This is a genomic window from Azospirillum brasilense (assembly GCF_005222205.1).
GTDB lineage: Bacteria > Pseudomonadota > Alphaproteobacteria > Azospirillales > Azospirillaceae > Azospirillum > Azospirillum brasilense_G.
In genome coordinates this window covers 1-57,671 of the sequence record NZ_CP032350.1, presented here as the reverse complement: position 1 = coordinate 57,671, position 57,671 = coordinate 1, and the positions used below count along the sequence as shown (strand labels likewise).

At 65.8% G+C, this 57,671-nt stretch carries 46 protein-coding genes and 1 pseudogene (1 of these 47 running past the window's edge); 12 read left to right on the top strand and 35 right to left on the bottom strand.

Translation table 11 applies throughout. From position 1 onward, the window contains the following. A protein-coding gene (locus tag D3869_RS32430) for a GDP-L-fucose synthase family protein (protein WP_137143712.1) crosses the window boundary here: on the bottom strand, window positions 1-775 show its 5' portion. It extends 239 nt beyond the left edge of the window; 775 of the gene's 1,014 nt are visible here — the first part of the coding sequence; its start codon is at window positions 773-775; its stop codon lies beyond the left edge, outside the window. Window positions 776-1,178: 403 nt separating this feature from the next. Here D3869_RS32430 and D3869_RS32425 point away from each other — a divergent pair, with 403 nt between their 5' ends. Then, window positions 1,179-3,353: a glycosyltransferase family 4 protein gene (locus D3869_RS32425; protein WP_137143711.1), complete on the top strand. Its 2,175-nt coding sequence runs from the start codon at window positions 1,179-1,181 to the stop codon at window positions 3,351-3,353. 30 nt (window positions 3,354-3,383) lie between these two features. Here the strand turns inward: D3869_RS32425 and D3869_RS32420 are convergent, their stop codons facing one another. Both D3869_RS32420 and gmd read right to left on the bottom strand, forming a co-directional pair. Next, window positions 3,384-4,637, bottom strand: a complete 1,254-nt coding sequence (locus D3869_RS32420) for a glycosyltransferase family 4 protein (RefSeq protein WP_247896143.1) — start codon at window positions 4,635-4,637, stop codon at window positions 3,384-3,386. A gap of 23 nt (window positions 4,638-4,660) precedes the next feature. Further along, window positions 4,661-5,641: a GDP-mannose 4,6-dehydratase gene (gene gmd / locus D3869_RS32415; protein ID WP_137143710.1), complete on the bottom strand. Its 981-nt coding sequence runs from the start codon at window positions 5,639-5,641 to the stop codon at window positions 4,661-4,663. A gap of 528 nt (window positions 5,642-6,169) precedes the next feature. Here gmd and D3869_RS32410 point away from each other — a divergent pair. Beyond that, window positions 6,170-6,985: an ABC transporter permease gene (locus D3869_RS32410; RefSeq protein WP_137143709.1), complete on the top strand. Its 816-nt coding sequence runs from the start codon at window positions 6,170-6,172 to the stop codon at window positions 6,983-6,985. Between the two features lie 5 nt (window positions 6,986-6,990). Continuing rightward, the gene (locus tag D3869_RS32405; protein WP_137143708.1) at window positions 6,991-7,767 is read left to right on the top strand and encodes an ABC transporter ATP-binding protein; all 777 of its coding nucleotides are present in this window, start codon (window positions 6,991-6,993) and stop codon (window positions 7,765-7,767) included. 51 nt (window positions 7,768-7,818) lie between these two features. Here D3869_RS32405 and D3869_RS32400 read toward each other — a convergent pair whose 3' ends face one another. The 9 genes from D3869_RS32400 to D3869_RS32360 form a co-directional block, all read right to left on the bottom strand. Then, a complete protein-coding gene (locus D3869_RS32400) occupies window positions 7,819-8,670 on the bottom strand; it encodes an HAD family hydrolase (RefSeq protein WP_137143707.1) in 852 nt (283 codons plus the stop codon). After that, window positions 8,667-10,784 (bottom strand): phosphoribulokinase/uridine kinase, encoded by a 2,118-nt coding sequence (locus tag D3869_RS32395; RefSeq protein ID WP_137143706.1) that lies wholly within the window; start codon window positions 10,782-10,784, stop codon window positions 8,667-8,669. The genes D3869_RS32400 and D3869_RS32395 overlap by 4 nt, the downstream gene beginning before the upstream one ends. Next, window positions 10,775-11,359: a phosphatidylinositol-specific phospholipase C/glycerophosphodiester phosphodiesterase family protein gene (locus D3869_RS32390; RefSeq protein WP_137143705.1), complete on the bottom strand. Its 585-nt coding sequence runs from the start codon at window positions 11,357-11,359 to the stop codon at window positions 10,775-10,777. Before D3869_RS32390 ends, D3869_RS32395 begins: the two co-directional genes overlap by 10 nt. Then, the gene (locus tag D3869_RS32385) at window positions 11,356-12,090 is read right to left on the bottom strand and encodes a glycosyltransferase family 2 protein (protein WP_137143704.1); all 735 of its coding nucleotides are present in this window, start codon (window positions 12,088-12,090) and stop codon (window positions 11,356-11,358) included. The genes D3869_RS32390 and D3869_RS32385 overlap by 4 nt, the downstream gene beginning before the upstream one ends. Beyond that, complete coding sequence (locus tag D3869_RS32380) at window positions 12,087-12,479, bottom strand: GtrA family protein (protein ID WP_137143703.1); 393 nt, start codon at window positions 12,477-12,479, stop codon at window positions 12,087-12,089. Before D3869_RS32380 ends, D3869_RS32385 begins: the two co-directional genes overlap by 4 nt. 21 nt (window positions 12,480-12,500) lie before the next feature. Further along, window positions 12,501-14,123, bottom strand: coding sequence for an NTP transferase domain-containing protein (locus D3869_RS32375; RefSeq protein WP_137143702.1), 1,623 nt, complete (start codon window positions 14,121-14,123; stop codon window positions 12,501-12,503). Window positions 14,124-14,129: 6 nt separating this feature from the next. Beyond that, window positions 14,130-15,203 carry a class II aldolase/adducin family protein gene (locus D3869_RS32370; protein ID WP_137143701.1) on the bottom strand — a complete coding sequence of 358 codons (1,074 nt, stop codon included), beginning with the start codon at window positions 15,201-15,203 and terminating at the stop codon, window positions 14,130-14,132. 148 nt (window positions 15,204-15,351) lie between these two features. Further along, window positions 15,352-17,070, bottom strand: a complete 1,719-nt coding sequence (locus D3869_RS32365; protein ID WP_432613455.1) for an AZOBR_p60025 family cell surface glycopolymer formation protein — start codon at window positions 17,068-17,070, stop codon at window positions 15,352-15,354. A 230-nt stretch (window positions 17,071-17,300) separates the two neighbouring features. Beyond that, window positions 17,301-18,992 (bottom strand): M10 family metallopeptidase, encoded by a 1,692-nt coding sequence (locus tag D3869_RS32360; protein WP_137143700.1) that lies wholly within the window; start codon window positions 18,990-18,992, stop codon window positions 17,301-17,303. Window positions 18,993-19,457: 465 nt separating this feature from the next. Between D3869_RS32360 and D3869_RS32355 the strand changes: the two genes are divergently transcribed. Then, window positions 19,458-20,579 carry an NAD(P)/FAD-dependent oxidoreductase gene (locus D3869_RS32355; RefSeq protein ID WP_137143699.1) on the top strand — a complete coding sequence of 374 codons (1,122 nt, stop codon included), beginning with the start codon at window positions 19,458-19,460 and terminating at the stop codon, window positions 20,577-20,579. 32 nt (window positions 20,580-20,611) lie between these two features. Here the strand turns inward: D3869_RS32355 and D3869_RS32350 are convergent, their stop codons facing one another. The 5 genes from D3869_RS32350 to D3869_RS32330 form a co-directional block, all read right to left on the bottom strand. Then, the gene (locus D3869_RS32350) at window positions 20,612-22,165 is read right to left on the bottom strand and encodes a class I SAM-dependent methyltransferase (RefSeq protein WP_137143698.1); all 1,554 of its coding nucleotides are present in this window, start codon (window positions 22,163-22,165) and stop codon (window positions 20,612-20,614) included. Then, on the bottom strand, window positions 22,162-23,409 hold the full coding sequence (locus tag D3869_RS32345; RefSeq protein ID WP_137143697.1) for a glycosyltransferase family 4 protein: 1,248 nt from the start codon (window positions 23,407-23,409) through the stop codon (window positions 22,162-22,164). Before D3869_RS32345 ends, D3869_RS32350 begins: the two co-directional genes overlap by 4 nt. A 70-nt stretch (window positions 23,410-23,479) precedes the next feature. Continuing rightward, the gene (locus D3869_RS32340; protein WP_137143696.1) at window positions 23,480-24,103 is read right to left on the bottom strand and encodes a class I SAM-dependent methyltransferase; all 624 of its coding nucleotides are present in this window, start codon (window positions 24,101-24,103) and stop codon (window positions 23,480-23,482) included. A 20-nt stretch (window positions 24,104-24,123) separates the two neighbouring features. Next, window positions 24,124-28,320: a glycosyltransferase gene (locus tag D3869_RS32335; protein WP_137143695.1), complete on the bottom strand. Its 4,197-nt coding sequence runs from the start codon at window positions 28,318-28,320 to the stop codon at window positions 24,124-24,126. Between the two features lie 135 nt (window positions 28,321-28,455). Beyond that, window positions 28,456-29,490: a calcium-binding protein gene (locus D3869_RS32330; RefSeq protein ID WP_137143694.1), complete on the bottom strand. Its 1,035-nt coding sequence runs from the start codon at window positions 29,488-29,490 to the stop codon at window positions 28,456-28,458. Window positions 29,491-30,170: 680 nt separating this feature from the next. Here D3869_RS32330 and galE point away from each other — a divergent pair. Both galE and D3869_RS32320 read left to right on the top strand, forming a co-directional pair. Further along, entirely contained in the window at window positions 30,171-31,169 is a 999-nt protein-coding gene (gene galE, locus D3869_RS32325) for a UDP-glucose 4-epimerase GalE (protein ID WP_137143693.1), read from the top strand. A gap of 357 nt (window positions 31,170-31,526) precedes the next feature. Further along, window positions 31,527-33,017, top strand: coding sequence for a bifunctional class I SAM-dependent methyltransferase/glycosyltransferase family 2 protein (locus D3869_RS32320; RefSeq protein WP_137143692.1), 1,491 nt, complete (start codon window positions 31,527-31,529; stop codon window positions 33,015-33,017). Between the two features lie 39 nt (window positions 33,018-33,056). Here D3869_RS32320 and D3869_RS32315 read toward each other — a convergent pair whose 3' ends face one another. From D3869_RS32315 to D3869_RS32235, 17 genes and pseudogenes are all read right to left on the bottom strand, one after another. Then, window positions 33,057-34,349 carry a nucleotide sugar dehydrogenase gene (locus D3869_RS32315; RefSeq protein ID WP_137143691.1) on the bottom strand — a complete coding sequence of 431 codons (1,293 nt, stop codon included), beginning with the start codon at window positions 34,347-34,349 and terminating at the stop codon, window positions 33,057-33,059. Between the two features lie 152 nt (window positions 34,350-34,501). Next, entirely contained in the window at window positions 34,502-36,319 is a 1,818-nt protein-coding gene (locus tag D3869_RS32310; protein WP_137143690.1) for an asparagine synthetase B family protein, read from the bottom strand. 52 nt (window positions 36,320-36,371) lie between these two features. Further along, window positions 36,372-37,049 (bottom strand): class I SAM-dependent methyltransferase, encoded by a 678-nt coding sequence (locus tag D3869_RS32305; protein ID WP_137143689.1) that lies wholly within the window; start codon window positions 37,047-37,049, stop codon window positions 36,372-36,374. 14 nt (window positions 37,050-37,063) lie between these two features. Then, window positions 37,064-37,963 carry a class I SAM-dependent methyltransferase gene (locus tag D3869_RS32300; RefSeq protein ID WP_175426713.1) on the bottom strand — a complete coding sequence of 300 codons (900 nt, stop codon included), beginning with the start codon at window positions 37,961-37,963 and terminating at the stop codon, window positions 37,064-37,066. A gap of 127 nt (window positions 37,964-38,090) precedes the next feature. Next, the gene (locus tag D3869_RS32295; protein WP_137143687.1) at window positions 38,091-39,119 is read right to left on the bottom strand and encodes a hypothetical protein; all 1,029 of its coding nucleotides are present in this window, start codon (window positions 39,117-39,119) and stop codon (window positions 38,091-38,093) included. 55 nt (window positions 39,120-39,174) lie between these two features. Beyond that, a complete protein-coding gene (locus tag D3869_RS32290; protein ID WP_137143686.1) occupies window positions 39,175-40,389 on the bottom strand; it encodes a tetratricopeptide repeat protein in 1,215 nt (404 codons plus the stop codon). A 204-nt stretch (window positions 40,390-40,593) separates the two neighbouring features. Continuing rightward, the gene (locus tag D3869_RS32285; RefSeq protein ID WP_247896142.1) at window positions 40,594-41,397 is read right to left on the bottom strand and encodes a class I SAM-dependent methyltransferase; all 804 of its coding nucleotides are present in this window, start codon (window positions 41,395-41,397) and stop codon (window positions 40,594-40,596) included. A gap of 288 nt (window positions 41,398-41,685) precedes the next feature. Next, a complete protein-coding gene (locus D3869_RS32280; RefSeq protein WP_137143685.1) occupies window positions 41,686-42,531 on the bottom strand; it encodes a class I SAM-dependent methyltransferase in 846 nt (281 codons plus the stop codon). Further along, window positions 42,528-42,914, bottom strand: a complete 387-nt coding sequence (locus D3869_RS32275) for a hypothetical protein (RefSeq protein ID WP_137143684.1) — start codon at window positions 42,912-42,914, stop codon at window positions 42,528-42,530. The genes D3869_RS32280 and D3869_RS32275 overlap by 4 nt, the downstream gene beginning before the upstream one ends. Before the next feature lie 3 nt (window positions 42,915-42,917). Continuing rightward, window positions 42,918-44,015 (bottom strand): N-acetyl sugar amidotransferase, encoded by a 1,098-nt coding sequence (locus D3869_RS32270; RefSeq protein WP_247896141.1) that lies wholly within the window; start codon window positions 44,013-44,015, stop codon window positions 42,918-42,920. A 20-nt stretch (window positions 44,016-44,035) separates the two neighbouring features. Beyond that, window positions 44,036-45,877 (bottom strand): asparagine synthase (glutamine-hydrolyzing), encoded by a 1,842-nt coding sequence (gene asnB, locus D3869_RS32265; RefSeq protein WP_137143682.1) that lies wholly within the window; start codon window positions 45,875-45,877, stop codon window positions 44,036-44,038. 3 nt (window positions 45,878-45,880) lie between these two features. Beyond that, on the bottom strand, window positions 45,881-46,936 hold the full coding sequence (locus tag D3869_RS32260) for an N-acetylneuraminate synthase family protein (RefSeq protein WP_247896136.1): 1,056 nt from the start codon (window positions 46,934-46,936) through the stop codon (window positions 45,881-45,883). After that, a complete protein-coding gene (locus tag D3869_RS32255) occupies window positions 46,911-47,651 on the bottom strand; it encodes a GNAT family N-acetyltransferase (protein ID WP_137143681.1) in 741 nt (246 codons plus the stop codon). Before D3869_RS32255 ends, D3869_RS32260 begins: the two co-directional genes overlap by 26 nt. Further along, the gene (locus tag D3869_RS32250; protein WP_137143680.1) at window positions 47,648-48,691 is read right to left on the bottom strand and encodes an NAD-dependent epimerase/dehydratase family protein; all 1,044 of its coding nucleotides are present in this window, start codon (window positions 48,689-48,691) and stop codon (window positions 47,648-47,650) included. The genes D3869_RS32255 and D3869_RS32250 overlap by 4 nt, the downstream gene beginning before the upstream one ends. Then, window positions 48,627-49,777, bottom strand: a pseudogene (locus D3869_RS32245) (DegT/DnrJ/EryC1/StrS family aminotransferase). The gene D3869_RS32250 and the pseudogene D3869_RS32245 overlap by 65 nt, the downstream one beginning before the upstream one ends. Window positions 49,778-49,990: 213 nt before the next feature. Further along, complete coding sequence (locus D3869_RS32240) at window positions 49,991-50,389, bottom strand: Gfo/Idh/MocA family protein (protein ID WP_247896145.1); 399 nt, start codon at window positions 50,387-50,389, stop codon at window positions 49,991-49,993. After that, complete coding sequence (locus tag D3869_RS32235; RefSeq protein ID WP_137143678.1) at window positions 50,344-50,997, bottom strand: Gfo/Idh/MocA family protein; 654 nt, start codon at window positions 50,995-50,997, stop codon at window positions 50,344-50,346. Before D3869_RS32235 ends, D3869_RS32240 begins: the two co-directional genes overlap by 46 nt. A gap of 782 nt (window positions 50,998-51,779) precedes the next feature. Here D3869_RS32235 and D3869_RS34830 point away from each other — a divergent pair. From D3869_RS34830 to D3869_RS32215, 3 genes are all read left to right on the top strand, one after another. Continuing rightward, complete coding sequence (locus tag D3869_RS34830) at window positions 51,780-52,118, top strand: NAD-dependent epimerase/dehydratase family protein (RefSeq protein WP_137143676.1); 339 nt, start codon at window positions 51,780-51,782, stop codon at window positions 52,116-52,118. Beyond that, window positions 52,051-52,875, top strand: a complete 825-nt coding sequence (locus D3869_RS32220) for an NAD-dependent epimerase/dehydratase family protein (protein WP_137143675.1) — start codon at window positions 52,051-52,053, stop codon at window positions 52,873-52,875. Before D3869_RS34830 ends, D3869_RS32220 begins: the two co-directional genes overlap by 68 nt. A 371-nt stretch (window positions 52,876-53,246) precedes the next feature. Then, window positions 53,247-53,741, top strand: coding sequence for a glycosyltransferase family 4 protein (locus D3869_RS32215; RefSeq protein WP_137143674.1), 495 nt, complete (start codon window positions 53,247-53,249; stop codon window positions 53,739-53,741). Window positions 53,742-54,127: 386 nt separating this feature from the next. Here D3869_RS32215 and D3869_RS32210 read toward each other — a convergent pair whose 3' ends face one another. Next, window positions 54,128-54,487 (bottom strand): hypothetical protein, encoded by a 360-nt coding sequence (locus D3869_RS32210; protein ID WP_137143673.1) that lies wholly within the window; start codon window positions 54,485-54,487, stop codon window positions 54,128-54,130. A 483-nt stretch (window positions 54,488-54,970) separates the two neighbouring features. Here D3869_RS32210 and D3869_RS32205 point away from each other — a divergent pair, with 483 nt between their 5' ends. The 3 genes from D3869_RS32205 to D3869_RS32195 all read left to right on the top strand — a co-directional run bounded on the left by D3869_RS32205 (window position 54,971) and on the right by D3869_RS32195 (window position 57,540). Next, a complete protein-coding gene (locus D3869_RS32205) occupies window positions 54,971-55,183 on the top strand; it encodes a hypothetical protein (RefSeq protein ID WP_137143672.1) in 213 nt (70 codons plus the stop codon). Further along, window positions 55,180-55,359, top strand: coding sequence for a hypothetical protein (locus D3869_RS32200; protein WP_137143671.1), 180 nt, complete (start codon window positions 55,180-55,182; stop codon window positions 55,357-55,359). Before D3869_RS32205 ends, D3869_RS32200 begins: the two co-directional genes overlap by 4 nt. A 1,629-nt stretch (window positions 55,360-56,988) precedes the next feature. Beyond that, window positions 56,989-57,540 (top strand): hypothetical protein, encoded by a 552-nt coding sequence (locus tag D3869_RS32195; RefSeq protein ID WP_137143670.1) that lies wholly within the window; start codon window positions 56,989-56,991, stop codon window positions 57,538-57,540. Window positions 57,541-57,671 lie beyond the last annotated feature (131 nt).

The following is a 57,671-nucleotide window of genomic DNA, read 5'->3' as shown; positions in this document are numbered from 1 at the left end:
CCAGCAATTCGGCGAGGCCGCGGATCGAGATCTCCTGGCCGGAGCCGAGATTGATGTGCGCCTCCTCCGAATAATGCTTGGCGAGGAAGACCAGCCCGTCGGCCACATCCTCGACGAAGAGGAATTCGCGCAGGGGTTCGCCGGTCCCCCACAGCTCCACGCTGGGGGCGCCTTCCGTTTTGGCGCGGTGGATCTTGACCATCAGGGCGGCGGCGACGTGGCCGTGTTCGATGTCGAAGTTGTCGCCGTATCCGTAGAGGTTGGTCGGCATCACCGAGATGAAGTCGCAACCGTGCTGCCGCCGGTAGGCCTGGCACAGCTTGATGCCGGCGATCTTGGCGACCGCGTACCATTCGTTGGTCGGTTCCAGCGGGCCGGTGAGAAGGGCGTCCTCCTGGATCGGCTGCGGGGCCATGCGCGGGTAGATGCAGGACGAGCCGAGGGACACGAGCTTCTTCACCCCGACCTTCCAGGCGGTGTGGATGACGTTCGTCTCGATCACCAGGTTCTGGTAGATGAAGTCGGCGGGCAGGCTGTTGTTGGCATGGATGCCCCCGACCAGGGCGGCCGCCAGGAAGACCACGTCCGGCCGCACCTCGGCCATCCAGTCCTCCACATCGGCCTGACGGCCAAGATCGAGCGTCTCCCGGCCGGCCGTCACGATCTCGCACTGCTCACGCTCAAGCCGACGAACGATGGCGGAACCGACGGTCCCGCGATGCCCGGCAATCCAGACGCGCTTGCCGTCCAGGGGAAAAAGGGTGTCCGTCGTCATCGCTTGTTGTCCTCCGTTTCCTTACACCCTCGACGATCCCGGCCGCGGGGCCGTCCGATCGCGACGGCGAGGCTGGGCCGCCCAGCATCCCGTGACCGTGCCCCTGCCACGATGTTCGGGATTGGGCAAGCCAAACCTCATGAGCGTCCGACTTTTGCCGGGTGTCCGCAGCCGGCGGGATACCGACCGGCATCATCGCCGAGTGGCGTTCCGGTTTCTAGGGCGATCGTGCCTGGGCAATCGTGCCGGGGCGATCCTGTCCGGGCGATCCTCTCCAGGCGGGCGGGGTCGTGCCGGTTGACGGGGTCGCCGGAGGGGCGGTAGCCTCCGCCGTGTTTCGTGGATCGGCGCGGTCATGCCCGGCCCCTCCTTCCAAAGGCCCCCCATCCAAGGCCTCCCGACCATGAACGACCTGCCTTCCCCAAGCGACGCCGAAGGTCCCGCGCTCTTCGAAGGATTCGCCGACCGCATCCGGGACGGCGCTTTGATCGGCTGGGCGCGCCGCGTCGGATCGCTGGAGCCGGTCACGGTCCATCTCCACCTCCACGGGGAACGGGTCGCCTCGGTCCTGGCCGACCGCTATCGCGATGATCTGGAAGCCGCCGGCAAGGGGCAGGGGCGGCACGGCTTCGAGATCCGGCTGCCCGATGGCCGGCTGCCCGATGGCCGGTTGCCAAATGGCCGGTTGGACGGCCTGCGGGTCGCGATCGCGGGCGCCGGGGATGTGCCGATGAGCGCTCCCCTGCGCTGCGCCATCGACGATCTGTCCGCCGGCCAACCGGCGGACCCGGCGGCCGGGACGGCGGCGGTCTGGCTCGATCTCTCGGAATTCCTCTTCTATCTGCGCACTCACAAGACGCTGTCCGGGATACAGCGCGTCCAATGCGAGATCGTACGGATCGTGGCGGGGGCGACGTCATCCCGCGTGCGCTTCTGCATGACGCCCCCGGAGGGCGGCGAATATGTCGAGGTTCCGACCACCGTCGTGGGGCGCCTGGTCGACCGGCTGACGGGCAACGCGCCGGTGCCGCTGGCCGACTGGGGCGCCTATGTCGGGATGATCGCCGACCCGGCCCGCCGGGCAAAGGCGGCGATCGCGCCCGGCCAGATGCTGTTCGTGCTCGGCGCCTTCTGGGTCTTTCCGCACACGCCCGCCCTGCTGGCCGTCCTGCGCGGGCGGGGAGTGCACATCGGCGTCTGCATCTACGACCTGATTCCCCTCTACCACCCGGAATACTGCGATCCCGGCATGGTGGGCGGTTTCCTGTCGGCCTTCTCCACCGTCTCGCAGGTTGCCGACCTGATCCTGACCATTTCCCACCACACGGCGGCCGACGTCGAGCGCTTCTACCGGCGGATCGGGCAGCCGCCGAAGACGATCCGCCCGGTCCCGCTGGCGCACGAGCTGGCCAATGGGGCAACCTCCGCTCCGGGGCCCGCCGCTGGACCGTCGTCTCTTCTGCGGCTGATCGGTGGCCCCTTCGTGCTGTGCGTCGGCACCATCGAGATCCGCAAGAACCACGGCTATCTTCTGGCGATCTGGCAGGAGCTGCTGCGGAGGCATGGGCCGGAGGCGGTGCCGAAGCTGGTCCTGGCCGGCCGGCGGGGATGGCGCGTCGAGGGCTTCTACGACGCCCTGGAGACGACGCGCGGCCTCGACCGGCATGTCCTGCAGATCGGCGACGCCGACGACGCCGATCTGGAGGCTCTCTACCGCGGCTGCCTGTTCACCGTCTTTCCCAGCCTCTACGAGGGGTGGGGGTTGCCGGTGGGCGAAAGCCTGATGCATGGCAAGCTGTGCATCACCTCGCGCAGCTCCGCCATGCCCGAGGCCGGAGGGGAGTTCGCGGCCTACCTTGACCCCCGGGACCAAGCCGATGGGCTGCGGACCATCGAGGCCTTCCTGTTCGACGACGCCCGACGCGCCCGGATGGAGGAGGCGATCCGGACCCGCTTCGTGCCGCGCCGATGGAGCGAGGTGGTCAACAACGTTTTCTCGGAAATCCAGGCTTATCTGGCCGGTTGCCGGGATGGCGGCGAACGCCCGCCGCCGGTGAGCCTGAAGCCGGGGGCGGTGGTGCGCCTGCGCCGCCTCGACCGCCTGAACGGCTTCGACGACATGCTGCGGCGACCGCCCTTCCTCCGGCTGATCTGCGCGCAAGGCTGGCACCCGTCCGACGGGGCGGGCGCCTGGATGGACGGGCCGAACGCCCTTCTGTCCTTCGGGCTGGACACCGCCGGGCGCCCGGCACCGGCCCGGCTGCGCGTTCACCTGCATGTCGTCCGTCCGTCCTGGGCTCGCGACGCCGCGGTGACGATGACAAGCGCCTGCGGAGCGTCCGCCATTACCGTTCTGGAGGACGACGAGACGATGCTCAGCCTGGACTGTGCGCCGGTGTCCATGGGAGGCGCCCCGGCGGTGCGCATCGCGATCGCCCTGGACCGTCTTGCCGCGCCGCCGCCACCGGAAACCCGCCGCCTGGGCCTGCTCGCCAAAACGGTGGCCGTGGCCGATGCCGAGGATGCCCTGCAACGCCTCGACGTGGTGGAAAAGCTGCTTTTCCTGATGCGGGCGTGACCGAAGGGCGGGCCGCCGGGGCCAAGCCGCTCAGGCGTTCCCGTCCGTCAAGCCGAGGGCCTTCCGGTAGGTGACGAGGGTGTCGCGGGCGCAGCGTTCCCAGGTGAAGCCGGCGGCACGGGCCATCCCGAGCGCGCGCAGACGCTCCGCCGTGCCGTCATCCTCCAGAAGCACCCGCAAGGCTTCGGCGATGGCGCCCTCGTCCAGAGGGTCGACCTGGAGACCGCAGTCCTCGACCACTTCCGCCATGGCGGTGCCGGCGGAGCACAGCACCGGCGTTCCGCTCGCCATGGCCTCCAGGGGAGGCAGGCCAAACCCCTCGTACAGGCTTGGGTAGGCGAAGGCGCGGGCGCCGGCGTAAAGGACCGGCAGTTCCTCCTCGTCCACATAGCCGAGATAGCGCAGGCGTCCGGCCCGCTCCAGCGACTCCATGCTGGCGAGTTCCGGACTGTTCAGCCATCCCGACGCGCCGACGACGACCAGCGGGAAGCGCTCGGCGAGGGCCGCCGGCAGGCTGGCGTAGGCGCGCAGCAGGCGGCCCAGATTCTTGCGTGGCTCGACGGTGCCGACCGACAGCAGGTAGCCGCCCGGCGACAGGGACCGGCGGGCGAGGACCGGCGCGGTCTCGTCCGGACCGCGCGGATGGAAGCGGCCGTCGACCCCTAGGGGGACCACGTCGATGCGCCCCGGGTCGACCCCCAGCACCGAAACGATCTCACGCCGGGTGAAGACCGAAGTGGTGATGATCCGCCGCGTCTGCTCCAGCGCGCGTGGAAGATGGCGCTCGATCCAGCGCAGCCGCTCCACCGGATGAACCTCCGGATGGCGGTGCCAGGCCAGATCCTGGAAAGTGGACACGGTCACCCCGCCGAAAGGGCGGGGGATCATGTTCGGTTCATGATAGCAGGCGCGGTCGCGCGGCACGCCGGCCCTCTCGAAGGCCAGCCGGAAACGGGCGCGGTACGCCGCCCTGTAGGCGGCGTCGGCCAACCGCGATTGCCGCGCCAGGACGCGCCAGAACGGCGCGCCCGCACCGTCGTCGGGCGTGGCGGCCTTGGGCGCGCCACACGCCGGCGCGTTCCCCCGGACCGGCGCGCCGGAGTCCGGCGGGGGCAGGCGGTGCAGGCCGGCGAAAAGCTGGATTGAACCGATGCCTGGCAAACGCGACAGATTGCGCCAGAGGTGCAGCGTGTAATTGCCGACACCGGTTCTCCGCCCGCACAGGGACTCGGCACTCAGCAGAAGGCCGAGCGATGGGATGCGATCCATGGCGGATGTGGTCACCGGGGGAAATCCCCCGGCAACGCTTACTTCATCTGGGCGCGGACGCGGACCAGATCGGCCTCCACCATTTCCTTGATCATCTCTTCAAGGGTGGTGGTGGCTTCCCAACCCAGCTTGGCCTTGGCCTTGGCCGGATCGCCCAGCAGAACGTCCACCTCGGCCGGGCGGAACAGCTCTTCCTTGATGACGATGTGGTCATCGGCGTTCAGGCCGACATGCTCGAAGGCGATGCGGCACATGTCGCGGACGGTGGTGGTGCGGTTGGTCGCGACGACATAGTCGTCCGCCTCGTCCTGCTGCAGCATCAGCCACATGGCGCGGACGTAATCGCGGGCGTGGCCCCAGTCGCGCTTGGCGTCGATGTTGCCGAGCGGCAGCTCCTTCTGGAGGCCGAGCTTGATGCGGGCAACGCTGTCCGTCACCTTGCGGGTGACGAACTCGATGCCGCGCAGCGGCGATTCATGGTTGAACAGGATGCCGCTGCTGGCGTGCATGCCGAAGCTCTCGCGGTAGTTCACCGTCATCCAGTGAGCGTACAGCTTGGCGACCGCATAGGGGGAGCGCGGGTAGAAGGGGGTCGTCTCGCTCTGCACGGGCTCCTGGATCAGGCCGTACATCTCGGACGAGGACGCCTGGTAGAAGCGCGCCTTCGGATGGACGATGCGCACGGCCTCCAGAACGTTGGCGGCGCCCATGCCGGTGATCGTGCCGGTCAGCAGCGGCTGCTGCCAGGAGGACTTCACGAAGGACTGCGCACCGAGGTTGTAGACCTCGTCCGGCTTGATCTCATCCACCAGCCGGATCAGGCTCGACAGGTCGGTGAGGTTGCCATCCATCAGGCGGACGTCCTTCTCGATGCCGAGCCACTTCAGGCGGGCATCGATCACGTCGGCCGAGGCGCTGCGGCGCAGGAGGCCGTAAACCTCATAACCCTTCTGCAGCAGGAGCTGAGACAGATAAGCCCCGTCCTGGCCGGTAACACCCGTAACGAATGCGCGCTTCATTGCAAACTACCTACGTTTTTGTCGCCTTGCATCGTTGGCCGGGGGCTGAAGGCCGTGTTTCCCGCCGGCTGCGTTCCTTCATGCCATTCAGGCGCCGCGGACCAAGGTCGTGCGTCACGAAGGAACGCGCGTCAAACCATCCGCTGCGGTCCCCGCAGCCTTGCCTGTGAAACGCGGCTACCCTCATACCCTCGTTCATAGACCTTGTAAAGCAAGGGACTTCAGGAAACGCGAAATTCACACAGAGCCGCCGAACGCTTGATCAATACCTTGAAGTCAACATTGATAATCATGCGCTGTTGTACAGGCCACAGGATGTCACGATGAGCCACCCCAGCCTGTTGGCGGAGCGGGGATGGCGGCGTGAAGGTTTCCATTGAAGACCGGGAGTACGGCTGGCAATGTCGCGCTGGACGGCGGGTGGGGATATGGCGATCGTCATGGCCCCGCCCGCCGTCTGTCCTCCCGGCGTCCGCCCCGAGGAGCGCCCCGGTGAACGCTGCCGATAAACGCCAATAGGCCTGTGGAATGAGTGTTGTCTTTGATTCCGGCGACCGCAGCGAGATCGCGCGCGCGCGCGACGATCTCGCCGAGGGATTGAAGCGCTGGACGCTGTGGAGCACGCTGGGCTGGCACGACATCCGCAAGCGTTATCGCCGTTCGGTCCTCGGTCCCTTCTGGCTGACGCTCAGCATGGCGGTGCTGGTGGGAAGCCTGGGGCTGGTGTACGGCACGCTGTTCCAACTGGACCTGCAGAACTACCTGCCGTTCCTGTCCATCAGCCTGGCCACCTGGACGCTGATCGCGGCGATCCTCAACGAAGGCTGCATGAGCTTCGTCGAGCTGGAAGCGCTCATCAAGAACGTCCGCATTCCGATGTCAGTGCATGTGCTGCGCATCCTGTGGCGCAACCTGATCATCTACGCGCACAACATCGTCATCTTCGCCGTGGTCGCGGTCATCTTCGGCATCTGGCCGGGCGCGGTGGGGCTTCTGGCCTTCCTGGGTGTCGGGCTTCTGGCGGTGAACGCGCTGTGGGTCATGCTGCTGTTCGGCATGATCTGCACCCGGTTCCGCGACGTGCCGCTGATCATCGCCAGCGTCATCCAGCTTCTGTTCTTCGTCACGCCGGTGATGTGGAAGCCGGAACTGATGGGCGCGCGCCGCGGCCTTGTCGTCCTGAACCCGCTCTATCACGTCATCGAGCTGATCCGCGCGCCGCTGCTCGGCTCCGCCCCCGACTGGAAGAGCTGGGTCGTGGTGATCCTGCTGGCGCTCGCCGGCTGGACCTTCACCTTCCTGTGCTACGCGCGCTTCCGCAAGCGCATCGCCTACTGGCTGTAAGACCCATGGCTAACATTCGCCTCGACAACGTCTCGGTCGATTTCGTGCTCTACCAGGGCGGCGCGCGGTCCTTGAAGAAGACCCTGCTGCGCTCCTCCACGAGCGGGGCGCTGCGCTATGACGCGCACGACCGGATCACCGTGAACGCCCTGAACAGCCTGTCCCTGACGCTGGAGCACGGCGACCGTCTGGGGCTGATCGGCGGCAACGGCGCCGGCAAGACGACCTTGCTGCGCGTGCTCGCCGGCGTCTACGAGCCGACCGGCGGGCGCATCCGGGTCGAAGGGCGGGTGACTCCGCTGTTCGACCTGGGGCTTGGCATGGACATGGACGCGTCGGGCTACGACAACATCCGCATGCGCGCCGCCTATTTCGGCATCTCTCCCGCCGAGATCGAGCGCAAGATGGACGACATCGCCGCCTTCACCGAGCTCGGCGACTATCTGAGCCTGCCGGTGCGCACCTACTCCTCCGGCATGACGCTGCGGCTGGCCTTCGCCGCGGCGACCGCGGTGGATCCGGAAATCCTGCTGATGGACGAGTGGATCGCCGTCAGCGACGTGAAGTTCCTGGAGAAGGCGCAGCGCCGGGCCGAGGGCTTCGTCAACCGGGCGAGCATCATGGTCGTCGCCTCGCACATGGAGAACGTGCTGCGGCGGCTGTGCAACAAGATCCTGTGGCTCGACCACGGGACCATCGTGCGCTTCGGCCCGGTCGACGAGGTCCTGGAGGCCTACAACGAGAAGACCGGCCTACCCAGCCTCACCACCATGGCGCTGTAACCCTCCCCCGGCGGGGAACGGCGCGGGACCGGCCGCCGTTCCCCGCCCGCTTCAGGAGTGCGGCAACCGTTCCGTATCGGCGACCCGGCTGCGTCCCCCCGTCTGCATGATGGGGGTCTCGGGAAGCCCGTGCGGCTTGCCGTCCGGCGCCGGCTTCATCCAGCCGCGCTGCACGAACAGATGGCGCAGTTCGCCGAACTCGTCGAACACCGCGTCCGCGGCCTGCTCCCCTTCGGCGATCTTCACGCCCGCGTGGCGCTTCTGCAGGGTGATCATGCCGAAGGCGCGGCCGCCCTGCACGTCGGCCACGGGGTTGTCCCCGATCATCCAGCACCGCTGCGGCGGCACGCCCAGCTTGTCCACGGCGAGCTGGAAGGGGGCCGCGTGCGGCTTGTCGTGGCCGGCCTCCTCCGAGGTGACGACGTAGTCGAAATAATCGTCGAGGCCGAAATAGATGATCTTGCGGAACTGGATCTGCGCGGTGAGATCGGTGGCGATCGCCGTCTTGATGCCGAGCGAGCGGAGATCGAGCAGGAACTCCTTGACGTCCGGGAACAAGGTGCTGGCGTGCAGGAAGGTGCGCCAGTAGGTCTGCTCGATGTCGAGCGTCGCCAGAAGCTGCGTCTTCATGCCCAGCAGCTCGATCGTGCGCTGGAAATAGAGAAGGCGGCTGTGGGACCCGGCGGTCTTGCCCAGCCGCTCCTTCACCTCCCGGCGGGCGATGGTGAAGGCGTCGTGGAACTCCTTGCGCGACAGGCCGAACAGCTTGCAGGCCTTGCGCTCGGCCGCCTCCGTCGCCTCCGCATGGGCCGGGTCGTAGGCGTAGAGGTTGTTGTCCGTGTCGAAGACGATGGCTTCGGGAGGGGTGGCGAACGCCTCTGGGCGGGTGAAGGTGAGTGTCATTTCGCGACCCGTCTGCGAAGGTTTTCGTCGATTTGCATGAGGACGATCAGCTGCATCACGCCCAGCATGTTGGAGTGCCAGTGCGGCTGGACGTCCAGAAGCTCGTCCAGGTGGGGGACGAGGTTGGCCGCGGCCAGGCCGATGTCCTCGGCCCAGACGTCGCCCTCGATGGTCATGTCCACCGTCTGGCCCTCGTCCGGGAAGTCCAGATCCAGATGCACGCCGCAGATGGCGATCAGGGCCTTGCTCAGGCGCTCCGTGTAGAGGCTGTCGCGGATGATCACGCGGAGCTTCAACGGGATCGGGTCGTCCTTTGGACGGGACAGATGCTCGGCATTGACCGCGGCCACCTGGAAGACGAGATCGGCGTTGGCCATCTGGGGCTTGATGTAGGCGTCGCTGTCGGGCTTCCGGCGGGCCATCTGCGCGCGCACCGCGGCCGGATCGTGGCCGCGCTTGGCGACGTCGCGCCGCATCTTCCAGAAGAAGCGAAGCTCCTCGTCCGTCTCCAGGAAGATGCGGACGTGCAGCCGCTCCACCAGGGCCGGCGGCAGCAGCGTGTGCAGGCCGGAGATCAGCAGCACGTCGTTGCTGGCCAGCGTGATCGGCGGGCTGAAACGGCCGGTGTGATGATCGTAGATCTGGCCGACCGCGTCGCGCCCGTCCAGGGTGGCGTGCACATGCTCGGACAGCCGGGGGAGGTCGTTGGCCCGCGGGTTCAGGTGCGTGACCGCCCGCCACATCGGCGCGCCGCGCGCCCATTTGTGATAGCCGTCGCCCAGGATGTGCTGGACCGAATGGCGCCCGAACAGCCCTTCCAGAGCCGCCGCCAGCGTGTCCTTCCCGGCTCCGGAATCGCCGGCGATGCCGATGGCCAGGGGGCCGCGGCTGAGACGGAAGTAATCGTTGCGCTGGATGCCGTTGCGGAACAGGCGGATGGCCAGCACGCAGCCGACCGCGACCACCGCCGTCAGCCACACCGAATGGGCGTGGGACGACAGCAGGTGCGGCGGGGTGAGATCGATCCCCAACAGCGGCAGGCGTGGGCCGGACGCGGTCAGCGCCAGCAGCGGCACGACCATGGTGGAGAAGAGGGCGACCAGCCACCAGCCCACCCGGTCCGCGCCGATCTGATAGACGATCAGGAAGGGCAGGGCCCACAGGTACCAGCCGGGCGACGCCGGCGTCATCAGGACCACGGTCAGGAACGACACCCCGGTCATCGCCAGGAGCAGCGAAAAGTTGGTCCGCCGCAGCCGCCACATCGCGTAGACCATCAGCGCGAAGGCCAGAGGCGCCAGATAGATGACCAGACCGTCGTCCTGCGGCAGCGACAGCCAGTACAGCTTGGCCGCCTCCGGCGTCTCCATCACCATGTCGCGGTAGCCGGAGGACAGCAGGGGAAGCAACCCCAGCACCGCCAGGACGCCGGCGAAGGTTCCGGCGAAGGGCACGAAGCCGCTGCGCAGCCGCTTGTTCTGCCACAGGTAGATGCCGAGGAAGGGAAGCGCCAGCAGCATGCTGAGCTTGGCGGCGCAGGCCAGGGCCAGCAGCAGCCCGGCCTCGCGGAACCGGTGCTCGCCGATCATCATGAAGGCGCCGACCATGATGACGACCGGAACGATGTCGAGCTGGCCGTGCCAGTAGGTGATGTACAGCACCAGGGGCGACAGCCAGTAACCCAGGGTCAGCAGCGCCCCGCGCTTGGGGAACATCCGCCGCAGCACCAGAAAGCCGGCGACGTCGAAGGCGAGAAGGGTCAGGCGGAGCCCCAGACCGGCCAGAACCACCTCCGCGCCGAACGGCAGCCCGATCAGCCAGCCCGCCAGGACCAGCGGCAGGAAGGCCGCCATCATGACCGGGCCGTAGGGGAAGCTCAGGGAATCGCCGCCGCCGGCCAGAAAGGCCGACCACGGGTCGAGAGCCGGCGACTGGATGGTTCCGGTGAGGAAGGGGACGAACCAGGTGTCCTGGATGTGCGGCGCGAGGAAGACCAGCAGAAGGCCGCGCGCCGCCAGCCCCGTCAGAAACCACGGATCACGCATCAAACCGAATGTGGTGAAACCGGATCTGGCCAGACCGGACGGGACCAGACCGGGCAAGTTCAGCGCCATGCCTCGGGTTCCTTCGTGCAGACGGCCTCGGCGACGATTCCCTCACGCTCCAGAAGCCGGCGCATGTCGGCGATCCCCGCGGTTCCGCGGCCTTGCAGCTCGGGCGAGACCAGGCACAGCTTCAGTCCGGCGTCCTGCAGGCGGGCCGCCTGGGCGGCGTCGAGCGGGAAGCGGGTGAAGCAGTCAACCCACACCCACTCGATGCGCCCGGCCAGAGTCAGCGCGGTGTCGACGGATTCGAACTCCGACACCCGCACCGCGCAGCGCCGCTCGCCCTGGTTCGCGGTCTTGACCAGGAAGGGGAAGGACTGGTCCAGGAAGAAGAAGTCGGTGATGCCGTGCCGCTCCATCAGCGCCAGCAGGCGCGTCTCCAGACCCTCCTCCTTGACGTTGAGGATGAGCGTGCCGTGACGGTAGGCGGCGATCCAGGCCTCGAACGGCTCGCCGGCCACGAAGGGATCGTGATGGATCACCAGCTCCGTGCCCTGGCTGCGGATGTCGACCTCGACTCCCAGCTCGGTGGGGGTGGCCTGAAGCTCGGCGAGCGTGTTGCGGCGGTGGCGGATGATCTTCATGAGGTGCTCTCGGGCTTGCTCCGGGACTCGCTCAGGGTGGCGCGCAGGCGGAGGCTGTAGTCGAGCGTACGGCGGATGAACTTCACCTTCGCCCGCCAGTTGATGTTCCAGTGCGAAGTGCCGTGGGCGCGCTTGCCGAACAGCACGGGGAACCGCTTCACCTCCAGCCCGGCGGCCCGCGCCATGTAGAAGGCGTAGAGATCGAGCGAGAAGTCGTGGGGCGGGTTGGCCCAGGTCTCGAAGAAGCCGCGGCCGAACAGGGTCGGCTGGGCGTTGATGTCCCACAGGGGCTGGCGCAGCAGCGCCGTCTCGAACAGCCCCATGCCGGCGGTGAAGACGGCGTCGCCCAGGGGGCGGTGCTGGCGCCGGCCCTTGACGAACAGCCGGTCGGGGTCACGGGCCGCGTCGAACAGGGCGAAGCCGGTCAGGGCGTCGGCGGGGTCGGTCTGCATGTCGGCGTGCGTCCAGCCGAGCACGCGCCCGCGCGCCGCGCGCAGCCCCGACAGGATGCCGAACCCGTAACCCTGGTTGACCTCCACCCGCACGCTGCGGGCGAAGGGATAACGGGGCAGAAGCTCCTGCAGCACCGCCGGGGAGTCATCGGTGGAGCCGTTGTCGACCAGCACCAGCTCGATGTCCGGACGGGTGAAGGCCTCGCCGGCGCGGGCCAGCAGCAGGGGAAGGTTCCGCGCCTCGTTGTAGCAGGGAATGACCAGGGAATAGGTGCTCACGGACGTGCCCCCGAGAATGCGAAGTGGCGCATGCCGACGAAGTTGAAGCAGGCCGAGGCGCCGGTGGCGATCAGGAAGGCCGCGGCCATGGACCAGGGGCCGGTTCCCGCCAGAAGGATCACGCCGTTGTTGAGCGCGACGTTGATGACGAGGGCCAGAAAATACACCCCGAGGAAGCGGAGCACCGTCTGGACCCCGCCCCTGGCGCCGCCGAAGGTCCACATGCGGTTGGCGAAATAGGCGAAGACCGTGCCGGCGATGAAGCCGGTCGCCTTGGCCGGCATCACCGCCGCCCCCAGCCACAGCAGCAGGGTGTAGACCACCATGTCGATCGCCACGGTGGTCGATCCGACCACCAGGAAGCGGCTGGCCTGACGCTGCAACGACATGATTTCGTGCCTCGTTCCCGGTTAGGCGGACGCCGGCCGGCCGGAAACGCCGGCATCGGCGACGTCCGGGTCCGCTTCCAGCCGGTAGGGATGGTTGGCCCACTTGTGGAAGGCGGCCTGCCAGTAGGCGTAGGTTTCCAGATCGTCCGGCGTGCCCCAGCACAGGTAGGAGTGAACCTCCAGCAGGCGCACGGACAGACCCATCTCCACCGCGTCGTTGATGCAGCTGTCGACGTAGAATTCGCCGTTGACCCGGCGGTCGGCGGCGATCATGCGCTCCGCCGCCCGCCTGAAATCGCCGGCCCGCTTGAAGGTGAAGGTGCCGACGATCACCGGATCGCGGGACGGGTCGTCCAGCGGCACCTTGACCGAGACGTTGCGGACCCGGCCATCCTCGGCGTCGATCCAGCCGTACATCTGCGGAGCCCGCAGGGCGCCCGGATACCCGCGGGCTCCCCACACGATCACGTCGGTCTCCGGGTCGTCCATCAGGGCGGAGAAGGCCGCCGCGTCGTAGAGGACGCCGTTGTCGCAGGCGCCGATGGTCAGCGGCCGATCGAGGTCAACGCCGTCCAGCCCCAGCAGGCAGGTGCGCGCCTGCCCGTCGGTCAGCGCGTCGATCATGGTGATCTCCGCGTTGCCGAAGGCCGACCGCAGGGCGTCGGCGCAGGCCTCGGCGCCGGGCATGTCGCGGCGCAGGACGAACAGCCGCCGGTCGGCGTCCGGCAGGTCGCGCACGGCCTGTTCGACCATCGGCCGTCCGGACACCGGCACCAGCGGCTTCGGCAGCGTGTAGCCGCGGGCCGCGAAGCGGGAACCGGCCCCGGCCATCGGCACCATGACCGTGCCGGCGTGGCGGGGGGCGATCGCGGCCTCCGGCGTGCCCTGGCGGCGGAAGGCGTCGGAGAACCACCGGTATTCCTGCAGATCCTGGGGCGTGCCCCACTGCATGAAATGCTCGACCGGGAACACGGTGACCGGGCGTCCGGCGTCCAGCAGCGGCTTGTAGGCCATGCTGACATAATATTCGCCGTTGACCATCAGCCCGCGGCGCATGGTCTCTTCGAAGCACTCGCGCATCACCGCGCCGGTGCGGAAGTAATAGGTGCCGCTGGACGCGAACTCGTCCATCGGCCGGTCGGTGAAAGGCTTCTTCTCCTGGATGTCGCGCGCCCAGATGCCCTCGCTGCGGACGTAGGCGTAGTTGGTCGACCCCAGCATATGCGGGTGGAAGCCGGTGTAACCGATGACGCTGCCGTCGCAGCCGGTCTCCCGCGCGTGCGCCTGGAAGGCGTCGAAGTCCCACAGGCAGGTGAAGTCGCAATAATTGACGATGGTCGGCGCGTCCATGTCGATGGCGTCGGCCACCTGGAGGACGGCGTTGATCGGCCCCAGCTTGTGCGGATCGATCGGCAGGATCCGGCCCGACGGGGCGATCCGCTCCAGCGTCTCGCGCAGGCGGTAGGCCGGCTCGTCCAGGTGATCCCGGTTGACGATGAAGAGGACGGACGTGGCGCCGGGGAACAGCCCGACGACATGCTCGATGATCGGCTTGCCGTCGACCTCGATCAGCGGCTTCGGAACCGTGTAGCCGGCGCGGCGGAAACGCTCGCCGAAGCCGGACATGGGAATGACGATCTGCATGGCGGTTCAGCGTGGCTGGAGGGTTTGTGAGGTCTGGAGCGACTGGCGGTACTTTTCCGCGTCCCAGTTCAGGAGGGCCTGCTCGTCGGCGGCGGAAAGGCAGGACACGCCGGCGCCGTCGGGAATCCGGGCGACGACCATGGCGAGGGCGGCGACCATTTCCTCGCCGGCCTCGCCAAGCCCTTCGGGCACCAGGACGCCGGCGCCGGGGATCAGCACCACGGGACGGAAGGGAAGGGCGCCGCTGGCCGACACCACGCGGTCCAGCGCGGCGCGGTCTTCGGCGACCGCCACCCCTGGGCCGAGAAAGACGACATGGTCGGGATAGAGCGAGCCGGACGCCGCGATCCGCACCGCGGCCGGCGACAGGGCCAGCCCGTGCGCCTCGTCCCGGCGGGTCGGGCGGTAACCGCTGCCTGCGGCGATTTCCTCCAGCCGTGCCCGGTCGGGGTTCCCGGCGGGACGGGGGTCGACCCGCAGCCGGCCGGCCACCTCGTCGAGAAGGGCTTCCACCGCCGCGCAGTCGGCGCCGCCGACGATCAGGCCATGGTTGGCCAGGATCACCACATCCGCCGGCGCATCGGCGGGCCGTTCCGCGACCGCGGCCGCGACCGCCCGCGTCAGGTCCAGGCCAGGCTTGCAGTAGGGGACCATCGCCCAGGCCAGCCCGTCCAGCCGCGCGGCGAGCGCGGGCGCGGCGGACGGCTGGACGGCCCAGGCGAGCGTGTTCACGCAGTGGACGTGGAAGACCACCGGGTGCGGCATCAGCGCGTGGAGCGTCGTCTCGATGGACGGGCGCAGCCCGCCGGCGCCGAGGGCGGCCCCGGCCACCGGATCGGCGGCGCAGTCGCGGACACCCTGGCGGACCCGCGACAGGCTGACGTCCACGAACACGTCCGAGACCAGCGCGTCGGCCAGCCGGGTCCCGGAGGCCTTCACCCGCAGCACGTCACCGATCTTCAGCGACGTGTTGCCGCCGGCCCCCTGGACGTACAGAGGATTGGAGCCCACCCGCGCGGACGCTTCCAGAAGCGATCGCGCGGCGTGGCCAAAGTCTTCGGTGTCTTGCGGGCGTTCCATCCGATCCGTTCCCCATGTTGGGCCATGCCGGCTTTCGGCCTCAACCACTGGTGTTCCGCCGCCGTCAAATGACGGCGACAGGTTTACTGGCCGTCGCCGCACCGGGCAAGGGATTTGCCGAGGACGGTCGGGAAACGGCGCCGCGATGTCATCGCAGCCTCATCCGGATGGCGCCCGGATCGCCCGCCTCGTGGAACCAGGAGCATCCGGCCTGGATCATCGTGACGATCAGATCGGCCTGCGGGGCATAATCGGGCACATCGACGACCAGGCGCAACAGGCGGCTCTCGCCGGGCTTCAACTCCTCGCCGATCAGCGTCGAGCGGGTGAAACCCAGTTGCCTGCCCGTGGCGCGGTCCATCCAGCGGCCGGTGAGATAGACGGAGCCGACTCCCTGCGCGTGGCGCCAGGGTTGGGCGGTCGCGTTCTTCACGTCGACCCGCAATTCGTAGCGCGCTTTGCGCCCCAGCATGGCCCGGAAGAGAGCCCGCCGCTCGAAGGCCTCGACGCCGACGAGTCGCATCTCGGAGCGGTAGTCGCCGAGGCAGTCCAACCGCTCGGGGAAGCTGGAGGCCGGACGAGCAAGCACGGAGTCGACGCTGCTGTATTGGCTGGTGCTGTTGACCGCATCGTTCAGGTTGCGGTTCCAGAAGGCGGCCTGATGCAGGCCGAGCATCAGCGCGATCACGCTTCCCGCCACCGCCGTTCCCCAGCGCGGAAGGATCGCGAAGGACAGGATGATCGGCACGAACAGGAAAGAGGTGGCCTTCAGGTAGCCGGTCCAGAAGGCGGTCACGCCGACGCCGAGCATCGTCGCGATGAACGCGAAGGGCAGCGCCGCCGCCGCGACGATCGCCATGACCGGCTGGTGGCGCTTCGTCCGCAGCAGCACGACGCAGGCCGCCGCTGCCATGGCGATCAGGACGCCGTGCAGGGGCTGGAGCCAGAACTCGCTCTGGGGCACCCCCGCTCCCGCGAAGGGATGAGTCCCGCGGTAGGTGCCGACGAGCGTTTCGAGCCATCCCTTGAGCGGCAAAGTGACCAGACCACCGGCGACGCCGGGCGCCTGCGAGGGAAGCTGCCCGAACCGGAGGAGGATCGAAATCTGCCAGAGGATGGCCACCACGCCGGGAAGCGCCATCGGCAACAGCGCCAGGAATCCGCTCCGGCTGAACAGCCGCCCGGCGCGCCAGGCGGCCACGGCTTGGAGCAGGAACAGGCCCGCCGCCGCCACGACGAAGGTCTCGCGGGTCAGCACGGCCAGGGTGGCCGCCAGGGCGTAGGCCCATAGACGGCGCGTGCAGAGGCAGGCCAGGGCCAGCAGGAACAGCGCGTCGGCCGCGGCATCCGGCAGACCGCTGACCACCGTCACCTGGACGCCGCCGGACAAGGCCCAGACGAGCGACAGCCAGGGTGGAAGGCCCACGGTCGCCAGCATCCAGGCGAAGGCGAAGGTCCCGGCCGCCACCAGGAGGACGCTCGTGCCCCAATAGACCAGAGGGCTGACCCAGTCGCCGAGGGTCAGAAAGGCAAGGCCACGCGCCAGCAGCGGCAAGCCGATCCGCTGGTAACGGTAGGTCGGCGCGTCGATGTGCTGGGCCGTGTCTTCCTGAAGAAGCAGGTCGTTCGCGATGTAGAAATGGAACTGTCCGTCCCAGCCCCCATGGCCGGGAGTCGTCAGAAGGGGCTCGAATCCCCTTTTCTCGAGCTGCGCAGGGATGCCCCATTTCTCGGCCGGCCAGACGTGGAACTGCAGAAGCCCCCGCCCTTCGCCGCCGAGAAACACGAACATCGACACCAGTGAAAAGACAACCGCAATCAGAACACTTGCGATGATCGCAATATTTTTACGACTCACGACCGCCATTGCCTTCTTCATTCACGGACGCACAATGAATGGAGCGGCACATGTGAAAGAAACAGGAATCAGGCTGGCGAATCAGCGTCGGCATTCTGCGGCGTCTGTCGCCGATGGGGCGCTGCAACAACCTTGGATCGTTTCACGGCTCGCGCCACGGCGCGGACGTTGGCACGCCGCTTCGGTGTTGTAAAGCCGCATTGCAGGAAAGGAAGGGAGCGTCACAGGGCGGCGGCGCCCTACCCGAACAGCCGGATGCCCAGATAAGCGGTGTCCCCGACGACCCCGGGCATCGTGGACAGCGACGAGACGGCGTGACCGCTCAAGGTCACGCTCGCGTCGATCCGGCCATTTCCATCCAGGTCGATGTGAGCCGTCGCCCCTTCGAACCCGCCGGCCCCCTGCCAGTCCTCCCAGGTCAGGGTCGATTGGCCCGGCTGCCAGCCCCAGACGGTGATGAGTTCCCCGGCCTCCAGGTCGGTCACGGTCGACCAGACGGGATCGCCGCTGCGCCCGTCCAAGAAGAAGGTGTCGTGCCCGGCCCCGCCGGTCAGGAAGTTCGACCCCGTGCCGCCATCGAGCACGTCGTCCCCAGCCCCGCCATCGATCGCGTCCATGCCGCCGAGGCCGTTGATGAAGTCGTTGCCGGCGCCGCCGACGATCGCCTCGCCGTCGTTGCTGCCGATCAGCTGCCATTGCAGGTTCTGCACCGGTCCCGAATAGGCCGAGGCCTCCTGAAGGAATTGCCGCCCCGACGCGCTGTTGGCCACCCCGAAGAAGGTGCTGGCCACCGTGCCCGGCGTGGCGTCCCGGCTCAACGCCAGGGTCAGGTCGCCGAAGGACAGGTTTTCGATGCTGCGCAGGGTGTTGACGCCCTGGGGACCGCTGACGGTCACCTCGCCGGCGCCGGTGTGGAGGATGGTGTAGGAGGAGGGCGCCCCTTCGAACACCGCCGTGTCGAACCCTTCTCCGCCGTCCAGCAGGTTGTTGCCGGCCCCCCCGATCAGGGTGTCGTCCCCCGCACCGCCGTACAGGGCGTTGTCGAGGGCGTTGCCGATGAGAAGGTCGTTCCCCGACCCGCCGATGGCGTTCTCGATCCAGCAGTCGTAGGCGATGCCGAGCGTCCGGGGCTCCAGATAGAATCCGGCCTTCCAGGACGGTCCAAGGTCGCTGTAGGAGCCGGGGCGCAGGTCGATCCGGGCGTCGGTTGTCTGATTGGCCCAGCTGATGGTGTCGTTGCCGCCGCCGTCCCAGATCGTCTCGAAGATCGCCTGTCCCGGCGCCCAGGAATAGACGGTGTCCCCGGCGTTGGTGGACATGTTGGCGCCGTACAGATACTGGATGGCCGCGATGTCGTCGACCATCGGGGTGGTGGGGAAACGGTCCTGCCAGTAGCCCATGCTCGGGGACGCTCCGGGGAAGGACCGGTAGCTCATCGTGCTGTAGAGCTGGTAGTCGATCCCGGTGGGGGCGACCGGGAAGCCCCCGTATTCCTCATGCAGATGCTTCAGGCCGAAGGCGTGCCCAAGCTCGTGCACGATGGTCTGGTAGGTGTAGGAACCGGGCGTCCAGGACAGGCCGGGATCGGCGAAGGTCGTGCCAAACCAGACGTCGCCCGCTTCCGGCAGATCCACCACCGGCATGACCGTGTAGGCGGTGTCCGGCACGCCGCTTCCTCCGAAGCGGATGTCCCCGCAGGACAAGGCGTTTTCAGGAACCTCGATGCAGCTGATGTTGGCCACCGCCGTCCAGGTGCCGAGCGCCTGCCGGATCGCCGCCTGGGCCGTTCCGGACAGCGTCCAGACGCTGCCCGGGTCCGGCGTGAGATAGCCGTCCCGATAGGCGGAAAGGCCGGCGGCGCCGAAAGAATAGGTCAGGGAAACCCCGGTTCCGGGCTGACCCCCAGCGCCCCACTTGTATCCCGAAAGCAATGAATCGATTTCAATGCGCCCGCTTGCTGTGATCGCGGATACAGGAAACGTGTAATCCGGATTGCTCATGAGCGCCACCCTTCAAAAAAGGAAGATGTTCGTAAAAACATCAATCCAAGTCAGAAATGGGTGGCCTTCATTCAATGATCCCTAAAGGGTCCTCTCCAAATCAGCCGTTTGCTTGTTTAAAGTAAGGCGTTGGCGTCTTCTTTATCACGGGCGTGTTTGATGATTTCTCTATGTTGTAATTCGAGCAGCGAAGCGAATCCGGCGGATGACCTGCCTTGGGCCGGCTTCGTCCATCCGGACGCCCCTTGTGGCGTGACCGGCGGCAGGGGAGTGGTTCGTCCGGGGATGCCGGCTGGCCTTTCCGCCATCCCTCTTGCGCAAGCCGGCGCTTTTGCGGCTTTGTCGCCACGATCGGTCCTGCGCCGATCAGCCTTTCGCACTGGCCGGAGACGAAGGATGGAACGGGTGGACTGCGTGGTGGCCGGAGCCGGGGTGATCGGCTTGGCGGTGGCCCGGCGGCTGGCCCGCGCCGGCCGCGAGGTGGTGGTGCTGGAGGCCGCGGACGCCATCGGCACCGGCACCAGTTCCCGCAACTCCGAGGTCATCCATGCGGGGATCTATTACCCGACGGGCAGCCTGCGGGCCCGCCTGTGCGTGGCCGGTCGCGACGCGCTCTACGCCTATTGCGCGCAGCACGGGGTGGAGCACAAGCGCATCGGCAAGCTGATCGTCGCCACCGAGGAGGCCCAGTTGCCCCGGCTGGAGGCCATCCGCGCCCAGGCCGCCGCCAACGGGGTGAACGACCTCGCCGCCCTTTCGGCCACCGAGGCCCGGGCGTTGGAGCCGGCCCTGCGCTGCGTCGGGGCGCTGCTGTCGCCGTCCACCGGCATCATCGACAGCCACGGCCTGATGCTGGCCCTGCAGGGCGACGCGGAGGCGGCGGGCGCCATGCTGGCCTTCCTCAGCCCCCTGGAGCACGCCCACCGCCGCACGGATGGCTTCGAACTGGAGGTCGGCGGGGTGGAGCCGACGCGCATCGCCTGCGGCACGCTGGTCAACGCCGCCGGGCTGGGGGCCTGGGGGGTCGCGCGCGGGCTTGAAGGCTTTCCGGCGGAGCATGTGCCGCCGCGGGTGTTGGCCAAGGGAAACTATTACGCGCTGGGACAGGGGCGCGCGCCCTTCGCGCGGCTGGTCTACCCGGTGCCGGTGGAGGGAGGGCTGGGCGTCCATCTGACGCTGGATCTGGCCGGGCAGGCCCGCTTCGGCCCGGACGTGGAGTGGCTGGACCCCGCCGGTCACGACCGGCTCGATTACCGGGTCGACCCAAGGCGGGCCGATGGCTTCTACGGCGAGGTGCGGCGCTACTGGCCGGACCTTCCCGACGGCGCCCTGGTGCCGGCCTATTCCGGCGTCCGCCCGAAGTTGAGCGGCCCCGGCCAGCCGCAGGCCGATTTCCTGATCCAGGGGCCGGAGGCGCACGGCGTCCCGGGGCTGGTCAACCTGTTCGGCATGGAATCGCCGGGCCTGACCTCATGCCTCGCGATCGCCGACGAGGTGGCGGCGCGGCTGGGCGTCTGACGGTTCCGTCGCCAGACGCCTTCAGCCCACCGTCACAGGATGCCGAGCCGCTGCCACACCGGCAGCTTGTGCGGCAGGAAGTCGGCCAGCCTCAGTGTGACCAGAGAGCGCATGGCCACGGGATCGGAAATGGCCGACCCGTCCTCCGCGACGGCCGAGCGGCCCAGAGCGCGCAGGGCGTCCGTCACGAAGCCGGCAAGCGGCTGGACGTCCAGCGGCTGCCCGGACAGCAGCCCGGCCAGGACGAGGCGTTCCATGGCGTCGGCCCCGATGCCCAGCCCGACCGTGGGCGCGGCCAGGAAGAACAGGCTCTCGTCGATCAGCATGCGCTGGGCGATCGCCCGGTTGAGCCGGAGGGACGCCTCGCGCGCGGTCTCCGAAAGCTCCGCCAAGGGGTGGGCGTGGTTGGCGGAGACCAGAAGGGCCAGGAAACGGGAGATGGTCCCGAAGTCGTGACGGGCCATTTCCGGCATCGCTTCGATCGCGCCCAGGCTCGGCGTGCCCGTGGCGAGCGCGTCCAGGATCGGCAGGCCGAGGCTTTCGTCATGGCGCAACTCGCCCAACGGCACCGGAATCGCCAGGCTGGCCTTCTCGCGCGGAACCGTCAGGGTGAAGCGGAGGCGGCGGAGCGCGCCGGCGGCCTCGGCGGCAGGCATCCGGTCCAGGCCACGGATGTAGATGTCGCGGCGGAACACCTGGTTCATGGCGAAGTCGCGCACCGTTTCCGCCATCACCGGGTCGGCGATCTCGGCCAGGATGGGCCGCAGTTCCGGGCGCACCGACAGCTCGTCGAAATTGTGCGGGATGTTGGCGGAACAGGCATAGCCCAGCTTCGCCCGCGCCATGTCCTGCGCCACCTGACTGTGGCTCAGCGGCTCCCAATGGGTGTTCAGATATTCGTGGGTCAGATACTGGCGGTTCTGGGTGGCGATCGTCCCGAGATGCTGCGCGACGGTGGGATTGATGGCGAAATAGCCGGCGCCGGCCTCGTTCAGCCGGTTGATGAAGGCCAGGGCCGCATCGAACTGGCGGTCGCTGCGGGCCGGGTTGGCCGCGGCGTGGGCCAGCATCATCTTCTGCAGGGGCAGCACCGGCGCCCAGCCCGGCATGGCGTTGTAGCTGATGAAGACCAGCCCGCCGGGCTTCAGCATCCTCTCCAGGATGTCCACCACGGCCCGGCGGTTCTCCGGGCTGACCCAGCTGTAGACGCCGTGCAGGACGATGAAGTCGAAGCCCTCGCCGGCCTCCTCCGCGGGCAGCGCGCCGGCGACCACCTCCTGGAAGCTGCGCTCATGGAAGGCCACGTTGGCCAGCCCGGCGTCCTCGGCCAGCCGGCGCGCGCCGGCGACGTGCAGCGGGTTGAAGTCGATCCCGGTGAAGCGCCCGTGAGGGTGGGTCGCCGCCAGGATGTTCAGGGTCACGCCCTGGCCGCAGCCCAGCTCGCAATAGCGGAAGGGCCGGTCGGTGCGCGGCGGGCGGACACCGTTCAGCAGGCAGACATAGGACAGGTAACCGGGCGACAGCTCGCGGTAGGCACCGTGGGTGTAGGCGATGTCGGCGTTGTAGCCGTCGCTCCACGCGTTCATTTCGGCGTCCTTTCCGCGGGGTTCCGCCCGGCGATCAGATCGTCGATCAGGGCGAGGTGGCGGGGCAGGGTGACGGTGCGGAGATCGTAATTCTCCACCGCCGTCCGCCGCGCCCGGTCGCGCAGCGTCTGCATCCGGTCGGGATGCTCGAACACCTCGTCGATGCGGTCGGCCAGGGCCGCCCCGTCGAAGAAGTCCACCAGCAGGCCGTTCTGCCGGTCGCGCAGCACCTCCTCCACCGGGATGGTGGCGGAACCGATGACCAGGCAGCCCGCCGCCATGGCCTCCAGGAAGGACCAGGACAGAACGAAGGGGTAGGTCAGGTAGACGTGCGCCGACGAGACGCGGAGCACCGTCAGGTAGGTGCCGTAAGGAAGCTTGCCCAGGAAATGCACGCGGTTCCGGTCGATCCCCGAACCGAGCTCGGCCATCAGGATGTCGCGGTAGCTCCGTCCGTCGGGGGACACCTGCCCATAGCTGACCTCGTCGCCGCCGACGATCAGCACATGGGCCTTGGGCCGCCGCTTCAGGATGCCCGGCAGGGCGCGCATGAAGACGTGGAAGCCGCGGTAGGGCTCCAGGTTGCGGGCGACGTAGGTGATGACCTCGTCCTTGGGCGTCAGCGTCAGGCCCGACGGCAGACGCAACCAGGCGTCGGCGTCCGGGCGGACGATGGTGGTGTCCACGCCCTCGTGGATGACGCTGATGCGGGAGCGCATGTAGTCGGGGTAGAGCGACCACTGCCAGCCGGTCGGCGTCTGGCCCCAGTCGGCGGCCTCGAAGCCCAGCGTGTTGATGACGTTCTTGGTGCGCACCCGCGGACCGTCGTTCTCGGTGACCGCCATCATCGGGTCGAAGCCGATGTCGGCGCCCCGCAGGTGATAGAAGAATTCGAAATAGGCGAGCAGCGGAACGTCCGGCCAGACGTCCTTCATGTACAGCGTCTCGCCCCAGCCGTTGTGCCCGATCATGATGTCGGGACGGAATCCCTCGGCCTTCAGGCGGCGGCAGACCTCGTAGACGCTCTGCCCGTAGACGACCGCCAGCTCCAGTTCCTGGATGTAATGGTGGGTCGTCGATTTCGCGGTCCGAAACGGCTGATAGACGGCGCGTTCCACGCCGGGAATCGACGCGGGGCTTTCGTGCGAGATGAAGACCACGCGGTTGCCCGGCTGGGCCGCCAGATGCTGCACGATGTGCTGGTACTGGCCCGGAAAGTTCTGGTGGACAAAGAGATAGTTCATCGCGTGCCGCCGATTCCGCAAAGAAGGCCCGCAACCCGCCGCGGACCTGGATGAGCCTGATCCAGGGGCGTCAGCCCGCCGGGGTTCGCAGGGCCGGGGTTTGCAGGAGCGAACCGAACTCCTCCAGCGCCGCCGCCGAGGCGGGGGGACGGAAGGCCTTGACCTGCAACTCGTAAGCCGCCGCCCGCCGCCAGATCGCCACCGGCTCGAACCCCGCCTCCTGCAACAGGCGCCCCAGCAGGTTTGGGGTGAAGCCGGTGCGGTGGGCCATGAAGCGGTTGCCTGCGGCAAGGGCCGGACCGTAGCCGTAGATGACGTCCAACGGCCGGATCGGGCCCTGCCTGCATTCGTAGACCGCCTCGTCCAGCCGATCCTCCGCCACCAGCTTCGCCACCGCCTGCAGGTCGGGCACGGTCAGCAGGAGCGTGCCGCCCGGCTTGAGGACGCGCAGGAACTCCCTCAGCGTCACCGGCACCTCGTGCGGGTCGAGATGCTCCAGGTTGTGGGACGACCAGACCGCGTCCACCGACCCGTCGGGCACCGGGGCCATGTCCGTCATCGAAGCGACGATGTCCGGGTCGACGTCCGGGTCGATGTCGAGACGCAGTTCCCGCCACTCATCCGCCGGCAGGGAGGTGCCGAGGATCGAGATGGCGCGCTGACCGCATCCGACGTTGAGCACGGTCTTGAGCATCGGCCTGGAGGCGTTCCGGATCAATAGGAACGCGGCGGAACGGCGCCGGTCTGCTTCTCCACGAAGCGCAGCAGGAGACCTTCCAGGGCATCGCCGATGGCGTCGGAGCGGCAGGGGCTGCCGTTCTGCCCGGTGGGAGAGCGGTAGCCGCTGACGAAGGCGCCCTCATAGACGCAGTCGAACCGCTCAGCCGCGGCCCCGCGCAGACGGATCGAGAAGCCGATCAGCGGCGTTCCCAGGCCGCGGCTGCCGCACATGCCGCCGCCGCTGATCCAGGGGGTTTCCCAGCCGTTGGCGGTCAGGCCCTTGTACTCCAGATCCTCCGGCGCGATGCCCTCGGTCGGGGTGATCGAGAAAGCCTCGATCCACAGCCGCTGCCCGACGGCGCCGGCCCAGTTGGAATCCGTGAAGCGCAGGTCGCCCTGGCGCTGGACATGGGCCAGGATCTCGGCGCGCGGACGGACGGCCTGCGAGGCCGGCGGAGCCTGGACCGGTGCGTTCTGGACCGCTGCGTTCTGGAAGGGGGCGCCCTGGACGGGCGCGGCGGCGGCCACCGGAGCGGCTTGCGACGCGGAGGTCTGGGCGTCGTCGATGCGGGCGAACTGAAGCGACAGGAGCGCGTTCGGGCGGTCGACATGCTTGTAGGAGGACAGGACCACGGTCGCGGCGCCGCCCGACACCTTGATGATGACGGTGTCGCCCGGCTTGGCCAGCCAGTTGCCCGCCACGCTGCCGATCATCTCGATGGTGACGCCGGGAAGGTTGTTCGGAGCCGCCGCCAGCTGGACGCTGGGCAAGGGGAATTCACCCGAGGCCGCCGCCCCGCCGCCCGCCGTGACCAGCAGAGAGTAAAAGCCGGGGACCAGGGACAGGGTCTGGGCCGTCGCCTTGATCTGGTTGGATGGATGGGCTTCTGCGGACGCAACGCTACCGGACATCGACGACCCCCCGCGGGATTGAAAGGTTGAACGGCGTAGGCCCGGACCATCCGAATCCGCCGCCGAACTGTCTGGCCTGAAAGTAGGCCGAAAGGAAACGGACCGCCCGATTGCTACGCCATGCGGCGTATGAGCGTCAAGGACACCCAGGAGCGTGTCGTTGATTGTCGCAGGTTCCAGCAACGGTGGCAGCAAGTGCCCGCCACCTTTCTCACGGATGCGTTCGGACAGCGCTCCCAAGTCGAAGGCAACCACCTCCAGACCGGCCTTCCAGGCGGTGGACAGGGCGTAGCACCAGGTCTCCGGCGAGATGGACGGCAGGAAGGCGATGTCCGCCTCCTGGGCGCTCACCAGGGCGACCGCCTCCTCCTCGGTGAAGCGGCCGGTGACGAAGCCATGCCCCGTCTCGAACAGGGGCGGGTCCTTCTCGCTGAAGCCGACGACGACGAACTCCAGCGGCAGGTTCCGCGCCGCGGCATCGCGGGCGCAGGCCAGAAGGATCTCATAGCCTTTCTGGATGCCGACGGCGCCGATCGTGCAGACCCGCCACCGGCGATCGTTCCGTTGACGCCGCGGGCGGGCGGGGGGCGGCGCGACATCCTCCCAGGACCGGACCTCGATGGGGCGCGGGTCGATGTGACGCAGCAGCCGGGCCGCCACGTCGCGGGTCGGCGCCGTCACCCGCCGCGCCCCGGCGGCCAGGGCGCGCATGCGCCGGCGCAGGGCGCCCACCGTCACGTCGGGATCGGCCCGGTCTTCCGGATCGGCGGTGCAGCGCTCGCAGGCGGGCAGGTCCGGCTCCCCGCAATAGCGGCCGGTCTTGTCCACCAGGCTGAGGCGCGGGCAGATCAGGCCGTAATCGTGGATGGTGAGGTCGTACGGCACGCCGAGCCGCCCGGCCAGATCGAGCACCGCGGCGTCGTGCCCCAGCAGATGGTGGATCTCGACCGCCGTCGTTCCCCCCAGCCGCAGGGCGTCGACCAACGCGTCGAACTCCGCGCGGGTGCGGAACACCAGATCGTGGAGATCGGGCCGGTCCAGGACCATGATCCGGCAGCGCCGCTCGGCCAGGGCCGCCCGGGACGGCACGATGGATCGTGACGAACCGCGGCCCGCGCCGTCCCCCTCATCACCATCCTCGTCCTCGTCTTCGTCCTCATCATCCCCGGCGTTCTCCGGGACGAGTTGCAGGACGCGCCAACCCTCCGCCCGCAGCGCCGCGGACCGTTCCTCGATGAAGCGGGTGACCCCGCCGCGGCCGGCGAGCGTGACCAGCAGAACGGCCGGCGCCCGCCTGCTTCCCTTCTCCTCCGCCCAGCGGGCCAGATCGAGACGGCGGCGCGCGGCCATCAGCGGGTCGGCGGCGATGAACTCCTTGACCAGGGCGTCGTATCCGGGATGCAGCCGCTCCAGCAGCTCGCCGTTCCGCGCGGCGAGGATCGCCTTCTGCCGCCCGAAGGAGCGGCCGCCCACATGCGCCACGAACAGGTCGGCGGCTCCGACGTGGCGCCAGCCCAGGCGGCGCGCGCGCAGGCAGAAGTCGTTCTCCTCCCCATAGCCCCGCCCGAACAGCCGTTCTTCGAAAAGCCCGGTCTCCTCCAGGCAGTCGCGGCGGATGTAGGCGCAGAAGCCGACCGCCGTCGGCAGGTCCACCCGCAACCCGGGATTCACCGACCGGGCAAGCCGGTCGAATGCCGCCGTCTCCGCCAGGGAGGGCGGCGGCGGGCGGTCGGTGCCCGACGGGTAGCTGAGGATCGTGGCGTCGTTGGACAGCGGCGTGACGGTGCCGATGTCCGGCGCCGACCAGGCCGCGGCGCGCAGCCGCTCCAGCCAGGGGCCGGACACCAGCGTATCGGCGTTGAGCAGAACCGCGTCGCGGTCGGGATGCAGGGCCAGCCCGCGGTTGACGGTGGCGGGGAAACCCAGATTCCGGGCGTTGCGAAGCAGGGTGATGCGCCCTTCGCCGGCCAGGGCCGCCAGATCGCGGGCGAGGTCCGCATCGGGGCTGGCGTCGTCGATGACGACGATCTCGCGGGGGGTGGCGTCGTCCGCCGCGATGACGGAGCGCAGGCAGGCCAGCGTCTCCTCCCGCCCGCCATACACCGGAACGACGACGTCCACGACGGGCGAGGGACGCGCCGCGCGCGCGGGGCGGGGCGGGATGGGACCGATCGGCGCGGGGGACCACGCGGCCCGTCCGGGACCGGGCCAGGGCAGGGGACTTCCGGCCAATGGCTGGTCGCCCGGCTCGGCGGTCACATGGAGCAGCCCCGGAGACAGGCCGGCGGCCGCCGGATCGATGAGAAAGCCATAGTTGCCGTCCTCCGCCCCTCTGGCGCGGACACCCTCCGCCGGACGGTCAGCGGACACCGTCACGGAGCGCCCGGTCCCATCCGTCACCCGGACGGAAACGGACTGCGGCGGATCGCCAGGGCACCAGGCCCAACCGGTGATCGCCGCGCCGGACGACCCCGGTGCTCCTTCGTCGTCAATCAGCAGGGCGCTCCCTTCGACCGCGGGGTGGCGCCGGGGGCGCAACGGCGCGCCAAGCAGGGCCACGCCGTCGAGGGTGACGGAAAGCGTCTCCCCCTCCCGTTCCGCCTCCACCGGCAGGATGAAGCGGACCGGGCCGTCGCCATCCGGCCGCCCATAGCGGCGCAGAAAAGAGGCGCGGTCCATGACGAGCAGCGTCTCGTGCCGGGCGGAAGTGACCCGGATGGTACCGCCGGCCTCGGCGGAGAGGGCGCCGACGATTTGCAGGCCAATGTCCGCGGCGGCCCAGCCGACGGCGCCTCCGGACAGAACTACATGGTCGGCGAGGTCGCCCAGCAGAGAGGCGACGCTCACCGGAAAGAGGTGAAGCTGGCGGACGAGAAGGGGAACCAGCCGGTCCATCGCCCCCAGACGGGCCAGGGCCTGTCCCAGGGCAATCGCCGCGGTGGGAACGGCGGCCCGCTCGACGGCATCCGCCAGCAGCGGCGGCACCTCGGCCGGACGGCCCGCGGCGATCAGCAGGGCGGCGAAGAAGGCCTTCAGGGCGATGTCGTTGGGCGCGAACCGGGCGCCGCGTTCGGCCCAGCGAAGCGCGGCGGCGAGATCCCCCCGCGCCAGGGCGCAGCGGGCGAGCCCGGTGGCGCCCGGTGCGTGGGTGTCGCTGTGGCGCAGCAGGGCGCGCGCCACGGCTTCCGCCTCAGCGATCTGCCCGGCGGCGATCCGCTCTTCCAGGCGCCGCACGTCCAGGCGCCGCGCCTGGGATTTCGATCCGCCGGACGGTGTCATGAAGGAAGGCCTTGCCATGGACTTTGGATGGTCTGGAACCGGCCTTTCCTGCCGGGAAAAGGCAGAGAGAAAAAGCGCATAAAAATGGACCTGCCGATTGCTCGGCAGGTCCATTGGGTCGTGCAGAGACTCTGATTAGACGGCGAAGTTGCTGGCGGTCAGGTTGGTGACGCCGGCGACCGTGATCTGCGTGCCGTCCGACAGCGACAGGACCGAGTTGCCACCGGCGACGGTGACGCGCGACGCGACCTGGGCCGCGGTGAGGCCGTAGCCCTGGACCGCGATGAGGTCGGTGCCGGCCTTGAAGTCGCCGATGACGTGCTTGCCGCCGCCGAAGACGGTGCTGAACACGAAGATGTCGTTGCCGGCGCCGCCGAACAGCGTGTCGTTGCCGACGCCGCCGATGATCGTGTCGTTGCCGTCGAAGCCGCCGATGACGGCCTTGCCCGACTTCGCGGTGGAACCGATCAGCAGGTCGTTGCCCGCACCGCCGGCGATGGTGGTGTTGCCCGAGCCGCCGAAGATCGTGTTGTTGCCCGCCGCCGAAGCGATGGTGGTGTTGCCCTGGCCGCCGGCGATCAGGTTGTTGCCGCCGGTGATCAGGAGCTGCGCGTTGCCCGTGCCCGCACCGATGGTGGCGTTGCCGCCCGCCGCGAAGACGGTGTCGTTGCCGGCCGCGAAGATCTGGTTGTTGCCGCCGATCGCGTGGATCTGGTTGTTGCCCGCACCGGCGGTCAGCACGTTGTTGCCGGCCGCGGCCACGACGGTGTCGGCGCCCGAGCCGCCGAAGATGGTGGCGGAGGCGCCCGCGACGGTGCTGGTGCCGAGGAGCTGGCCGCCCGAGCCGCCGATCAGGGTCTGGCCGGTGCCGGTGCCGGCCTGCAGAACCGTGCCGGCCGCGTCGTTGGCGACGAGGACGTTGTTGTTGCCGGCGCCGCCGAGCAGCGTCGCCGCGGTGCTGGTGTTCAGAACCAGCGCCGTGTTGTTCTCGTTCGAGAGGGCCACGACGCCCTTGTTCTGCTGCAGGGCGTCGTCGCCGAGAACGAGCGCCTTGGTATCCGCCTTCGTCGCGACGAGGCTGGTGTTCTTCAGAATGGCACCCGCCAGGGTGGAGGCGGTGCTGACGTTGTTGTTGGTAACGCCACCGGTGATGGTGCTCGAGCTGGACATATGTGGAAACCCCCGCCAAAGTGACTAGACTTTGTGCCTTATGGCATGCCTAGCGCTCGATATCATTGGTAACCCTTTTTTGCAAGTGCGGAATGAGACCCGCCATAAAGGTTACACCCCTTGAGCGGTCTACCCTGAATGGAGGGTGATCGGAACGGATAATGTTTCGGGGCTGTGACAAACCTTGGGCGCGCATGAATTTGCGATTACGCGCGGAAACTCACATATTCATGCGCCGATGACTCGCCGCAGGGGGGTATTCTGCGGCCGCTCCATGAGAAAGTCCCTTTGGTCCAGGCTTTTTGTATCTTAGGTACTTTAGGACGGGACTTAACCGTATCTCCACACCGTCTTCCGTAGGGAAACCGCGACCTATGAGGTTCGGGGTGCCGAACCGGCAATTGGAAAAGTCGATAAATCTCTTCCTTCTTTGCCCGCAATGCGCGCCACCGATGGAGCCACCACCGCCCAAGGGAGTGCCACCACTCCGCCATCGCCCTCCGGATTGGTGGCCTGGATGGCGATTCGGGCTGCGTTGACAGGATTTCCCTCCATTCCCAGGTCAGGGAGCGCCGATGCCGGCGAACCAGCCGGCGCCGCATGGGCGGCTTGGCGACGGGCCGCATGGGCGGCTTGGCGACGGATGGCTTGGCGCGTAAGGACGAAAGGAAGCGGGAAGCATGCTTGACGAACCGGCAACCCCACACCGTGTCCTGGTGACCGGAGGGGCGGGCTACATCGGCAGTCACGTCCTCCATGCGCTCGCCGACGCCGGGATCCCCGCGGTGACCATCGACAACCTGTCGACGGGCCGGCGTGCGGCCGTTCCGGCCTCGGTCCCCCTGGTCGAAGGGGACGTCGGGTCCGCCGAGCTTCTGGAGCGGGTCATCCGCGACCATGCCGTGGATGCGGTGATGCACTTCGCCGGCTCCATCGTCGTGCCGGAATCGGTGGAGAAGCCGCTCGCCTACTACCGCAACAACACGGTCAACAGCCTGACCCTGATGGACGCCTGCGTGCGGCTGGGGGTCGGCAACATCGTCTTTTCCTCAACCGCGGCCGTCTACGGCGCTCCGGACCGTGTGCCGATCGACGAGGCGACCCCGACCGCCCCGATCAACCCCTATGGGACGTCCAAGCTGATGACGGAGCAGATGCTGCGCGACGCCGGGGCGGCGCACGGACTGCGCAGCGTCATCCTGCGCTACTTCAACGTGGCGGGGGCCGACCCGGCGGGGCGCACCGGCCAGGCGACCCCGACCGCGACGCACCTCATCAAGGTGGCCTGCCAAGCCCTGCTCGGCCGGCGCCCGGCGCTGTCGATCTTCGGCACCGACTACGACACGCCCGACGGCACCTGCATCCGCGACTACATCCACGTCAGCGATCTGGCCGATGCCCATGTGCTGGCGCTGCTCCATCTGCGGCGCGGCGGCGAGAGCCTGACGCTGAACTGCGGCTACGGGCGCGGCGCCTCGGTCCATGAGGTGGTGCGCACGCTGGAGGAGGTCAGCGGGGAGAAGGTGCCGGCCACGCTCGCCCCGCGGCGCCCCGGCGACCCGCCCCAGCTCGTCGCCAAGGCCGACCGCATCCGCGAGCGGCTCGGCTGGGTCCCCAAGCACGACCGGCTGGATGGGATCGTGCGCGACGCGCTCGCCTGGGAGCGCTCCTTGACATAACCGACATAACCGCCTGGTCCGGCGTGGGCGCGCACCGAACGCGCCGGACCAAGCAGCGTTATGGACAGCGCCATGGGCAGCACCATGGAAAGCGTGGCAATCCCGCCGGCCGAAGGCTACAGTGCGCCCGCCCGCACACACCGCCTTCTTGCCGGATGAGATTGCAAACCACCTTTCCCGCTTTCCCGGCCTCGGGGGATGAACCCCGGTTGGTCCGCGGCAGGCTCGGGACCAGGATGGCGCGCGCCGGCCGGCGCGCGGTTCGGCGGGCCCGGCATGCCGCCGGCGGCCTTGCCTGGCCTGCCCTGTCCCACGGAAGCCGGGACGCTTCCGAAAACGCTGTTGCGGACCCTACCCATGACCGTTGAAGCCCTTGAGGAAACCGTGTCCGGCACCCCCGCCGGAGCCGGCAGCCCACGCGCCCTGTCGCCCCGCCAGGAAAGCGTGCGGATGCTGTTCGACCGGCTGGCCGGGGAGCGCGACCGCTGGGTCGAGCGCAACCGCGCCTTCCACGAGGCCGACCGCGCCTATCTGCGCTTCCTCGTGCCGGAGAACGCCTCGGTGCTGGAGGTCGGCTGCGGCACGGGCGACACGCTGGCCTTCCTGCAGCCGTCGCGCGGGGTCGGCATTGACCTCAGCCCGGCGATGGTCGAGCGGGCGCGGCAGCGTCATCCGGGGCTGGAGTTCCGCACCGGCAACGCGGAGGACCCCGCGGTTCTGGCGGAGATCGCCGGAACCTTCGACGTGATCCTGCTGTCGGACACCGTCGGCTTCCTCGACGACATCGAGGACACGCTGCGCCATCTGCACCGCTTCGCCACGCCGCGCACCCGCATCATCGTCAGCTACCACTCCCGCCTGTGGGAGCCGGTGCTGGGCCTTGCCGAGACGCTCGGGCTGAAGATGCCGCAGGGCCAGCTCAACTGGCTGTCCAGCACCGACATCGCCGGGCTGCTGACGCTCGCCGGCTGGCAGCCGGTGAAGCGGGAATGGCGCCAGCTCGTGCCCCGCCGCCTGCTCGGCCTCGGCACGCTGATCAACCGCAGCGTCGCCCCGCTGCCCGGTGTCCGGAAGCTGTGCCTGCGCAATTACGTGGTGGCCCGCCCCGCCCCGCAGGCGCCCGAGAAACAGCCGTCCTGCACGGTGCTGATCCCCTGCCGGAACGAGCGCGGCAACATCGAGAACGCCATCCGCCGCCTGCCGCGCTTCTGCCCGGACCTGGAGGTCATCTACGTCGAGGGCAACAGCCAGGACAACACCTACGAGGAATGCCTGCGCGTCCAGGCCGCCTATCCGGACTGGGACATCAAGGTCATGAAGCAGCCCGGCAAGGGCAAGGGCGACGCGGTGCGCGCCGGCTTCAACGCGGCGCGGGGCGACATCCTCATCATCCTCGACGCCGACCTGACCGTGCCGCCGGAGAGCCTGCCGAAATTCTACCGCGCCATCGCGTCCGGCCGGGGCGAGTTCATCAACGGGACGCGGCTGGTCTACCCGATGGACGACCAGGCCATGCGCTTCCTGAACTGGATCGCCAACCGCGCCTTCGCCCGCATCTTCTCGTTCCTGCTGAACACGCGCTTCACCGACACGCTGTGCGGCACGAAGGTGCTGTGGAAGCGCGACTACGACCAGATCGTGGCGAACCGCCATTACTTCGGCGATTTCGACCCGTTCGGCGACTTCGACCTGATCTTCGGCGCGTCCAAGCTGAACTTGGAGATCGTCGAGGTGCCGATCCGCTACGCCGACCGCAGCTACGGCGAGACGCAGATCAGCCGCTTCACCCACGGCTGGCTGCTGCTGCGCATGGTGCTGTTCGCCTGGAAGAAGCTGAAGGCGTTCTGACCGCCCGTCGCGAAGTCCCTCTGGAGGACCCTGGCGGCGTCACAGCCGCCAGAGGTCCACGCCTTCCGGCACCGCGCCGCGGTCGAGCAGGCCCTTCACGTCCATGACGATGCCCCGCCGCTCCTTCAGCAGGCCGCTCACCAGGTCCCAGCCCTCCGCCCGGTAGGCCGCGTGCGGAACCGCCAGCACCACCGCGTCGGCGGGCGGCAGGGCATCCCGCGCGGTCAAGGTCAGGCCATACTCGTGGGCCACCTCATCCGCGGCGGCCAGCGGGTCGTGGAGGGCGACCTCCACCCCGAAGCTTTTCAGCTCGGCCACGATGTCCACCACGCGGGTGTTGCGGATGTCGGGCACGTCCTCCTTGAAGGTCAGGCCCAGCACGGTGACGCGCAGCGGCCCGGACGTCCCGACGCGACCGCGCAGAAGCCGCTTCACCGTTTCCTGCGCCACATACTGGCCCATGGTGTCGTTGATCCGCCGGCCCGCCAGGATGACCTCCGGGTTGTGGCCGAGTTGTTCCGCCCGGTGGGTCAGATAGTAGGGGTCGACGCCGATGCAGTGGCCGCCGACGAGGCCCGGCTGGAACTTCAGGAAGTTCCATTTGGTGCCGGCGGCGGCCAGCACGTCGCGGGTGTCGATGCCCATGCGGTGGAAAATCACCGCCAGTTCGTTCATGAGCGCAATGTTGACGTCGCGCTGGGTGTTCTCGATCACCTTGGCGGCCTCCGCCACGGCGATGGAGGCGGCCTCGTGCACGCCGGCCTTCACCACGCTGCCGTAGACCGCCGCGACGAGCGCCCGCGTTTCCGGATCGGAGCCGGAGACGACCTTGGTGATCGTCTCGAACCGGTGTTCCTTGTCGCCGGGGTTGATCCGCTCCGGCGAGTAACCGACGGTGAAGTCCCGCCCGTAGGTCAGGCCGGACTCGGCCTCCAGAACCGGGACGCAATCCATCTCCGTGGCGCCGGGATAGACGGTGGATTCGTAGACCACCACGTCGCCGCGCTTCAGGTGCCGCCCGACGGTGCGGCTGGCGGCCAGCAGCGGGCGCAAATCCGGGCGCCGGGCGTCGTCGATGGGGGTCGGCACGGTGACGATGTGGAAGTCGGCCCGCGCCAGATCCGCCGGGTCGTCGGTCAGGTGCAGGCGGGCCTCCGCCAAGTCCGCGTCCGGAACCTCGCCCGTGTGGTCGTGCCCGTCCCGCAGCGCCGCGATGCGGCGCGCGTCGATGTCGAAGGCGACCACGGGGACGCCCGTCCGCCCGAACGCGACGGCCACGGGCAGGCCGACATAGCCGAGGCCGATCACCGAGATGCGGCGAGAATGGGTCATGATGGAAAGGGCTCCTCACAGGAGAGCATGGTGGGAGATGGCTGTCTTATACACGCCTCCTTACTGTTCGGGAGCGGGGAAGTGTGGAAGGAGCCGCGCAGCGAAAAGATCTGCGGACGTTTGCCCGAACACAACTCCAGCCTGTCCCCGGATCAGCAGCCCAACCAGATCGCCAGGTTGGCAAGCTGCCAGAAGAACATCATATGGTTCTCTTGGAGGGCGCCACTTGCAACGATCCGTTCATGGTCATCCAGAAGCCCTTCCACCACGGCCACATTGTAAATGCCGAGTTCACGGAAGCGCTGCGAGGCGATCAGGTCACGCATGGCTTCCCCATCCGGACCGGCGAACCACAGGTGGGCCGGAGCGTTCCATCCGGTCTTCTTGACGCGTGTGCGGGTTTCCTCCGGAAGAAGACCCCGCATGGCTTCGCGTAGAAGGCGCTTGGTGATTCCGTCACGTATCTTGAAGTGGCCGGGAACACGGAACATGAACTCGACCAGACGATGGTCGAAGAACGGATCGAAACGGTCCAGGCCATGCGCCGCTGTCTGTCGGTCCTCAGCGCGCAGGCAACACGGCGCCGTCTCTCGGAAGATGTCTTGAAACGTCCGATTCCGCAGGCAGCTTCGAAACGGGTGATCCATCACCGGTTCCCAGCCGCGCAAGTCGAACAGGCCGGGCTCTACCGCCGCCGCGTAGCGGTCGAGACGCCGACGGTCGGGCAGGCACAGACCCGGGCGGAGCGTATCGGTCATGCGCGCCAGTCCCTCCTCCGCGACAGAGGCGTTCTTGCGGAAAACCGGATGGTCGTGGTGCTTCGCCCAGCATGCGACCTCGTGATGGTAGAGGCCGGTCTCGCCTGCCGCACGAAGATCGGCGAAATGGAAGAAGAAGTATTCATACTCGCCGGCGTTCAACTCGTCACCACCCAGGCCGCCGAACAGGGCGTCATAGCCCTGACGGGCGACTTCCGCCGTAAGAAGATGATGGGACAGCCAAGTTGCGGTGACGACCGGCTCGTCATGAACGCGCACCATGTCGCGAATGGTATTGAGCAGGTCGAAGTCGCCGATTCGGACAGGATTCCATGTGGAAACCTTGTCGTCCAGCATTGAGCGGATCTCCTCCGTCTCATCATAGGTGGCGTCGGCGTAGGTGGAGGAGAAAGCAGGCTGCCGCTTCCCGCTCAATTCCACGGCACAGGACAGGACGGAGGATGAATCGAGTCCGCCCGACAAAGTGAAGGCTGGGCGTCGCGTGACGGCAATGCGCCGCCGGACGGCATCGAGCAACAGCGCGCGCATCTCTTCGGCAAGCTCCGCCTCGCTTTCCAGCCGTTCGGACGCCTCACTAAGTTGCCAGTATCGAGACAGCTTGGCCCGGCCATCCCGGATGGACAGGACGTGCCCCGCCGGAAGCTGCCGGATGGCCGCGTAGGGAGAGGACTGCGGATCGTTGTCGATGCTGCGGTAATGCGACCCGGCGAACAGCGCGACGAAGCGCTGATCAACATCCTGCGGGACCCAGGGCAGCGCCAGAAGCCCGGCGGGGCGGGAGGCGAAGGCAACCCCCTCGACCTGCTGGACATAATAGAGCGGCTTCAGCCCGATGCGGTCCCGGCCCAGCCACAAGGTGTCGCTCGCCGCATCGTAGACAGCTGCCGCGAAGTCGCCATTGATGCGGGCAAGCGCCTCTTCCATGCCATGACGGCGCACTAGTTCAAGCAGCCGTTCCGCATCGGAAGCGGCAGAGGGCAGTTCTTCGGGATTGAAGATCGTCCCATCCAGGGTGACGATCCAACTGCCTTGCGCCGCCAGGGCCGGAGCCCGTCGGCCAACCCAACCGAAGGCCGCCGCACCGGCACTCACAGTGCTATGCTTCCAGTCGTTGCCGGTCGCCATCGCCGCTAGGGTGGAATCGAGGGGCTTAGGGGCTTGGGCGGTGATGATGCCGGCGATACGGGACATGGCGTTCGAATCCGGGACGGTGGCAGGAACGGCGCGGTGCGCCCGGCGGGCTTCAGGACCGCACAGCGACGATGAAGGTCCAGTGATGAGGATAGCCTATGATCATTTCGGGCTTGCCGTTTGTCCTTTCATCCTCAACCACGGTTGGGCTCCAACCAGCGGCGCGAATGAAAGCCAACACTTCCGCCTTGTCATAGGTGTTGACGTGAACGCGTAGGTCGACCCCGTCGTCCAGATAATTGTCCCGAACATAGAGGCAACTTGCGCGATCCGCTAGAGATTCACGCAAGATCAATGTCTTACGCCCCACCTTCAACAGCCGCTCCAAGGGGCGGTGATAGTTGTCGATGTTTGACAGCACATTCATGCAAACGACATGGTCCGCTTCCCCGTCCAGATCGTCGATACGCAGGACGCGCAGCCGCTCGGCGGGCAGGCCGAAGGCCGGCATTTCCTGTCGGCCGATCGCGATCAGGCCCGGCGATGCGTCGATCCCGACATAGTCGGCACGGATTCCGGCGCGGACCAGGGAATGGAAGAAGTAACCGCTGCCGCATCCCACATCAAGAACCGTATCGCCCGGCGCGGCATAGGGAGCCAGCAGACGCACGGCTTGGGCCGCGCAAGTCATTTCCTCAGCCTCCTGGCGGCACCGGCGCGCGTAGAGATCGCGTACCGTGGCACTGTGCTCCCAAATTGAATTGCGGGTCCAGCCATCGTCACGGATCATCGCCGGGCTTCTCATCACCTGCGGCGGCCGGTGAGGATGAAGGCGGACGCCATAAACATGCCCCGCCAGTCCTCGGGATTCTCCATGGAAAGGCTTTCCCGCCGGAAGAAATCGGGCGCGTAATGGGCCAGCATCGGCGGCAGGCAGTGGTAGTGATAGAAAAGCAGCCTGACGTCAGTCAATCCCGCTTCCTCGAACTGCTGCTTGAGCAGAAGAGGGTTGTGGGTGCGCGAGAGGACCTCATCGTAACCCGGCTCACCCTGTGTTCCCTTCCGCACCGGCGGCAAGTCCATCCGGAAATGGCTGCGCAGTTTGGCCAGGGCGTCAGGAACGGCGGCACCGCCGTCCTTGGTCTGGAGATCACCGACGCGGATCAGTTCATTGGCAAGGAAGTCGTAGGTGAAGCGGTTCTGGGTGAACAAGCCAAAGAACTGGTTGCGGGCTTCGGCCATCACCAAGCCCCCAGGCGCTGTAGCGGCCACAAGATTTTTGGCGACCTGGGCATCGTCCTGGGTCCGGATGTGGGGGAGAACACCCAGGCAGATCACCGCGTCTAACCGGCTGTCAATCCCCGCGGCCTGGAAACTGTCGGCTTGCAGGACACTTCCTTGCCAAAGCCGCTCCGCCGGGACAGCGTGCGCCGCCAGAACGCGCCGCGCCTCATCCACCATTTCCGGGGTTAGGTCGAACCCAAAGACGTCCAACCCATCCTCTGCAAGGAAGCGCAGGATCGACGCCGGACCACAGCCGGCATCCAGCACGCTTCGAGCCCCGGAACGACGCAATTCCTCGCGGACGATCTCGCGGTGAACCGGCGGATAGGGAGCATCGGCGCCATAGTAATCGGCGAAATAGGACTGGGCCCAGGTCGCGTAACATGCGCGGACGCGCGGTTCGGGATCATCAGTCGACATGCATTCCCCGGTTAGGTGTTCTGAAAGGGCCGGTGCGCCGCAAACCATATGTGGAACGACAGGTGATCGGCGGCCCCCGCTCCGTTACCCAATCGTCCACTACATCATACACTTGGCGAGCAATCCGTTAATGGTCCTGCCCTGGAAGAACCGTGACGGGGACAGAGCCTTCCGACCCCGAAGAAGCCAGCCCCAAGCGGCTCTGCAATTGTCGATCCCCCCAAACATCGTTCAGAGCGATTCTCGCAGCAGGCGTTGCCATGAGATAGGCTTCGACAATGAAACGGCGCAAGGCGATGCGGTCAAGAGCCTCGTCGGCACCATGCAAATAGCTGACAAAGGACTTGAGCTCGTCCGTTATCTCAAGACAAGAATCGACCTTGGGAAGAAGCCCGAGGAACCTCCACGCCATGGGGCGGCTCCCCTGATAGTCGTGATTGTATTGAGTGGTAAAGTCCGGGTCGCCTCCGGTCCGATCTTCGTAATAAGGAAGTGAACCGCTATGGAAATAGGGGATCCCCATTTCGATCGATAAGATCGCGTGAGTGCCCATCTCATTTCCAGTAGTATAGCGGTGACGGCGCAAGTTCCCATAGAAATTTGAGAGAAAGAGTGGGTCCGCCATATGGCCCGCCGATACGACAGGAATGCCCATGTCAATATAATGCTGATGATATCCGCTTAGAATATCAATCCAGTACATGCAGACGGTGACGGGCTGGAGGTGATCCGGCAACTCAAGCAAGTGTTTTGCATAAGCGCTGTGGTCGAACACGGCCTCGATATGGTGTGTGGAATGGCACGGAAAGGCCAAGGTTCCGGCCGCGTCCTCGGCCAGTTGGATGTCGTTCAGGCGGCGATACCAGACCTGGGCCGTTCCGCAGGAAAAGGCAATTTTTCCAGGCCTCCTGCTATGAAATCCCTCCAGGGATTTCCGGCACACTAGAACAGGCAAAGGGGAGTTGTCGTAAAAGGCCAACGGCCCATCTTCGATATAAGGGCCATGGTTGATTTGCAGACGCAAAGGGAAATCATCTGGCAGATCGGCCAGACGACGGAAGACGGCACCGACGCCGTACCAGCGCTCCTCAGGGGGCAGCGGCTTCTCATGGAAGCTCTTAATTCTCTCAATTACCAGATTGATATCGTAGCTCATTTTTTGTTCATCACTCACAGGACGGCAGCCAGAAGATCATCGACATGAATATTTATTAGATCATGTTTTCTTCAGAAAGCTCATTTCCCAGCGAAAGTTTCCTGCACAGAGGGCCAAGAACGTTCCACCCGTCAGTAAGAACATGAACCATGTATGACGCCGAAGTGGGGAATGTCTTCGCTACTGTCGTGAATATCACCTCAGCTTCATCCAAGCGGCCCAATTGCACAAGCGTGTAGGAATAGGCGATGGCAGGCCAAGGCTCGCCCTCCGCCTTCATGGCTTCCTTATGAAGTTCTAGAGATTTCTCATTGTTTCCCAGAGCGCTTTCGGTCAGCGCGCGGTTGGAGATTTTCTCCGCCATGTGCTGAGGCGACAGAACGGCCTTCTCGTGCTCTTCAAGAGCCTCTTCGAGACGCCCCATGGCTTGCAGGCAGAGCCCCCGGTAAGAGCGAAGAATTGATGATTCCTGTTCCGAAGCCAGCGGCTGGGCATAGCAGTGCAGGACATCCTCATACCGGCCAAGCGCCAGAAGCGCCAAACCTTGGCGCCATTGCGGGTAATAGGGGAATTTGTATCCGAGCTTGATCGTCTTCTCGAAAAGGTTGGCGGCTTTGACAAAGCGGCATTCGAACAGGTTCGCCCAAGCAAGCTGGTAATGCATGGTTGGGCTAAAGGGCTCCAGAGTTATCCCTTTCTCCAGCAGCAGCGCTGCCGAAGGTGCATCGTGGACGTGGAGGAATGCGCTGCCAAGCTGCTCAAGCAGGGAGGAATGGTTGGGCTGAGCGGCAATGCCCTGTGAAAGGGTCTTGATGGCCGTCTTGATGTCGCCTTTCTTCTGCTGCTGCCGTCCCAGAAGGAAGCACGCCTCGGCAAAGTGGAGCGTTGGCAAGCAGTTACCCGAGATGGCCGACTGAAGCATCGCTTCGCCATCGTCCCAGGAATTGCCTTCCATCAACTCCAGGGCAAGGCTGACCATGGCGTTTGCCGCATAATGCGGGTCGGTTGCGAGAGCATCCCGGTGAACCGCTTCGGCGTCCTCCGCTCTCCCGGTTTTTTCAAAAAGGGCGCGCAATCGGTATGCGGCAACGGCAAGATCTGGCCGGACCTCCAACGCTCGTCGATAGGCGGCAAGGCTTTCGTTGAAGCTTCCTTCCCGTTCAAGCGCGACGGCCATGCAGTAATCATAGTTTGACAGATTTTCCGTTCGGATATTTTCCCGCCACAGAACGGTTGCGTCCGATCTTGCCATTTTCTGTCCGTCATTCATTGAAATTCTCTGAGCGCATACGTGACGTCCACTGAAGAAGGATGGCAGCAATTATCAAAATATACGCTGCGCACATGGACGTTTTGCGCCATGAGGCAGCATATCGTATCCGGCCAAAATTCCTATCAGAAGCTTGTTTAGATTCACTCCTGGTTGTAGTTTCCCTGCCCGACTGGTCGCGAACCGCATGTTACGCTTTCCGCTTCAGTAACGCCGGAGCGCAAAGCCGACACCGTAGCCGACCTCCGTGTAGCCCCATGTCGAGAAACGGGGATCGCTGACGATGACATCGTTCCACAGCGTCCGCAAATCCGGCAAATCCGGATGGGCGATGTCATCAAGCACTAGGGCACCGCCGACCGCAAGGCGAGGAACCGTATCGCAAAGATCGGCGAAGGCCCCCTCTACCGAATGGTCCCCATCCACGGTGATGAGATCGAGCGTCAGTTCAGGGCGCTCCGATAGATAGGCAGCGACCGTGCGATGCGAGTCTCCATCGATCAGATCGACCGTTCCCGTGTGGCCAACCTTCCGCAATTCCGCTCGCACGAAATCCGGTCCTGGATTGGGCATGCCTGCATAACCATCGACCCAAAGATCAAAGCCGATCAGTCGGCATTCCGGATGTTTGGCGGCGACAGCACACAAGCTCCGCCCCCGGCGGACACCGATTTCCAGATAGGTTGCCGGTTGCAAAATGTCGCACAAGCCAAGCAGGACGGTTACGATGTCGGCATACATCCAGTTGGAGCCGAAGCGCCGCCGACCCTGCGTCAGGAAATCGACCAGAAACTCGGAATAGGAGTCCGGTTCCAGCCGCTTTATCAGCGCCATGGCTTCTTCGACATAGGGACCGTCGATGAGGCGCTTTCCAACCGTCCCGGCACCGGCGATCAAAGGTGGATACCATGGTGCATGACCCGAGCGGCTTTCGTACGCCAAAGCCCCCACACTGCGGCCAAGCGCCAGCAAGGCCGGAAGGCGCCATATGTTCTGCCCGTTCATCATCCGAAACAAACCTCTGATATTGAGCCGCAAGGCGCAGGAGCCTGTGCCCAGAGTCTCATAGAGACGGGGGATTTCCAACCGCTTCCCCGGTGGCCTTGTTGAACAGTTTGTTCGGTATCTTGGTCATTCAGTGATGGGGTGGCGCCGTGAAGCGTACCGGGTTTATCGGAATCCATAATCGCCACATTGACGTTGCAGAACGACGGCTCGCCAACGCCGCCATAATTTCAGAAAGCGGTCAAGCGACTTGCCGGAGCGTCATCAGGAGGTATGAGCGCCGCCACCAATTCATTCGCCATTCCCTCTCGGCTCGGGCACCGCAAAACCACGCAGGGTGAATTTCGTGCTCGGCTCTCGAAGCCGTTCAAGAAGCACAAGACGGAAACCCGCCCGTTCGATCAGGGCCGCAAAGGAGGTTGGGCTAAACACATGATGATGCTCAATGAAGAACTCTTCGCGACCGGCCCCTTCCTCGGCTGCGGCTTCCCCATCAGGCAGTTCGACGTACAGGAAGCCGTGCGGAAGGAGCAAGTCCCGTGCGGCGCGCAGAAAAGCGACCGGCGCCTCAACATGCTCCAACACCTTGTTGAAGGTGACTGCATCATATCGCCCCAGAGCAGAACGATCGACGGTGAGGAAATCGCCAGCCACGGCCTGCACCCCAGCAACCATGCGGGCATGTGCGGCGGCGCGCGGATCGGGATCAAGGGCCGTGCAGTCCCACCCCGCCGCCTTCATACGGGCTGGGAAAACAGCCAGACCAGACCCGACGTCGAGCAGACGCGGGGGACACCCCTGCACCGGAAAATGGCCCGTCGCGAAATCCAGGATTCTGGCCGCGCGCCCGGCATTGTCGGAGCGATCCGCCGGAAGCGCCATGATGCGCTCGAAGGTCGCGGCTAGGCGGTCGCCATAGGTCTGGCCCGCATAAGCCCCGGTGTAGAGATCAGACAGGTCGATATCGTGCCGGGAAAACCAATGCCCGCACAGGCGGCAGTGGTCATAAGCCCGCCGGTAGGCTCCATCCAGGACGAATCCGGTTTCCCCTTGCGGTGGCGCCTCATAGGTGAAGGTTTCCTCGCGATAGGCTCCATCGCAAGGGCATTCCAGGGTCGGGCACGGCCCCTTGGTCACGGCGCGCCCGCCACGGCCTGATCCAGCGCCTGACAGGCCTCGTCGCTGTCCAGCCAATGGACGATCCGCAAGTTCTCGGCCTCAAGATAGGTATAAAACGCATCCTCCCGGCCACGCTCCACCAGAAGCAGAAAATACCGCCCCGTTCCGCGGTTCTGGATCAGCACCCCCCGCAGCCCGAACCCCGCGAGCCGTCCGTTGAGGGAGGGCGTGGCGTAGAAGCCCCAATCCTTGCGGGCAAGATCGTATTCAGCCCCTGTCTTGGTGACAAAGGTGACCTGTTCGTCCGGTTCCAAATCCAGGCTGCCACAGTCATTGATCTCGATGGTGCCGTCGGCGCCTACGGAAAAGCGGCGCGGCGGGTTCTTGGGATCGAAGCGCATCGATCAACTCCAGGTCCAGTCGGGGATCAGGAAATCGGGAATGGTCCAGACGCCGCCCTGCCGATGCCAGACCGCCTTGTTGCGGAATGTTTCCGCAATGCTGTGGAGGCGATCTTCCGTAATGTCCAGAAAGCCGCACAGACGGGCAATGTCGTCGTGCGGCGTGTCGTCGCCGCGGGCCCGGATGATGGCGATGGCATCCGCCCGGCCAATCCGACCATTGCGGATTTCCAGACTCAAATTGTCAAACAGGCGGGTGAAGCCGAACTTGTGCCACTTAAACCAATGGTGGACGGAGATGAAGTCGTCGTCGATGTCGGCATAGTCATACAAGCCCGTCCGCGCGCCGCGCGGGTCGGCGCGAAAACCGTGGGTCCGCGCCACGGCGAGGCTGGTTTCCGGGTCCCAGGGAAAATAATAGCCAAGGAAAACGGCCAGAGTTCCAGCCTGGGCCAGGGCACTCTCGTCTGGCAAACGATAGGGAAGCAGATGCCGCACGGTGATATCCCCATCCTCCCAATCGGCAGCGGCCGTGCCGTGTGTCACACCGAAACGGCGCAGCCATGCGGCATCGAGTGCAAAACCGCGGCTCTCCTCCTCCGTTCCACCATATTCGAAGGCCGAATTCTCACCCCAGACGATCAGCGGAATGCGCATCTGTGCCGCCAACCTGAGCGGAATGGAGAAGATCGCCATGTGCATCGGGATCGCCGGATCCCCGAACCGCTCCAGCGCCTTCAGCATGAAGCGCCGCTCGGTTTGCGGGTCGATGGTGAAATCGATGTGATCGACCCCCAAATCAATCAGATTGCGCAGGTTGGCCTCGCCGATCGCTGTCCGCCCGGGTGTGCGCCATGTGACGCACAGGGGGCGTAGGCCATGCTCCAGACACGTCACCACCTGCCAAGTGCTGTCCTTGCCGCCGCTGACCGGGATCAGGCAGTCGTATCCGCCGTTGGCCCGCGCCCGGGCGTTGGCGGCCACCGACGCAAAATGCGCCGCGCGGTGGTCCCAGTCGATGACGCGCTTGGTCGCGTGGTTGCGGCAGGCGTTGCACACGCCGTCCGCTCCGATCGTCAGGTTAGGACGGGTGTCTGGCAAGACGCAGGATCGGCACCATCTCATCCGCCGAACTCCTCCAGGAAGAGCTTTGCGTTTAGGAAATAGAACAGGAACTTGCTGCGGCTGTTGGGCAGGGTTCCCCGCTCCAGCAGGCTGCGGATACGATCTTTGCGGACATGCTCAAAAATCGGCCCGTCATCGAACAGCCAATGCCGAACCTCCGAATCGGTCGTGTCCAGCAGATCCTGGATCGGAGCGTTGAAACCGACCTTGCGCGGGTTGTCTATGATGGCATCCGGTGCAATCCCACGAACCGCTTCGCGCAGCAGCGCCTTGGCCCTCCCGTTCCGCACCAGATGACGGGCCGGTACCCGCTGGGCCGTTTCGGACAGTTTCCGGTCGAGAAAGGGCGAGCGGTTTTCGATGGACCAGTACATCGCGTTCAGATCATCCTCGTGGAGGATCGGCGGCACCGATTCATGAAAAAGCTCGTTCTGCATGCGGTTGCGCAGCAGGATCGCGCTGTAATCGGTCTCTTCGAACGGCTCGTGCCAGGGCTGGGTCAGGAACCCGGCAAATTCCTCGGCGTCCAGATAGATGTGCCGCCGCTCCCCTGGGTCGCGCACGAAAAGCGCGGGGTCCTGCAGATAGGGATTCCGGACGATGGGCCGCACATGCGCCGACCAGTCGGCCAACGCCACCGCGTGCCGGCCCGGATCGTCGTGCACGGCGGCGAGATAGGCGTTGTGGTGGTCGAAATAGCCGCTGAATATTTCGTCCGCGCCCGTTCCGCTGACCGAGACTCGGTAGCCGTCGCCCGCGATGGCGCCCATCAGCAGCCATTGGACGTAATAGGTAATGGTGTAGACCGGAGCGTCATGCTGACGGATGAGGGTCCGTAGCCCCTTCAGAAAGCCGTCGCTGTGGATCGGCACGACGGTATGCCGCAGCCCGAGCGCCGAGACGGCCTCCTTGACCATCGCGGCTTCCTCATACCGCTCGTCCTTGTTCATCAGGGTGAAGCCATGGACGTCATAGCCGAACAGACGCTTGGCGATGGCGATCAGAGCGTTGGAGTCGACACCACCCGACAGACAGAAGGCCAGAGGCACATCGGCGCGCAGCCGGAGCTCGACAGAGCGAACAAGGGCCTCGCGCACCATCGTCACCGATTCCTCGAAGCCCAGCCCGTCTTCGACCGGGTCGCGCGTTGGCGTCCAGTACCGGCTCAGGGTTTCGCGCCCAGCCTTGTCGATGGAGAGCACGCAACCGGCGGGCAGTTCGCTCACCCCCTTGAAGAATCCCGTGCCCGCCCGCTTGTAGAGCGCCTTGTACCCGTTCACCAGATAGCGCTTGAGGTGGTCGAGGTCGGGTTCCGGCCAACGCCCGGCAAGGGCCGCGATGAACTTGACCTCCGACCCGAAATACAGCCCGTCGGCGGTTCGCATGAGGTAGAGCGGCTTCTCGCCGAACCGGTCGCGGGCCAGCAGCAGGGAGCCATCCGTCTCGTCGAGCAGGGCGAATGCCCACATGCCCTCGCAGGCATCCAGACCGCTCCAGCCATGGCGGGAAAGCTGGCGGGCCAGCACCTCGGTGTCGCTGTTGGTCAGAAAGGGCGGAGCGCCCTCCGCCAGAAGCGCACGCCGAACCTCCACGTAATTGTAAAGCTCGCCGTTGTAGCAGAGCGCCTGTCCGTCCAAACGGAGCGGTTGATTGGCACGCCGGTCGAGATCGATGATGGCGAGGCGGCTGTGCAGCAGGACCGCATGGCGTCCGTCCGACCAGGACCGCCGAAGCGCTCCGCGAGCGTTCGGCCCGCGTCGCGTCATTGACGCTTGGCAGGCCTCCAGACGGCTGTCGTCAAGGAACCGGGTGCCGATGTAACCGGCGATGCCGCACACGGGTCAGCCCTCCGCCATGTGGTCTAGCGTGAAGGCTTCGCCGCGGGCGACCGGCACCGCAAGCCGGCAGCCGATCAGCTCGCTTTCCCGTCCGGGTTCAAGACCCCTCCTTGGTCGCAGCCAGGTCAGATCCTCCAGCGCCAGGACATGGCCGGCGGGCAGATCGCGAACCGCAGCGATAGCCCGCCGGGCGGCGGTCATGTTCGCCAGTTCCGACGTCGCCGGCCGCTTGATTCCGTCGCCCAGCAGGGTTTCCGCCTCGCGCACCCGCCGCACCAGCTCGGCCATGTCTGACGGGTCGGCGGACAGGGCGTGGTCCCGGAAGGTCGAAAGGGTTTTGTCGAGCGTGAAGTGCTTTTCGATCACCCTTGCGCCGAGCGCCACCGAGAGGACTGCCGCCTCGATCCCGAGCGTGTGGTCGGAATAGCCGACTGGATGGCCCAGGCTGGCCATGCTCCGCAAGGCACCAAGATTGGCGTCCTCGACCGGTGCCGGATAGGCTGCCACGCAGTGCAGAAGGACAAGACCGGCCTGCGGCTTCTCCGCTGGCCTCTCCGTCGGCCGTTGCGCTGCGATATGCTCCGCCGCGCGTTGCACGCCAGCAAGGTCCAACATGCCGGTCGACAGCAGGACCGGCTTTCCCATCCGGGCCACCACAGCCAGCAGCGCAAAGAAGTCGTTGTCGCCGGAGGCCACCTTGAAAGCTGGCACGAGGGGAGCCAGGGCCGCCGCAGACTCCAGATCGAAGGGTGTGGACAGGAAGATCACACCGGCCCGCTCCGCCGTTTCGGCCAAGCGCGCGAACTGGTCATAGTCGAAACGGAACCGGGTCAGCTGCTCGATGCGCGCGGTATCGGTCGCTGAGACGAGGCGATCCGGTACGATCGTCTGGAACTTCACGGCGTCCGCGCCGGCTTCGGCGGCTCGGACGATCATCTCCTGGGCGCGGGTAAAGTCGCCCTCGTGGTTGTTGCCGATCTCGGCGATAACGAGCACCCGCTCGTTCAGGTCATGAGTCCCGATGCGCATCCGGTCAACCGTGGTGAAGGTGAACGACATAGTGGGAGGATACGAGCAGGAACCCCATCCGCCCATACAGCCGCAGAGAGGGAATGTTGGCGGCCTGGGTGCTGACCCGAAGACGGTCAACCCCGGCGATCCTGCCCGCGGCGAAGGCGATCATGCCGGTAGCCAGACCTTGGCCCCGTGCCGATTCATCTACGGCGATCAGGTCGATGACAAGGGTTCCCTTCTCCGGTCCGAGCAGCAGCAGGAATCCGGATGGCTCAGCGCCGGGCAAACCGGCAACCACCATCGCCGATCCTCGGCCCCCGTCGAAATAGCCGTCGATCCAATCGGCTCGGGTCATATCCGCCGTGGAGGCGGCAATCGCCGGGTCCAGATGGAAGCGCGAGAAGCGGAACGCACGGCGCGCCACCGCACGGACGGCATAGCGGTCGCCCGGTTCGGCGAAGCGCACCCATCCTTTGGGCGACGGCGTCAGCCCTTCCGCCTCGCGCTCAGCGGTCATCGTTGTGTCGACCACCCGGAAACCCGCGTCGAGGAGTTTGCCCAGAGCGCCCACGTCCGCCGTCGGCAGCCGCGCGTAGGCAAAGCCCTTCCGGTTGAGGACACCGGCCATGGCGTCGGCCCAGCCTGGCACCGTCGGATCGAGCCGCCATGCCGGTACGCCGAGCCGCTGCCCCAACCACGCGTCCCGCGTCCATCCGGCACCGTCGCGGGTGCCTTCTCCCGGAAGCGCGGCTGCGGTCATACAGCGGCGGCCTGCGGCGTCTTCTGGCGTTCGGCAAACAGCTTCTTGTACCAGTCGATGTAAAGGGGAAAGCCCCGTTCGACCGGGAAGCTGGGTTCGAAGTCCAGCAAGCGGCGCGCCTTGTCCATGGACAGGGTCCCACGCGAGGGCATGAGGCGATCCCGTGGGATGTAGGTCACCGAGACGTCGGGGAAGTGCGAGCAGACGATGTCGATCATTCCGGCGATCGAGCGCGACTGGCCAAAAGTCATGTTGAAGATCTGGTTGCGCGACCGCTCGTCCTCAATGATCCGCGCGACCCCATTGACGACGTCGGCAACATACGTGAAGTCAAGCCGGTCGGAACCGTCGCCGGCAACCTGCAATTGGAAACCTTGCAGCGCGTTCTCGATAAAGACCTGCCCGACCCGTCGACTGACGCACCGCTCGCCATACAGCGCCGACGGGCGAACGATGGTGTAGGGAAGATCGAAAACCTGATTGTAGGCGATGACCATCTTCTCGCCGGAAAACTTCAACGCGCCGTAGATGCCCAGAGGGTTGCACGTCGACTCTTCGGTCACGAAGCCATCGGGGAAATCGCCGTAGACCATGCTCGACGAGAAATAGACGAAATGCGTCCCGAACTGGCGCGCGTAGTCGAGCGTGTTTTCGAGGGTGCGAAGGCTGTGATCAAAGGTTGAATAGGGATCTTTGTTGGCGACGTTGGCGTGAGCGATGGCCGCGAGATGGACGATCACATCAGGCTGAAGCTCCGCCAGAAGGCGACCCGTGGTGTGGTAATCACGCACATCGATCACATGGACCGGAATGTCCGCACTGAACAGCATCGACAGGCGCTGCTGGATCAGGCTGAGATAGAGATCGCGATTTGGCAGGTTGTTGGTGTTGCTTGCGAAGGCGTTCAGATTGTTGACCTGAAGGCTATCCAGGATATCGACCTTTGCGCCCATGGCCTTCAGGGACAAGGCAAGATTATGGCCGATGAACCCGGCGCCGCCGGTAATAACTATCTTGCGACCAGCCATCGCACTTGCCATCACTTGCTCTCCTTAACTGCATCAGCCATCGCATTGGCAATGTAAGCCATGTCTTCTTCATCCAGGTGAGGCCCACCGGCAGCGCGATCGAATTGTTGCTGATCCGCTCGGCCTGGGGGAAATCGCCTTCGTTGAACCCGTATTTGCCCCGATAATAACTCATAAGCGGGACGGGGCGCGGGTAATAGATGCTGGTGCCGATCCCCGCAGCGTTCAGGTGCTTGATGATCGACAGCCGCCGCGCGGCCAGGGAGTCGTCAAGGATGGCGCTCAGGCAGTAATGGCTGCTTTCGCCGCCCGCCGGGCTGTCCTCAAGAAGACCGATCCCTGCGATCCCCGCAGCCCGTCACGCAGAACGGCGCTGTTCGCCCTCCGACGCTCCAGCATGTCCGGCAGGCGTTCAACCTGTTCAATGCCAATCGCCGCCTCGATTTCGTTCATGCGGTAGTTGAAGCCCAGCATGGTAACGTCATACATGCCGGGGACCGTGCGCTCCCCAACCGTGCGGTCCACCCCGAAGGCCTTCTTGCGCTGAAGCTGCGCGGCAAGCTGCGGGTCCCGGCAGATGATCATGCCGCCTTCGGCTGTGGTCATGTGTTTCACCGGATAGAAGGAGAAGCAACCGACATCGCCATGCAAACCCGCGTGAATGCCGTCGAGCCGGGTTCCGATTGCCAACGCGCAATCCTCAAGCACGAACAGCCCATGTTGCCGAGCAAGCGCTGTGATGGCCGCCATGTCGACCGGAACGCCCAGATAATGGACGACGGCAATCGCACGGGTGCGCGGCGTGATGGCCGCCACCACCGCCGCCACGTCGATGTTGCCGGTTCCGGCCTCGCAATCGACGAAGACGGGCTTGGCTCCCACCAATTCCACCGCATGCGCCGTCGCGGTATGCGTCTGCGCCGGCACAACCACCTCGTCGCCGGGACCGAAGCCAAGATGGAAGTAGACGAGGTGCATGGCCGCCGTGCAGGACGCCACCGAGACCGCGTGCGGTGCCGCTGTGAAGTCGGCAAAGACCTCCTCGAACTTCTTCGCCAGCGGTCCGTGCACCAGAGTCGATCCGGCCAGAACAGCCATGACCGCTTGGCGTTCTGCATCGCCAATGATGGGTTTTCCAAAGGGAATGCTGCGCATCGGTATTCCACCGCTCCAGGTTTCAGCCGATTTCTCGGTAATGCACGGCGCACGGAGCGCCCTCAACGTTTGATCGGTCGATCGCCAGACACACGGACATGGCATCGAACACGTCCTGTTCTGTGACGTCAGGCCGCTCTCCGGTCAAGATCGCATTCACGAAGGCGGCAACCCCGCCCCCTTGTCAGTGCCGGAGTGGAGATTGTCCACAAGTTCCACTGGATCGCCTGGATCGCGGGAGAAATGGTAGCGGGCACCGTCCGGCTCGTTCACAAAGGTGCCGGCGGTCCCGTAGACGGACAGGCGGTGAAAATGCGGGTGCACGCAGCCAAAGTTCGCCGCGACCTTGCCGACCGCGCCACCGCTGAAGCGCAGCGTTGCGACCACCATGTCGTCGAACCGGACCTGCGAGCCCTTGCTGGCGATCCGGTTGCCCATCGCGAACACCTCGGTCACCCGTTGGCCAGTGAACCAAAGCAGCAGGTCCACCATGTGGATCCCGCCCCCTTTCATAACCGAGTAGGACGGGAGGGCGCCGCGCCAGCCTTCCGTGATCTTGTGCAGGCGCCCATAGTTGTAATCACCTTCGACGTGATAGAGGGCCCCATCGCTCCGGACAGGATGCGCGCACGCAGATCAAGGAATCGTGGTACCCGCCGGAGCGGCAGGTTCGAGCTGAGGCGGAGGCCGCGGTGACGCAACAACGCCCGGTAAATGCCGTCGAGTTCGACATCCGTCTGGCAGAGCGGCTTCTCCACGAAGACATGCTTGCCATGCTCCAGGGCGGTGACGACTTGCTGGAAATGAGCGTCGTCGTAGGAGGCGATGGACACTACATCAATATTCGGGTCGCACAGCACTTGTCCGGGATCAGAGACCAGGGAACGGCCTGGATGGCGGGCGCCGACGGCGGCCAACCGATCATGGTCGATATCGCATAGAACCGTGACGCGGCAGGCCGAATGACGTTCGAAGCCCTCGATATGCTGTTCCCCGACTCCGAGTCCGATGACAGCAGCTTTCAAAAAGGTCACGAAGCCTCCCGGCGCGCGCGCCAGGCCAGAGCGTGGCAAGCTCCTCCAGCCCATAGTGCCAGTGCGGCCGTTCCATGGCCGCGACACAAGAACTGAACCGTCCCAATCCGCCTCGGTGTCCACAGCCATATGCAGTCCCTATACGGGCGCAGAGCCGTGAAATTTCTGATCCGGAAGCGCGAGGCGTTGCGATAGAAATGGAGGGTCACATGTTCGCGCACGTCGTTGGACATGTCGTCCAATGCTGTAAGAAACGTGTCGGTGCGGATCACCTCAACCGACTGCCCCGGTGGAAAGCTGCGCGGAAAGACATTGGAGACCAGATCGGCATCAGCCGATCGATACAGTGCACCCCCTGGTCGATAAGCGCCGGATCGAGCAGCGGACTGTCTGCATTGACGCGCACGAAAGCATCGGCGGGATAGCGGCCCAATGCCCCGCGAAACGGGCGGCCACGTCGAACAGATCGCCCCGGAAACAGGATACACCCGCTTTCCGGCACTCTTCCGCCACGGCATCATCTTCCCTCTGCTCCGACGTCGCCACGACCACGCCGGAGAGGGTACTGCATCGCGCGATCCGCTCCAGCAGGAAAGGAGCATCGGCTTGCCGTCCAGCGGCCGCAACACCTTTCCAGGCAGCCGCGAGGACGTCATCCGCGCTTGAACGACGGCCTGCACGCGCATCACAGGAAACTCCGCCTCTTCCCAGGCGAAGGCCGGCAGTTCGGCTGTTGGAAAACAGTCAGGATCATAGGTACCGGCAGGCTGTCGTGGTCGGATACGGTCCTTCCTCGGGCTGGCGATTCCCGTGAAGCCGATTTGGCCCATTGTTGCCGAAAAAGGTTAAAGAAGATGAATTGCTGCTTCTGACGCGCTCTTTCCCACCATGAGTTGGCGTACAGTTCATAGGTGAAAGCAATTGCCTCTCCATATACGGACCTCTACACTGTGTTGTCACCGCACCGGGCGAATCGGAGTGGGCGGCATGCCGGGCGCGCTTTGTCCGCAGCTATCCAGGTTCTTCGTCATCGTGCTTCCCTTGCCCTCCCCTTTGTGACCTGCTTGACGGAAAATCCCATACCCGATCAATCAATCTGGGTGACTGGCGCAGCGGGCTTCGCCGGGCGGGCAATCTTACAGCGACTGCGGGCGAGCGGACGCCGGGCCATTGGTCTGGGGCATGCCCCAGAGGGCTCACCTGAACGGGCCGATCCTCTGTTCTTGGCTGGAAGCATCGCTCCCGACTGATCGAATTTGCGGTCCGGCGCTTCGGAGCTCCGGACGCCGTGGTGCATGCGGCCGGCGGTTCCTCCGTCGCAGCCGGCCAAGCGGCCCTTTCGACGACTTCCAACGCACAGTGACGACGACGGCCAGCCTGGTCCATACTCTGGGCCGTCTGGCGCCCAATGTCCGCATTGTGTTTCTTTCGAGCGCCGCGGTATATGGAAACGCGGCTCCGGTTCCCCTCAAAGAAGACGATCCGTGCGCACCGGTTTCCCAATATGGCTGGCACAAGCTGCTGGCTGAGAAGCTCTGCCAGCAGGGAGCTGCTACCCACGGGATCCGTTGCGCCGTCATCCGCTTCTTCTCGATTTATGGCCCGGGCTTGCGCAAGCAAGTGCTCTGGGACGTTGGCCGGCGCCTTCTGACGAGCTCTGGCACAGTCGATGTCAATGCGACTGGAGAAGAAACCCGAGATTTCCTCCATATCGAAGACATGGTCGATCTGACGCTGTTGCTGCTGAACAGCAGGTTGCCCGACCCCATCATCATCAATGGCGGTACTGGACGGGCTGTAAGCCTCTCCGACCTCCTGGAAATGCTAGGCAAAGCCTCAGCCCTGCGCCAGCATCCGCTTCACAGGCACGGAGCGGCACGGCAATCCACAGCATCTCCAAGCGGACACAAGCCGTCTTTCCGCTCTGGATTCATGCCGCGACGGTCGATTGAAGAGGGAATACTGGATTACGCCCTCTGGCTGCGCCGTGAGTCGGCGATAATATAAAGACAAAATCGGGCATCATCATGCATAAAAACGCTGAGTTGACGCTTCTTGTTTCATTATTCCGCAGCTATCATGGCTGGATGGGCGGCATTAATTACGTAACAAATTTCATAAAGACAATTGATTATCTTCCAGAACAGAAAAGCCTTCAATTTATGTCTTCAATGATACGCCAGGAGAATGGCCGTCTTCTGTTGAGGAGGCTTGCTCACTGGACGTGGTGAAGGCTGTGATCGGCCCCAAGGCGCCATCATCCGGGCTTCCGGGGACGAAGCCGGACGTTTTCTCCTCCATGTCCCCGCGCGGAGCGGCGTCGAGCGATCGCGCGCAGCGTTACGGCCATCGTGCCGATGCCAATGGGCGAAACCCCTATGGTCACCACACCACGCCACTGGGCATGGATTCCCGATTTCCAACACCGGCGCCTGCCAGCACTGTTCAATGACGCGGAAAAACAATATCGGGACGATATCTGCCGCGTCCTGGCCGACCGCGACGGTCCGCTCATCCTCAGCAGCCGGAACGCGCTATTCGATTTTCAGGAATTCTTCCCATCCCATCGGGCCCGCCCCTACGTCTGGCCGTTCGTCAGTACCATTTCAACCGGCGAATCAGCACCGGTCCGCGCCGTGATCGAGAAATACAAATTGCCGTCGAGCTTTCTCTATATTCCTAATCAATTCTGGGTGCACAAGGATCACCAGACCGCCTTCAACGCCGTCCGCCTACTAAAGGAACGGGGTTTTCCCGTTGATCTCGTCTGCACTGGCAGCACGAAAGATTACCGTCACGACGGGTATTTTGAAACGCTGTTCGGCATCGTCAAGGAACAGGGGCTCGAAAGCTGTATCCGCCACTTGGCGTGATTCCGCAAGATGAGCAGATCGCGCTGCTGCGGGCGTGCACCGCGTTATCCAGCCATCCCTGTTCGAAGGTTGGAGCACCGTAGTGGAGGATGCGCGGGCGGTCGGCTGCCCGCTGATCGTCTCCGATTTTGCTGTCCACCGGGAGCAACTCGGCGCACAGGGCCATTTCTTCCGCGCCGGCGATCCTGAGGATTGGCCGGTGTCATCGCGCGCGCCCTTCCGAACCTGCCGCCAAGGCGGGGAGTCGAAGCGGAACGAGCGGCTTGCGAGGCCAGTCTGATCCGCCGCCGCGCCTGCGCCGAAACCTTCTTGAATGATCTGGTACGTGAAAGCCGCCTCTGAAGACACTGCCGCCCAGCCATCCGCTGGCTTGGCGGCATCCCGCCTCAACGAAACTGGGGATAAACCGCTTCCGGACGATCCTTACGTACGAAGAAGAAATCCACCTGCCAGAACGCCCGGTCATGATCGCGGAACATCGGCTCCCCATGTCGATGCAGTGGAATCCAGACTTTCCACATGCTGGCACATGGCGGGGAAACGCCGGCTGTCCTCCCATAATTGTACATCTCGATCACCAGCACTTCGCAGCTTTCCAGGACCCGGCGAGCACCGGCCAGAATTTCGCGTTCCGTACCGTGCGTGTCGAGCTTGACCATGAACGGCCCTTCAAAGCCAAGCCGTTCCACCTCTTGGTCCAGGGAGACCTGCCGGACGGTCCATTGCGGCGCGCCCGCGTCGGGCATGGCCGTGCACCGAACGGATCGTCGAAGGAGTTGGTGAACGGCGTCTCGCCGTCCTCCGCCCGGCCGCCGCCAAGGTGAAAGTCATTCGGGGATCGTCTGCGGTCAGCGCCTGGAGCGCGCCGTTCCAATGCTCGAACGCTTCGACCAGATGATAATGCGCGTCCGGCCAAAAGCTCCGCGCCATTTGCGACCATCGGCCATCGGACGCCCCCACGTCGATCACCGTCCTGCAATCAATGCCGCGATTACGGATTCGCTGCAATGAATTCGCATGACTGAGAACATGCGGTGCGAAAGCCTCCGTGTTGGCCTCGATGACCCGCCAGATGGCTTTCTTGAACGAGTCGATGGCGCTGTCCGGCAAATCCAAGGTGGTTCTCCCAATTAATCGGCTCGACTGGCCGGAATCAGTGTACTCATGTCGCAGTGGCGTGCACCATGCGCTCGCACAAGCTTCGACACAAAGCTTATAGAAGATCAGCCATGCCCGCTGCTTCCAGATCGTCACCCCTGCTCGACAGCGCGGCGTTCATCGACGATACGGTCGCAAGCGTGCTCAGCCAGAGCGGCGATTTCGAAATCGTCTACCATGTCCAGGACGGTGGATCGCGCGATGGCACGCTGGAGCGGCTGGAGCATTGGCAGGCCTGTTTGGAGAACGGCAACTTCCGATCCTGTGCCGTGGGATCCGGATGACGGTTGATTCGCGCATGGACAACGGCATGTACGATGCCCTGAACCGGGGCTTCGCGCAGCTCGGCGTGGACGGTGATTCGCTGATGGGTTGGATCAACGCCAGCGACCGCTTGGCACCCGGAGCCCTGCAAACCGCCTGCGACGTGACGGCGGCCTTTCCGACATCGAGTGGTTGACCGGGCGGATCACGCGGCTCAATGCCGTGGCAGCCTCGTCCACATCGAAGATTGCTTCGCCTTCCCGGCCAAGACGCTTGCCGCGGGCTCCACGACAACCGCACCTGCCTTCCTGCAGCAGGAAGGCAGCCTGTGGACCGGGCGATTGTGGCATGCCTGTGGGGGGCTGGACACCCGTTTGCGGATCGCCGGCGACTTCGACCTGTGGCGCCGGTTCGCGGGGAGGGGGGCGCCGACGGTGGTGAACAGCGTGCTCGGCAGTTCGGCACCACGATCGCCACTCGGTGCGGGCGATGGTTACATAAGGGAGTTGGATGCTCTTTTACCGACGCCATGGCGCCATCGGGCGGGGTCTGGGCTGAATACCGGCTTTTGTCGTCGCCGAAGGACTGGGTGGCCTGGCTGCCATGGCTTCACGGGACGGTCGTCCAGTTCGTTGAGAGCTAGGCGTCTGGAAACGTGTGCACCGCTTTCCCTTCGCTCAGCGCTGAGGGTGTTCCCTTGCTCAGGAACCAGACCGAACAGGTGCAATGCCCGTGATCGTCGCGCGTCACCAGATGCGGCGGCGTTCCGAATCCTCTCCCGACGGCGATCCGATCTAGTGTGGCGTCGCTCAGGCTCCAGTCCACTCCCGCAGAGCACAGCCGCTCCTGTCCGCAGGATGCCATCACTGCGGCGATCCGGTCCGGAGCCGGACATCCTCGCCCCGATTATCGAGAGCGGTCTCCAGGAGCAGGTGATGACTCCGCTCCGGCCAGTCTGCGGGCGGTGTTGCGCAGAAGGGTGTCGGCTGCGCATCCGGCCCTAGCAAGGTGTTTGCGGAATCAAGACGGCATTCCATGAACGGTCGGCCATGAACGGTCCGGCGCGGGGAGGCCGGATCGGGGTGGATGGACATCCGGTCCATCCGGCGCATCGCGCGCGCCAGCAGCGGTCCATGCCCTGAAGGTCGATGATGTCCACTCCGGCGGTCCGGAGCGACAGGAAGTGGCCAGCCGTCCGGCGCCCGGTGATCACGGCACAGCGGGCATCATGCCGATCACGCAAGCGCCCAACCGTAAGCATGTGGGTGCGTTCCACACCCGGGCTGCGCTTGAAATAGGCGTAGGTGGATGCCCGGAAAGGCAAGCCGTCACGCGTGAACTCCTCGGCGACGGCCCGCAATGAGTATCCTCCCAATCCTCCGCCGCGCAGAGCTTGTTGAGCAGCGGCGGGGCAGGAGGCTTGGATGACACGATGAGAGGATCGATACGCTCCGCAGGGCACGACTCGGCCGGTTCCGTTCGATCCAACGTCTGCGCTCCTGCCGCACCGGTCAGGCACGCGCCCGACAACGTCCAGCAACGCCTGAGCGACGCGTGCAGCGGTGCGGTTCGACAGCGTCCGGCCTTCGGCGGCAAGGATGCGATCCAGATCGCCGCGCGCGATCTCGACCTCCTGCCGGTCGATGGGAAGGCTCGGCCTAGGGCCGCTCCAAGCCGCCGCCCTGCTCGTCCGCGCCCATCGGATCGGACGGCGAGCCTGTGCGGCGGACCTGCCATGCCGGACGCGCGGTGCTGAACATCGTGTGCGTGAACATGACCCGCTCTCCGAAGCGCATGCCGAAGAACGTGTTGACGCAGCACGCCGATGAAACGCTCGGCGTGCCCTTGCCCGCGCGAGGCGTTGGCGCTCCCGTTCCGTCTGCTGAATGAAGAGGCCGTAGATCAGGCCGAGTTGCCTCAGCCTTCCTCCGGAATCCCTCGAAGCAGGGCAGGGATCCTGCGCAAGCCAATCGTCGTCCAAGGCAAATTCGAACAGGAAAAGGGAAGCCCGGCGGTCGAACTCCAGCGCGTCGACGGCTTCCACGCCGGGGAATTCATCCGGAATCACCCCACTTTCGGGCACCAGGACCGCCTCGCCATGGCCAAGCGCCCGCCAAGCCCGCAGCGTGCGTTCGAACATCCCACGGTGGCTGCCGACATAGGCCAGCACCGCATCCGGCGGCGCCGTCGCCAGGAGATCCGCGACATAGGGAAGCGCGTGGTCCGGGTCGAGCCGCAAACGGAAACGGGCGCTGAAGTTGGTGAAGTCGTTCCATGCCTCACGTCCGGGATCGTCCTGCGCCGGCAGGCTCTTTTCCAGGGCGGCGGGCAGACGGCCGGAAGGGGGGCGTCCGCGCGGAATTCCTCCAGCGCATGACGCACCAGCCCCCAACGCTCCGCCTGTTCGGGCAGGTCATCCCGAACGACACGGTCGATGTAGCGCACCGGATCGTTCATGACCGTGTCGTCGCGATCGCCGTGGGGAGACGGGTGTGGCCGCAATGATAG

What these genes read in the sequence shown, in the direction of transcription:
- D3869_RS32425 (WP_137143711.1), top strand. Translation starts at nt 1,179, where the DNA reads ATGAACGACCTGCCTTCCCCAAGCGACGCCGAAGGTCCCGCGCTCTTC.
- gmd (WP_137143710.1), bottom strand. Translation starts at nt 5,641, where the DNA reads ATGAAGCGCGCATTCGTTACGGGTGTTACCGGCCAGGACGGGGCTTAT.
- D3869_RS32410 (WP_137143709.1), top strand. Translation starts at nt 6,170, where the DNA reads ATGAGTGTTGTCTTTGATTCCGGCGACCGCAGCGAGATCGCGCGCGCG.
- D3869_RS32405 (WP_137143708.1), top strand. Translation starts at nt 6,991, where the DNA reads ATGGCTAACATTCGCCTCGACAACGTCTCGGTCGATTTCGTGCTCTAC.
- D3869_RS32400 (WP_137143707.1), bottom strand. Translation starts at nt 8,670, where the DNA reads ATGACACTCACCTTCACCCGCCCAGAGGCGTTCGCCACCCCTCCCGAA.
- D3869_RS32395 (WP_137143706.1), bottom strand. Translation starts at nt 10,784, where the DNA reads ATGGCGCTGAACTTGCCCGGTCTGGTCCCGTCCGGTCTGGCCAGATCC.
- D3869_RS32390 (WP_137143705.1), bottom strand. Translation starts at nt 11,359, where the DNA reads ATGAAGATCATCCGCCACCGCCGCAACACGCTCGCCGAGCTTCAGGCC.
- D3869_RS32380 (WP_137143703.1), bottom strand. Translation starts at nt 12,479, where the DNA reads ATGTCGTTGCAGCGTCAGGCCAGCCGCTTCCTGGTGGTCGGATCGACC.
- D3869_RS32375 (WP_137143702.1), bottom strand. Translation starts at nt 14,123, where the DNA reads ATGCAGATCGTCATTCCCATGTCCGGCTTCGGCGAGCGTTTCCGCCGC.
- D3869_RS32370 (WP_137143701.1), bottom strand. Translation starts at nt 15,203, where the DNA reads ATGGAACGCCCGCAAGACACCGAAGACTTTGGCCACGCCGCGCGATCG.
- D3869_RS32365 (WP_432613455.1), bottom strand. Translation starts at nt 17,070, where the DNA reads ATGGCGGTCGTGAGTCGTAAAAATATTGCGATCATCGCAAGTGTTCTG.
- D3869_RS32355 (WP_137143699.1), top strand. Translation starts at nt 19,458, where the DNA reads ATGGAACGGGTGGACTGCGTGGTGGCCGGAGCCGGGGTGATCGGCTTG.
- D3869_RS32350 (WP_137143698.1), bottom strand. Translation starts at nt 22,165, where the DNA reads ATGAACGCGTGGAGCGACGGCTACAACGCCGACATCGCCTACACCCAC.
- D3869_RS32345 (WP_137143697.1), bottom strand. Translation starts at nt 23,409, where the DNA reads ATGAACTATCTCTTTGTCCACCAGAACTTTCCGGGCCAGTACCAGCAC.
- D3869_RS32340 (WP_137143696.1), bottom strand. Translation starts at nt 24,103, where the DNA reads ATGCTCAAGACCGTGCTCAACGTCGGATGCGGTCAGCGCGCCATCTCG.
- D3869_RS32335 (WP_137143695.1), bottom strand. Translation starts at nt 28,320, where the DNA reads ATGACACCGTCCGGCGGATCGAAATCCCAGGCGCGGCGCCTGGACGTG.
- D3869_RS32330 (WP_137143694.1), bottom strand. Translation starts at nt 29,490, where the DNA reads ATGTCCAGCTCGAGCACCATCACCGGTGGCGTTACCAACAACAACGTC.
- galE (WP_137143693.1), top strand. Translation starts at nt 30,171, where the DNA reads ATGCTTGACGAACCGGCAACCCCACACCGTGTCCTGGTGACCGGAGGG.
- D3869_RS32320 (WP_137143692.1), top strand. Translation starts at nt 31,527, where the DNA reads ATGACCGTTGAAGCCCTTGAGGAAACCGTGTCCGGCACCCCCGCCGGA.
- D3869_RS32315 (WP_137143691.1), bottom strand. Translation starts at nt 34,349, where the DNA reads ATGACCCATTCTCGCCGCATCTCGGTGATCGGCCTCGGCTATGTCGGC.
- D3869_RS32310 (WP_137143690.1), bottom strand. Translation starts at nt 36,319, where the DNA reads ATGTCCCGTATCGCCGGCATCATCACCGCCCAAGCCCCTAAGCCCCTC.
- D3869_RS32305 (WP_137143689.1), bottom strand. Translation starts at nt 37,049, where the DNA reads ATGATCCGTGACGATGGCTGGACCCGCAATTCAATTTGGGAGCACAGT.
- D3869_RS32300 (WP_175426713.1), bottom strand. Translation starts at nt 37,963, where the DNA reads ATGTCGACTGATGATCCCGAACCGCGCGTCCGCGCATGTTACGCGACC.
- D3869_RS32295 (WP_137143687.1), bottom strand. Translation starts at nt 39,119, where the DNA reads ATGAGCTACGATATCAATCTGGTAATTGAGAGAATTAAGAGCTTCCAT.
- D3869_RS32290 (WP_137143686.1), bottom strand. Translation starts at nt 40,389, where the DNA reads ATGAATGACGGACAGAAAATGGCAAGATCGGACGCAACCGTTCTGTGG.
- D3869_RS32285 (WP_247896142.1), bottom strand. Translation starts at nt 41,397, where the DNA reads ATGATGAACGGGCAGAACATATGGCGCCTTCCGGCCTTGCTGGCGCTT.
- D3869_RS32275 (WP_137143684.1), bottom strand. Translation starts at nt 42,914, where the DNA reads ATGCGCTTCGATCCCAAGAACCCGCCGCGCCGCTTTTCCGTAGGCGCC.
- D3869_RS32260 (WP_247896136.1), bottom strand. Translation starts at nt 46,936, where the DNA reads ATGTCGTTCACCTTCACCACGGTTGACCGGATGCGCATCGGGACTCAT.
- D3869_RS32255 (WP_137143681.1), bottom strand. Translation starts at nt 47,651, where the DNA reads ATGACCGCAGCCGCGCTTCCGGGAGAAGGCACCCGCGACGGTGCCGGA.
- D3869_RS32250 (WP_137143680.1), bottom strand. Translation starts at nt 48,691, where the DNA reads ATGGCAAGTGCGATGGCTGGTCGCAAGATAGTTATTACCGGCGGCGCC.
- D3869_RS32235 (WP_137143678.1), bottom strand. Translation starts at nt 50,997, where the DNA reads ATGGCTGTGGACACCGAGGCGGATTGGGACGGTTCAGTTCTTGTGTCG.
- D3869_RS32220 (WP_137143675.1), top strand. Translation starts at nt 52,051, where the DNA reads ATGCCCCAGAGGGCTCACCTGAACGGGCCGATCCTCTGTTCTTGGCTG.
- D3869_RS32215 (WP_137143674.1), top strand. Translation starts at nt 53,247, where the DNA reads ATGGTCACCACACCACGCCACTGGGCATGGATTCCCGATTTCCAACAC.
- D3869_RS32210 (WP_137143673.1), bottom strand. Translation starts at nt 54,487, where the DNA reads ATGCCCGACGCGGGCGCGCCGCAATGGACCGTCCGGCAGGTCTCCCTG.
- D3869_RS32205 (WP_137143672.1), top strand. Translation starts at nt 54,971, where the DNA reads ATGCCCGCTGCTTCCAGATCGTCACCCCTGCTCGACAGCGCGGCGTTC.
- D3869_RS32200 (WP_137143671.1), top strand. Translation starts at nt 55,180, where the DNA reads ATGACGGTTGATTCGCGCATGGACAACGGCATGTACGATGCCCTGAAC.
- D3869_RS32195 (WP_137143670.1), top strand. Translation starts at nt 56,989, where the DNA reads ATGAAACGCTCGGCGTGCCCTTGCCCGCGCGAGGCGTTGGCGCTCCCG.